The organism is Psychrobacter sp. TB15, assembly GCF_000511655.1.
Classification (GTDB): domain Bacteria; phylum Pseudomonadota; class Gammaproteobacteria; order Pseudomonadales; family Moraxellaceae; genus Psychrobacter; species Psychrobacter submarinus.
In genome coordinates, this window is sequence record NZ_AYXN01000032.1 from 1 (window position 1) to 57,671 (window position 57,671).

The window sequence follows — 57,671 nt, forward strand, 5'->3', positions numbered from 1 at the left end:
TTGGGGTTGTATGGTCAAGTAATTAAGCGCACATGGTGGATGCCTTGGCAGTCAGAGGCGATGAAAGACGTGACAGCCTGCGATAAGCTTCGGGGAGGCGGCAATATCCTGTGATCCGGAGATTTCTGAATGGGGAAACCCACCTAGCATAAGCTAGGTATCTTATACTTTGTATAAGAAGCGAACGAGGGGAAGTGAAACATCTCAGTACCCTTAGGAAGAGACATCAATTGAGATTCCCCAAGTAGCGGCGAGCGAACGGGGAGAAGCCGATTATCTTTAGAATAGAAGAACAGCGTGGGAAAGCTGACCATAGTAGGTGATAGTCCTGTATTTTAAATTCTGAAGATAACATATTAAGTAGAGCGGGGCACGAGAAATCCTGTTTGAAGATGGGGGGACCATCCTCCAAGGCTAAATACTCCTGACTGACCGATAGTGAACCAGTACCGTGAGGGAAAGGCGAAAAGAACCCCTGTGAGGGGAGTGAAATAGAACCTGAAACCGTGTGCGTACAAGCAGTGGGAGCCACCTTGCGTGGTGACCGCGTACCTTTTGTATAATGGGTCAGCGACTTATATTCTGTAGCAAGGTTAACCGTTAGGGGAGCCGTAGGGAAACCGAGTCTTAATAGGGCGTCATAGTTGCAGGGTATAGACCCGAAACCGAGTGATCTATCCATGAGCAGGTTGAAAGTGCCGTAACAGGCACCGGAGGACCGAACCCACTGTCGTTGAAAAGCCAGGGGATGACTTGTGGATAGGGGTGAAAGGCTAATCAAACTCGGTGATAGCTGGTTCTCCCCGAAAGCTATTTAGGTAGCGCCTCGGACGAACACCATTGGGGGTAGAGCACTGTTTCGGCTAGGGGGTCATACCGACTTACCAAACCGATGCAAACTCCGAATACCGATGAGTGATATCCGGGAGACACACAGTGGGTGCTAACGTCCATTGTGGAGAGGGAAACAACCCAGACCGCCAGCTAAGGCCCCAAATTCCTAGTTAAGTGGGAAACGAGGTGGGAAGGCATAGACAGCTAGGAGGTTGGCTTAGAAGCAGCCATCCTTTAAAGAAAGCGTAATAGCTCACTAGTCGAGTCGGCCCGCGCGGAAGATGTAACGGGGCTCAAACTAGGAGCCGAAGCTGCGGATTTGAAAATTGTTTTCAAGTGGTAGGGGAGCGTTGTGTAAGCCTGTGAAGGTGTGTTGTAAAGCATGCTGGAGGTATCACAAGAGCGAATGCTGACGTGAGTAACGATAATGCGAGTGAAAAGCTCGCACGCCGGAAGATCAAGGGTTCCAGTCCAACGTTAATCGGGGCTGGGTGAGTCGACCCCTAAGGCGAGGCCGAAAGGCGTAGTCGATGGGAAATCGGTTAATATTCCGATACTTGTTTATGATGCGATGGAGGGACGGAGAAGGTTATGTCAGCCTAGTGATGGTTATCTAGGTGAAAGGATGTAGGCTTGCAGCTTAGGTAAATCCGGGCTGCTATATGGTCGAGATCTGATAGCAAGTCCTACTTGTAGGACGAAGTGGCAAATACCAGGCTTCCAGGAAAAGCTTCTAAGCGATAGTCATAAACGAATCGTACCCTAAACCGACACAGGTGATCAGGTAGAGAATACCAAGGCGCTTGAGAGAACTCTGCTGAAGGAACTAGGCAAAATGGTACCGTAACTTCGGGAGAAGGTACGCTATTGGTGGTGATAGGACACGCTCCTTGAGCTGCTGGTAGTCGCAGATACCAGGCTGCTGCAACTGTTTATTAAAAACACAGCACTCTGCAAACACGAAAGTGGACGTATAGGGTGTGATGTCTGCCCGGTGCTGGAAGGTTAATTGATGGGCTTAGCGTATGCGAAGGTCTTGATCGAAGCCCCAGTAAACGGCGGCCGTAACTATAACGGTCCTAAGGTAGCGAAATTCCTTGTCGGGTAAGTTCCGACCTGCACGAATGACATAATGATGGCAGCGCTGTCTCCAGCAGAGACTCAGTGAAATCGAAATCGCAGTGAAGATGCTGTGTACCCGCGGCTAGACGGAAAGACCCCGTGAACCTTTACTACAGCTTTACATTGAACTTTGACCTGACTTGTGCAGGATAGGTGGGAGGCTTTGAAGCAGACACGCCAGTGTTTGTGGAGCCATCCTTGAAATACCACCCTGGTCATGTTGGGGTTCTAACTCAGGTATAACAATACCGAGGACAATGTATGGTGGGTAGTTTGACTGGGGCGGTCTCCTCCTAAAGAGTAACGGAGGAGTACGAAGGTGCGCTCAGACCGGTCGGAAATCGGTCGAAGAGTATAAAGGCAAAAGCGCGCTTAACTGCGAGACCCACAAGTCGAGCAGGTACGAAAGTAGGTCTTAGTGATCCGGTGGTTCTGTATGGAAGGGCCATCGCTCAACGGATAAAAGGTACTCTGGGGATAACAGGCTGATACCGCCCAAGAGTTCATATCGACGGCGGTGTTTGGCACCTCGATGTCGGCTCATCTCATCCTAGGGCTGAAGCAGGTCCTAAGGGTATGGCTGTTCGCCATTTAAAGAGGTACGCGAGCTGGGTTTAGAACGTCGTGAGACAGTTCGGTCCCTATCTACCGTGGGCGTTGGAAATTTGAGAGGATCTGCTCCTAGTACGAGAGGACCAGAGTGGACGAACCACTGGTGTTCGGGTTGTCATGCCAATGGCATTGCCCGGTAGCTACGTTCGGATGGGATAACCGCTGAAAGCATCTAAGCGGGAAGCCCACCTCAAGATTAGATTTCCCTAAAGAGCCGTTCAAGACTAGGACGTTGATAGGCAGGGTGTGGAAGCGCAGCGATGCGTGTAGCTAACCTGTACTAATTGCTCGTTTGGCTTGACCATACAACACCCAAGTGGTTTGTAGCTATCTATCAGAACTTGGTTCTATAGTTAGACAAGCATTATATCGATATCACCTTTATCCTTGATTCAGTTAGGATAAGTGATACTTATTAAAAGTCACACAACAGACTCATATCTAAACCCCTTTGCTGACGACAATAGCACGATGGCACCACCTGATCCCTTCCCGAACTCAGAAGTGAAACATCGTTGCGCCAATGGTAGTGTGGCTCCGGCCATGTGAGAGTAGGTCATCGTCAGCTCTCTATTCCTAAAAGCCCCCAACATATAAGTGTTGGGGGCTTTTTTTATATCCTATCTGAGTTTCGCTTTATTATTTACCAATGTTAACTAAAAAAATATTAGATAATCGGGCATCGTTTACAATCTAATATCATATAGATATAATTATTTTTAGTTGTTAGCAGTTTTCATTGGTAGATATCTATTGCACATTACTGAAATATTATTAATTACAATATCAAGATTACCTCTATTACTACAGGAAATAATATAATGACAGAACAAGTAAGTTGTACTGAGTGCGATAAAGAATATGATGGTTTAGAGTTCTCTTCCTGTCCTGATTGCGCAGAAGAAGAAGTTATATTTTGTGATGAATGTGGGCATGAGATTTTCTCAGAAGAAGAAGATTGTTCGTATTGTGATGAATGGGTAGTTCCTGAGGGAACCGAATGCGAGTTTTGCGAAGCAATAGCTACACGTTATGTCCAAGATCATCCAGTATGTGACGAACACTATGATGATGCTTATCCTATCGATTAAGTGAAATTTATGTTAGTTATCACTATTTATAAAGAATAATAGCCTATCCTGAGGTATTGATTCATTACCTAATACTATATTAATTAATCAAACTGAAGTATGAAAATTAGACAAGTTATAAATAAATATTAAATAGAGCGTAATGAAGTTAGTAGATGAAATTATTGAAATATTAAGCTCTGATAATGGTATTTTAAGCAATGCTCTAATCAAAACTAAGGTTCTTCTTCATAAGATGGGACATAAAGAATTAGTTATGTGGGTGAATAAAGAATTGAATGGATACAGCCAAGATGATGAATTACCTGATTACCGCATTATTCCAGCCCAAGTCGTGTTTCTGCAACAAATGGAGCTTACACAGTAAATTCGCACCCAATTCCTATGAATCATCTAGATAGAGAGTTTAAACATTCGTTAGAGGAAGCTAAAATAGATTATTCACTAGCTACCATTGAGAGAATGGTGATTGATAGCGATGATGTCATGCTTCATAGGCCATTGCCAATGGAGCTTAATGGATTGCTTGGAGAAGGTTTGGTCAATTCATATATAGTTCAAAGAGCATGGTCTGAAATACCAATAGCTAGTGTTTCAAATATTTTAATGCAGGTAAGATCACGTCTGCTAGATTTTGTTCTTGAGTTAAATTCTGAGTTTTCTGATATAGAATCTGACAAGGAACTAAAGGAAGCAGTTGGGAAATTCGACGCTTCAAACCTTTTTAACAATGCTATATTTGGAGATAATGTAACAATATTATTAGGCTCAGAAAATACTCAAAAAGTAACGAACAGCATCATAAAAAATGATTTTGAGGCTTTGTCTAAAGTTTTACAGGAAAATGGAGTTGATAAAAGTGACGTCGACTTGCTTAAAGATGCTATTGATAGTGATCAAAGTTTTTCTGTAACTGAAAAAGATAAATTTGGTCCTTCAGTCAAATCTTGGATGGAGTCAATGTTATCTAAAGCAATTAATACAAGTTGGCAGATTGAGTTAGGCGTAGCTGGAAGTTTGCTTGCTACAGCTTTGAATAATTATTATGGTTTGATTACATAAAAAAAGCCCATATTAGCAAATAATACGGGCTTTCACATTTAATAGAGTAGTTAACAAACTAGCCTAACCACTAAGCCCCTTCACCAAACTTACCACTTTGGAAATCAGTGACCGCTTGCATGATTTCTTGCTGACTGTTCATGACAAAGGGGCCATATTGCACAATCGGCTCGCGTAGTGGGCGACCCGTGATTAAGATCACTTTGGTATCCTCACTACTATCAGCAGTAATGGTAACGCCATCGGCATCTTCGTCATTTTTTAAGATAGCCATGGTTTTATTCGGCACGGTTTCGCCTTCGATATCTACCGTACCACGATAGACAAAGGTAAACGCATTGTGATCGGCTGGAATGGCTTGGCTAAAGCTCGTTCCTGCTGGTAGATGAATATCTAAATACGTCGGCTCAGTAATGTCGCGGGTGACTGCACCTTCTACGCCATGCGATCTACCCGCGATTACCGTAACGTCTACGCCATCTTCAGTTGTGTATTTAGGCAAGTCCTCACTTTGGAAATCTTTATACCAAGGGTCATGCATTTTATCTTTGGCAGGTAGATTAAGCCACAGCTGAAAGCCTTCCATCGCGCCGTCTTCTTGTTCCGGTAGCTCTGAATGGATCACACCGCTCGCCGCTGTCATCCACTGCACGCCGCCGTTCTGTAATAGCCCTTCGTTACCCGCGCTATCACGATGACGCATACGGCCTGTAATCATATAAGTAATGGTTTCAAAGCCGCGATGCGGGTGATTGGGGAACCCTGCGACATAATCATCTGGATTGTCACTTTTGAAGTTATCTAGCATCAAGTACGGATCGAGGCGCTGTTGCAGCTGCTGCGTCAGTACGCGAGTTAATTTAACACCAGCGCCGTCTTGGGTATCGACTCCAGCAAAAAGCTGCTCGATTTGACGCGATTGGGTCACAATATCTTTTTTACTATTCGCTACAGTATTATTCATTATTCTTTCCTGATTTTTTAATATCTGTTGGTGAGCATTGATTTATTACTCTTAGCTATTTATTTGAGGCCAAGGGGATATATTTCAATATTATTATATAGTTTATTTTAATAAATAATAATGATAATTAAGTGTTATTTAATAAATTATCAGTACAAAAGGGATTACTATTAAAGAGTTGCCAATAATAAAAATCTTACTTACCTACTGAGGTTTAATTGCTAAACTGATGAGCATTAACCAATACCATGCTTAGAATAGAGAACGGATAATATGGCAGTCGATTTAACCAATACTTTAATAGTGGCTATATCAGCGACAGCATTGTTTGATTTAACGGAGTCTGAGAACCACCTTTTACAGCTACTACAGCAGCGCCCTGACGAGGCAGTAAAGGATTTTCGCGATTATATGGCGAAGCGTGAAGATCAGCCATTAGATAGTGGTGCAGGATATCCATTAATCAAAGCGCTGCTGAATCTAAATAATTACTGTAACGACTGTCTATCAGCGGATTTAACGACCGAGTCGCCACTTGTGGAAGTCGTCATCGTCTCAAAGAGCAGTCCTGATACTGGCATTCAAGTGCTCAATGCCATTCGTGACAACGGTTTGAATATTTCACGTTCCGCCTTTGTATCCGGAAGTCCTGTCGCTCCATATATCAAAGATTTTAATGTCGATCTGTTTTTGACGACCAACCGTGAGGACGCTCAGCAAGTCGCCGATGCCAACATTTGCGCTTGTGCGATATTGGATGCCACTCCAGTCAATACTTACGAGCTGGATACCGATCAGCTACGCATTGCCTTCGATGGTGATGCGGTCTTATTTGACGACTCAGGGGAGCTATTGTATAAACAACAAGGCCTACAAGCTTTTCATGATAGGGAAGCTGAGATGATCGACTTACCGATCGAAAAGGGCCCTTATGCCGAGCTATTAATTAAGCTATCAAAGCTGCAGCAGCGCCTACCTGCCAAAGTGCATCACTGTCCGATTAAGATTGCTTTAGTGACGGCCCGCAATGCTCCTGCAGACCTGCGAGCGATAAAAACCTTGCGAGCTTGGGGCGTAGATGTGGATATGGCGTTCTTTTTGGGAGGGCTTGAGAAAACATCGGTGCTCAAAACCTTTGCCCCGCATATCTTCTTTGACGACTCTATAAAGCACATAGATGCGGCGCGGCGCTTTATGCCGACCGCTTTAGTCCCTTATCGTTCTACCTCGCTACTGCATGATAATAGCTATTTAGACTCCAGTGAGGTGGCGTCGACTTTGACCTTCAAGCCAACTGTGCAACCACTTTTTGCACTTAAGGTATGAGTCATTTCAGCTGGATACAATATAAAGTATTCTCACTGATGCTAACACTGTTTTGAAGGGTTATCAGTTAATGTTAAGAGGCAATCGATGAATTGGCAAGCTATACTATCTTTGGTTATAACACGCCTAAAGCAGGTCATAGGGCTATACGCTTTTGTATTGGTACCGATGTGGGGCATGTTTTTTCTGAATGAAAGCGTGCTATTTGGCTTATGGAATATCTTCGGTATTGTGCCGCGCACCCTAGATTTGGGTAGTATGATAGGCGTGATAGCGTCATGGACGATGCACGGTAATTTTGCTCATTTGATGGGCAATACTTTTATATTATTGCAGATATTGTTTTTGTTTGGGCTGTTTGAAAACAATGCTTATCGTACAATATTGAAGCTTATTGTCGCCTCAGGAGTGGCCACTTGGGTGATAGCATCACCCTTGACCATTCATATTGGCGCGTCGGGGTTATGTTTTGCGATGCTTGGCTATATGATAGGCGGCGCTGTTTTTGCACGGCGTTGGGGCTATTTGCTTGCTTGTATTGTGATGGGAGCAGGGTATTGGCTGACCATTAAACAAGGTCTAATGCCGCAGCCAGGGGTGTCTTTTGCAGCGCATTTCGGTGGTCTGTGCGCCGGATTACTAATAGGGGCCAACTCAAAGCACGCTTATAAAACGACTAAGCCGCTCTAAGCCAATTGGCTTGCAACAGCACGTGCCGCCTTTGTTGATAAAGCTCTTACGTCTGATCTGTGCAGACATTGATATATAATGGATCTTCTGTGCTTAATGGACGCCAGGCAGTCGTCTGCTTGACATGCTCATCGAGAGTCAGCTCGCTTGTCTTGTCTTGAAACACATAATCTGCGCGTGCAGGGGCAGCGCAGTTAATCACTTGCGGTATCTGCTGCACACTTCGACGTCTCTCAAACAAATATAAATTTACCAAGCGCATATCTGGATTATCTACGTGCATCGTAGCATTGCCGCTATCCGCCGCGATAAAACGCAGTATCTGCGGTTTTATATAAGACCAAGGACGAAACCATTCTGAGCTCTCGGCAGTTTTTACTACGGTTACGCCCTCAGGTAGCTTAGCGACTTGCTGATGGTACCAGTTGTACTCTTGATGAATCTGAAAACCAAAAATACCAATAGCGGCAAATAAAGGCACCAGCCATTTCGGCGCGCGCTTGCCTGCTATTTTGGTGAGATGAGTTATAACAAGGGCCAAACCTGCCATGCCAAAAGCGGCGGCTATGGTAGCGATAAACTCAAAAAGCATAGAACTTTCCTTAATGCGATCAGCACTGAATATAACCAAAACAGCTTAGAGAAAGTCTGTTTGTGCCAGTGCTAGTATAGTGATAAGCGAATAAAAAATCACTCACAAGCAGTTGCTGCCTGTGAGTGATAGATAAATAACCGATAGATTTCACTGTTTATACAATAGCTTAGTGGTCGATTGCGCCGCCAGCTCCACGCGGAGAACGTACGCTCTCTACTAGCTCTTGAATGTGCAGTGGTGGTGCTTTGGTTGCGTAAGACACCGCGAAGGCTACGGCAAAGTTCAGTATCGCACCGATAGCACCAAAGGATAATGGTGAGATGCCAAACAACCAGTACTCTGCAGTATCAGGGAAGTTCGCCGTACCACTAATGAAGAACCAACCTTTGAAGACAAAGATGTAAACTAAGGTTGTGAGTAGACCGGTGAGCATCCCGCAGATAGCGCCTAAGTTATTAATACGCTTAGAGAAAATACCCATCATCAGTACTGGGAACAAGGATGCTCCAGCAATACCAAAGGCAAGAGCAACCACCTGTGCTGCAAACCCTGGCGGATTGAGTCCGAGCCAAGTTGCGACGACAATGGCAACTGCCATAGAGATACGAGCGACTTGCAACTCGCCTTTATCGGTGATGTTTGGATTAAGATTACGCTTAATTAAATCATGACTGATAGCGGATGAAATCGCAAGGAGTAGGCCGGCTGCTGTCGATAGTGCAGCGGCAAGGCCACCTGCAGCGATCAGACCGATAACCCAAGGTGGTAGCTGCGCAATCTCTGGGTTAGCGAGTACTAAGATGTCATTGTTCACATCCAGCTCGTTACCTGCCCAGCCAGCATCAGCAAAACGTCCATCAAGTGCAGTATCGTTGGCAACACGAGCCTCTTCGACGGCTGTAGTAGCCGCGCCAACATCACCACCTTCGGTTTCGGCATTGGTTAAAGCCAGCTCCGCTGCGCCAAGGCCACTATCGTTATACATCTGAATGCGGCCGTCATTGTTGAGATCGTTGTACTTAATCAGTCCCGTATCTTCCCATGTACGCATCCAATCTGGACGTTGGTCATACTCTAAAGGTGCTTCTGCAACCCCTTGTGGATAGACCGTATCAATGAGGTTTAGACGAGCCATCGCACCTACCGCTGGAGCGGTAAAGTACAATAGCGAGATGAATACTAGTGTCCAACCCGCTGTCCAACGTGCATCGGCCACTTTAGGAACGGTGAAAAAGCGAATGATAACGTGCGGTAGGCCAGCTGTACCAATCATCAATGATAAGGTAAACAGCACCATATTGAGCTTGTTCGGGACGTCAGCGGTATAAGCGGTAAAGCCTAAGTCAGTGACGACTTGATCAAGCTTAGTTAAGATAGGAATGCCTGACTCAACATGGTTTGAGAACAAGCCTAGACCTGGGATTGGGTTACCGGTTAATTCTAGCGAGATAAAGACTGCTGGAATGGTATAAGCAATCATTAGCACCACGTACTGTGCTACCTGCGTGTAAGTAATCCCTTTCATACCGCCTAATACGGCATAGAAGAAGACAACGACAGCGGCGATGATCAGTCCGGTATCGTTTTCAACTTCTAAGAAACGAGAGAAAGCAACACCAGCACCTGTCATCTGACCGATAACGTAAGTGGTGGAGGCGACAATCAAACAAACCACCGCAATCATAGCGGCGGTCTTAGAATAAAAGCGATCGGCAATGAAGTCTGGAACCGTAAACTTACCGAATTTACGTAAGTATGGGGCAAGCAACATAGCGAGTAGTACATAACCGCCTGTCCAGCCCATCAAATAAGTTGAAGCACCATAACCACCAGCAGCAATCAAACCTGCCATGGAGATAAAGGACGCCGCACTCATCCAGTCAGCAGCGGTAGCCATACCGTTTACAACTGGATGCACGCCGCCGCCTGCAACATAAAACTCACTGGTTGAACCAGCACGTGCCCAAATCGCGATACCGAAGTACAGCGCGAAAGACGCCCCTACAAAAATAATATTAATCAGATATTGGCTCATGCTCTACTCCTCGTCTACGCCGTATTGTTTATCCAACTTATTCATACGCCACGCGTAGAAGAAAATTAGAATGATAAATACGGCAATGGAACCTTGCTGAGCGAACCAAAAGCCTAAGTCAGTACCACCGATTCTGATACCTGCTAAGAGGGGACGCAATAAAATTGCGAATCCATAAGAACATAGTGCCCAAATGACTAGGCTACCTAAAATGAGACGGACATTGGCGCGCCAATAACCGGATGGATCGTTGTGGTTCTCCATAGGACAACTCCTTTTGCCTAACAATAAAACAAGATGGTCGAGCCGCTGCTAATGAGTCATATTGACTTAACGATTGAGAGTTAACACTCGCGGCTTAACGTCTATCGCATTCATAACTCAGTGCTATCTATATAAAGCTGAACCATTTTGGCTCTAAAGACTTATTCGACTCTCAATACTTATATAGAGGTTACAAGTATAGAGGGTACAAGCATAACGACTAACGGCTTACTTAACCAGTTTTATCAAACATTAATTGATATATGACAGTGTCATCACATATAAGCGTCGTCAAATCACAATAACATTTGCACATTTAAACATTCGTTATTGTCTTGCTTGCCGATGACTATACTGAACAGTCATAAACTTATTAGGAATATATACAAAAATGAGTCAATTAACAATACGTAATTTAAAATTACTTTGTGGTAACGGTATTCTTAAACTGTAAATAAAAATAAGTTATGAGATGAGTTAAAGGCGCAAAGACAGGTATACTGTACTCTTGACAAGATAGATTAAAGTGATAAAGCAAATAAGACAACGAAGTTTAGAATAAATAGTTGTCATTTATTTAGTAAATACTTATACAAATACTATCTTTTGATGTGATTAGGATAGCTCACTTTTATTTGCTAAGGTTGTTTTAGATATCTAGACAATAAATTATTTTTGTGATAGGGAAAATTGATACACAGTGGTTTTATGGATAAATACTGGTATCGATAATAAAGAGAATAGGTGACACCATGGGTGGAAGTATTGCGGAGTGGTTCAACAGTATAGTGAACTACGGTGTGAGTATTATTTGGGGTAATAATGATTGGTTGATCGCTAGCAATCCATGGTATGGCTTGTTGATGTTTGTACTGATTGGCGCGGGTCTGTACTTTACGGTAGTGACACGTTTTATGCAGTTTCGGCATTTTGGACATATGTGGAAGCTGTTATGGGTGTCTAATCAAGGACGCAAAGATGGCGGCATCAGCTCTTTTGAAGCCTTGATGACATCGCTAGCTGCGCGCGTCGGTACTGGTAACTTAGCTGGGGTGGCGATTGCTATCTATTTAGGCGGTCCGGGCGCTATCTTTTGGATGTGGATGACGGCAATAGTCGGTATGTCGACCAGCTTTATCGAATCGACTTTAGCGCAGGCTTACAAAGTACCCCATACGGATAATGTCTATCGCGGCGGTCCTGCGTATTATATCGAAAAAGGTCTAGGCAAGCGCTGGATGGCGGTATTTTTCTCCGTTTGTCTGCTAATTGCTTTTGGCTTAGCATTCAATGGCGTGCAGTCTAATACGATCGCGCAAGCGACGAATGAAGCTTTTGGTATTCCGACTTGGATGACCGGTTTGTTGTTAGTAGTGTTAGTGGCACCAGTAGTATTCGGTGGTCTACGCTCAGTGGCGCGTATTGCAGGTAAAATCGTTCCGATAATGGCGATTTTGTATATCTTATTAGCGCTGTTTATTATCATTACTAACTTTAGCCAGTTTCCTGCAGCGATTGCTTTAATAGTCAAATCCGCATTTGGTTTTGAGCAGGCCGCGGGCGGAGTGTTAGGTTATGGTATCGCTCAAGCTATCATTAATGGGATTAAGCGTGGTCTATTCTCTAACGAAGCGGGTATGGGTTCAGCGCCCAATGCGGCGGCTACTGCCCAAACCAATCCCAATCATCCAGCGGTGCAAGGCTTTATGCAGATGCTTGGGGTGTTTATGGATACGCTAGTTATCTGTACGGCCACCGCTTCGATTATCATATTGTCAGGCGTGGTGGACCCCAATGTCGAGCAAGAAGGTATTCAGCTCACGCAGTTGGCTCTATCTCAGTACGTCGGTGATTGGGGTGTTATCTTCGTGGCCATTGCGATTTTCTTCTTCTCGTTTACTTCCATCATTGCTAATTATAGCTATGGTGAGTCTAATCTTGAGTTCATCTCTGGTAGTAAAAATGCCAAGGTGATGATTATGATCTTCCGCTTTATGGTTTTAGCAATGGTATTTGTCGGCGCTATTGCCAGCTTGCCTGCCATATGGAACTTTGCTGATCTATCAATGGGACTTATGGCATTGACCAACTTAATCGCTATTATGTTGTTATCGCCAGTGGCACTTAGAATACTGCGTGATTATGAGAATCAGGTCAAAGCGGGCAAGACTGGCGATCAAATCAAATTTGATCCAGATGATTTTGTTAAATTAAAAGACGAGGCCAACCGTGATGCTTGGATTGACTAAGCGTTAACTGGGCGTTGCCGAGACGTTATCTTTACTTTGCATAAGCATAAAAAAACCGCTCTTAGATAAGAGCGGTTTTTTAGTGTTGTTTCCCTAAAAGCCAGTGCTTGCCTGTTTGGCTAGTTCTTACATGTTCGGATAGTGCTTACATGTTCGGATAGTTAGGACCACCGCCGCCTTCTGGGGTTACCCAAGTGATGTTCTGCGAGGGGTCTTTGATATCGCAAGTTTTACAATGCACACAGTTTTGCGCATTGATAACGAACTTAGCGCCTTCGGCATCTTTCACCACTTCATAAACTCCAGCTGGGCAGTATAAACGCGCAGGCTCAGCATATAAGGGTAAGTTAATAGCGATAGGTACCGTTGGATCTGTCAGCTTTAAGTGTACCGGCTGATCTTCTGCATGGTTGGTATTTGAGATAAATACGGAGGAAAGTTTATCAAAGATAAGCTTACCATCAGGCTTAGGATAAGTAGGCTGATATGCATGAGCTGCACGCTCTAAGTGATGATAGTCATGCGAGTTATCATGAATCGTCAAAGGCATCTTACCACCAAGCAGGTTTTGATCGATAAAGTTGAACGCGCCGCCCATCCATTGACCCATACGGTGCATAGCCGGCGAGAAGTTACGTGCCTCATAGTTATCTTGATACAACCAAGACTCTTTGTACATCGTACTATAAGCGACTACTTCATCATGCTGACGGCCGGCTTCTATCGCTTCGAAGATAGCTTCAGCAGCGAGCATACCCGACTTCATAGAAGTATGCGTACCTTTGATTTTGGCTGGGTTTAAGAAACCAGCGTCATCCCCTGCTAACACGCCACCTGGGAAGGTAAACTTGGGTAAAGAATTGAGGCCACCTTTGGTCAGCGCTCGTGCTCCATATGAGATACGCTCGCCGCCTTCTAAGATATTGCGAATAAGTGGATGCAGTTTTAGGCGCTGCATCTCATCGAACGGTGACATATACGGGTTAGAATAAGATAAGTCAATGACCATACCGAAGCTGACTTGATTGTTTTCGGCATGATAGAGCCACCAACCACCAGAAGATCCGGTATCACTCAACGGCCAACCAGAGCCATGCAGTACCACGCCTTCTTCATGCTTAGCAGGATCGATGTCCCAAAGCTCTTTTAGGCCAATACCATAATGCTGTGGGTCAGAGTCATTATCAAGTCCGAAACGGCTGATCAAACGTTTGCCTAGATGGCCGCGGCTACCTTCGCTGAAGATAGTGTATTTTGCTAGGAGCTCATAACCAGGCTCAAAGCTTGGCTTCTCTTCACCGTCAGCGGCAACACCCATATCGCCAGTCAAGATACCTTTGACCGAACCATCATCATTATAGAGAATATCAGCAGCAGGGAAGCCTGGGAACATCATCACTTCAAGCTCTTCAGCTTGCTCAGCGAGCCAACGTACGACATTACCTAGTGAGACGATGTAATTACCGTCATTATGCATGAGGGCTGGAACCACTGAATCCATAAGCTTTGTGGCTTTGGTCGCCGAACCAAGCATATAAACGCGATCTTCAATCGCAGGGACATTAAGCGGTGCGCCTTTCTCTTTCCAGTCCGGAATCAGCTCATCTAGGGCGCGCGGCTCGATAACCGCGCCTGATAAGATATGCGCGCCAAACTCAGAGCCTTTTTCGACCACGCAAACCATAAACTCATCGTTACCCGCTGCGATAGCCTGTTGACGCAGACGAATAGCAGCAGATAGGCCAGCGGGTCCGCCGCCGACAACGATAACATCAAACTCCATTGATTCGCGTTCAATCTCGGGTTCTGGCTCAGGCTCAGGTGCTTGTACAACTGCTTCTTCAGTAACGGGCTCTTCGACAACCGGTTCTTCTACAGCTGTTTCCTCGACAACTGGCTCTTCGGCAACTGGCTCTTCGGCAACTGGCTCTTCGGCAACTACGAGTTCCTCGACAACGGGCTCTTCGGCAACTACAGGTTCTTCGACAACCACTTCTTCGGCGACTGGCTCTGCCACTACTTCTGCTTTATCCACCGAATTCGCTTCTACTTCAGTAGCTTCTGTCGTTACCACCTCATTAGTGATATCAGATTCTGCATCTACAACTGGCACTTGCTTGTCTTGTTCTTGCATACCTACTCCTAAATTCTTAGTGGCTTATCTCAGAACATTATTCGCAATGTCATTGAATAAGACTTGCTCTATTTACTGTCTAAGATATTGGGCTACTCGATAAAGCTGTCTTTGTGATCGTAATTGAAGGGACGCTCACACAACTGGTTCAAAAAATCGTTACTCATTATAAAAGAAAAACACCACAAACACGATACGCATTTATGGACATCAATGCTAAGGTGAAGCGTAAACGCTATCATGAATATAAAGATATTGAGCCGTTTGACCTAAAACTAAAACGTATCACTCAATAATCTATAGCAAACTTTAATGAATAGTAAATCGCTAACAAGGAAACTGCCTTATGGATAAGAGTAATAAATCCGACAGAAAAAATACTGACGATACCGCCAAAGCCATGCAGGATATACCATCGGACCTAACTAACATGGAGGCGCTTAGCCACTATTTAAAGTCATCAGCAGGCTCTCGTCAAGGTCGTAGTATACCGCCGTTAGAAAAATGGCATCCTGAACAGGTTATGGATATGGACCTTGTGATAAAAGCCAATGGCGAATGGTGGCACGAAGGTACACATATGACGCGTGAGTCACTAGTCAGTCTATTTGCAACTATTTTATGGAAAGAAGATCAAGGCGGCAAAGCAGAGTATTTTCTGAAAACGCCAGTACAAAAACTGCGGATTAAAGTCGAAGACGCGCCGCTGCTCATCAATGATGTCGGTATCGTCAACGAAGAAGGCGTCAGCTGGCTTGAATTTACCACCTCAACCGGTGATGTCGTCCGCCTAGATCCCGAGCATCCTATAGAGCTACGGGCTTTTTATACTGATAGCAAAGACGATTCTCACACTCACAATGATGCTGATGAGCAAATTCGCCCTTATATGATGGTGCGTAATGGTCTAGAGGCGCTGATCGGTCGCAATGCTTTTTATCATTTAACAGATATCGGTACGCTGAGCGAGCAGGCAGGAACGACGATTTTGACCTTACAAAGTGGTGGTCAAGAGTATCAGCTCTCCATGCCTGAAGATGAGTAGCTAAATAGGTATCTTCTCTAAGCTCTTCTCTAAGTTAAGGATGCTAATTTTTGGCTTAGTCGTCGGCTTTTAAGGTTTTTTGGTAATATTTGCCAAACCCAAAACTCATTTCATCCTCTGTTAACTATGTTTTGTCGAGATTGATAATAAATCATCGTTATCTAGTATATACTCTTCATCTAATAAAAGTGCCAGTACGCTAGGATATGGATAACCGGCGATAGTTAAGCTATGAGGCGACTTGAGCATATCAAAGGCGAGTGGTAAATGACGACGCTATGGCTAACGGTTTAGAGCTCATTATTGATGACACTACTATTTATAAAAAATATGGCCAAAATGAATAACCAAGCAGCATCTAATGGCGAGCTAAGCAATGCTCGTACTATAAATAAGATAGATAATGCGCTAAACGCGGCCTCAACTTGCGTACCAGAGCACATGTCAAATCAAGCGCTTAATGAAGCACCAATAGGCGTCTTTGATTCAGGTATAGGCGGCTTGTCTGTGTATCTGCATTTGTCTCAACAGCTCCCTGCCGAGCGTTATTTGTATTATGCCGATACCAAGCACGTCCCGTATGGTAATCGCGACAGCCAAGATATCCAAGTATTGACGCTAACCGCAGTGCAGTGGTTATATGAGCAAGGTTGCAAGCTTATCGTCATCGCTTGCAATAGCGCGTCTGCGCATGCGCTGACGACAGCCCGCGAGCGCTACCCGCAGATACCTATTGTAGGGTTAGTGCCAGCGCTCAAGCCTGCGGTGTTAGGTAGCCTTAGCGGCCGTGTCGCTGTTATGGCAACCAAAGCGACTCTTGAGGGGACTTTACTCAATCAAGTCATCAAAGAGGTGGCTAAGCCAAACAACATAACAGTGAGCAAATACTTCGATCCAGAATTAGTGCCGTGGGTTGAGGCGGGGATGCCTATCATCTCGCCAACGGCTCTTCGCTTGCGGCAACAGCTACAGCAATTGGCCGATGACGGTATTGACTATTTAGTGCTAGGCTGTACGCACTATCCCTTTTTTAGGGAGTTTTTGTTGCAAGCGATAGCTGAGCAACAGCTGCCGATTACGGTAGTAGATTCAGGACAGGCAATCGCTGCTCGAGTGCGATCCTTGCTAATAGAAAAACAGCTGTTAGCGGCGTCAGATAACACTGAGATGAACAACGCATTAATGCTTTATGCCAGTAAGTATGATGAGACTTTGGGTCAAGTTATCAAGCGCCTGCTTGGTGAGCGCATCAATATTCAATACGTCGCCTAATAAGAAAAATATCTAAAAACTCGGTTGAGTATTGAAAAAACGCCTAACTGTATTGTGTTAGGATAAATATATAATAATAAAGCCGTGTTTAGACACTATGCAAGTAGCAAGTATGATTGCAAGCATAAGTGAGAGCATGAGCATCGCTAAATACTGTAGAGGTCACTTTGTCAAACCGTCGATATCACATTCATGTTATCTGCGTTGCCCACAGTCAGCCCCTGATTTTGGACAGTTTGGCAGTGTTTTTTCAGTCGCGGGCATTTCTGACGTATGATCTCTCAACGCATCTATCACAGTCAGCGTTATACGGTCGGCAATGCGTTGATGCTTGTGATTATGTACTGATGGTGATTGGCGATAGCTATGGCGCGGTACAAAATACCGGTTTTAGTCAAATGCATTTGAGTTACTTCAATGCCAAGGCTTGTATCAAGCCTATGATGACGCTCATAAAAAGACATTATGATCCGGACGTGGTCAGTGAGTCCCTCAAAGGTTTTATTCGTATGGTAGAGCAAAAAAACAATCAGGTGCACTATTATGACGACAATACAGACATTAAGCAGCTATTACATAATATACACGCTGATATGATAGAAAAGTCGAATTTAGCGCCAAAGTGGATAAAGGTTAGGGACCTTGACAGTAACACGGCGGCGAATACTCAAGGAAATTTAAACCCTCAAGCAAGTCATCTAGCACATGCTCGTCATCAGACTAATAGCCATCAGACTAATAATAGTTTTGAAGCTAGCGATAGAGTCACTACAACGATCGAGCTGAGCGCAGCTTTCGATATCGAATATAGTGCTCAAGCCTACGAGGATGGTAATTTAACTGACGTTATGATGACCATGTCGCTCACTTGGCAAGATGTTTTGCTAGCTTTAGGCGGCATGCCTGCTGTTTTTTCAAGTTATGGTCTGCAAAGTCAGTTCAACCGGTTAATTGCCGCTAAGGCTGAGCGTGATATCAAACGGCTGATGCCTAAAGTTCATGCTGTCGCTCGCTGTCAGATTATAAAGAGCGATTTAGATAAGCTGCAACGACTACTAGTAGCCGCCAACTGGATTCAGATAAAAAGCGCCGGCTCTGGGGTACGATCTACGAAGGAGCTTTGGAGTCTGACTTTTTATGCCAAAAAGTTATTAGCAGAAAATAAAGCCAGCGATAATGATAAATAACACTCCTCTACTCAAAATTAGCACGCGCCGCTTATCGGCATTCCGCACAAGATCCTATCGTCTATAACACCTTCTACCACCGAAAAATACCGCTAAGCATTTGTTAACATTGTAATAGAGTCGAGCAGAGCTACGTTTCGTAATACAAAGCATACGTGCCAACGCTTGTTAAACTTGACTATATTCATAATAATAGGAATGACTATCAGACGAAATAGCTGTTATTAAACAATCGTATTAAATGATCGTATGGAATGATTGTATTAAGTGGCTGTTATAAATATAAGAATAATAAAATAAGGTCTGATGACTATTTAGTATAAATAGACGCTAGTCTTATACGATATATTCTGTAAATTATTTACTTGATTTTTACTTGGTTAAGGAGAGCATAATGAGTAACTCAAAAAGTGATGAACTAAAGCATGAGATTGATGGGTTAGAAAAAGCCATGCATGATGCCGATCAGTTTCGCACGCTAGAAGAGCAAGTCGCTGATATGAAGCGCCGCGGTATCGACCCGAGTCAAGCCTATAAGGACTTGGATAGAAAGGAAGAAGATGAAGATTGGGGCGATGACACTTGGAAAGAAAACGGCAAGTGGGAGCCAAAAACACCTGCTGATCTCGATGACAAAGCTCGCGAAAACTGGGGTGGTGATAATGGCAAGCCTAATCCACCGCCTATTGTATAAACGACAATATCTAATAGCTAAAAAAACCACATCAACTTGATGTGGTTTTTTTATGTCAGTATAAAGTCTAATAGGGTTTAGTTAATACGCTCAAGACGTACGCTGCCATCACTATTAGTCACTCGGCGATAGCGGATATTACCATTGTTACTAGCAGGCTGTATCGTTCTTTGCACAGAAGGCTGCGGGGAGTAAACATTAGGCGTGGTCGTCTGCCGCTGAATCAGCTGACCCATACGATCGGCAGGTGCTGGATTTAGAGACTGACTATTGATAGACGGATTGCCGACTGGTTGGCTATATTGATTACCATACTGGCTTTGGCGAGGGGCGGCACTGCCAATGATGGTACGATAAAACTTCTGACCGGCGCGGCCATCAGCAGGGAAGATACCGCGGCTGGTTTGATATTGCTGAATCGCGGTGCGGGTATTATCCCCGATAATCCCATCAACGCCGCCAATATCATAACCTGCGTCTAGTAGCGCTTGCTGGATGTCTTTGGCTTGTTGACGGCTGATACCTGGATCGTCGGTCGGCCAAGCGGTGATAAAGTCAGTTTTGCTACTGTCCTCACGCGTGATCAAGTCAGATAAGTGGGCAATCGCTAAGGCATAGTTTTCTGAGGCGTTGTACGAATAAAAAGTATCAAAGTTTTTGCCGACTAAAAAAGCGGGACCATCGATACCGGCTGGCAAGAGTAATCCGGCGCTATTTAAATCGTAAGGCAGTGGACGACCATCAGCTAGGGTCAACCCTTGATTACGCCAATGGCTCATCGATTTTTTGTTCTTACGGTCTGATGCTGCCCAGTAACCATCAGGTAGCTTGACTTCATAACCCCAAGGCTCGCCTGTGCGATAGCCACGGTTATCCAAGAAGTTCGCTGTAGAAGCGAGTGCATCCGGCACGCTATTGACGAGGTCGCGGCGACCATCACCATCAAAATCGACTGCCAGCTCTAAAAAGGTACTCGGCATAAACTGCGTCTGCCCAAACGCGCCCGCCCAAGAACCGGTCATATCATTTGGCGCAATATCACCGCGCTGCACGATTTTGAGTGCATTGGCAAACTCACCTTGGAAGTAGCTTTGGCGACGATCAAAACAAGACAGCGTCGCGAGTGACTCGAACAAAGGCTTTTTGCCAAGCGTTTGACCAAAGTTGGACTCAACACCCCATACCCCTAATACGTGCTCAGGCTTGACACCATATCGCGACTCGATTTGGCGCAGCGTATCACGCCATTGGTGTTTGGCGCGGATACCGTCTTCAACGCGCTCTTTATCCACTAGCGCGGATAAATAGTCCCAAACGTCTTTTTGAAACTCAGGCTGATAGTTCAGCGATTGAATGACACTTGGATCAGGCTGGCTTGGGCGGTAGTTATTAAAGGTGAAGCTATCGACACTACGAAATTTACTAGAGTTTTTGAGTCCATCTAGGCACTGCTGAAATTCGCTATTAGACAAGTCAGGTGCAGGCGGACGAGCGGCCTGCGCGGTGCTAGCAAGACTGAGGCCAATAGCAGCGGTCAATAGAGAGAGGGTGGAGAGCTGATTCAAACGCATGGAAATATCCTGTAAAGGTAGAAAACAGAGCATAAAATCAAAGATTTAATTAGAGTAACCAATATCGATAATAAAGAAAAGTACTAGCATGGCTTGGTTACGATAAGCTGACGTAGGGGTGAGGTTATTACATGAGAACTGAGTTTTTTGTCACGTCATTTGCTGTCGTCTGAATAGCCGAAAAAGTCGCACTATCCATAGTGCTATTGTTATACTGTCCCGATGCTAACTTCTATACTTTAATCATCTTGTCCTTTCACGAACAGTGTAGCCGCAACTATGAGTAATCCGATACATCCTACCAGTCAAACTCCTCAAGATATAACTCTTGCACAGCTCAAGCAGATAATGCCAGAAGCATTTAGTGAAGGTCAGCTTGATATCCATAAACTCACCGCGCTGTTATCTGAGCAAGATATTGCACCCGCGCAAGAGGCGTATGGACTAAGCTGGGCGGGCAAGCATCAAGTCTATCGTGAGCTAAAAACTCCAACCAGTCAGACGCTAGTGCCAGAGCCTGATGAGTCAGTCGATTTTGATACCTCGCAAAATCTATTTATCGAAGGCGATAACCTGGCGGTGCTAAAGATACTACAAAAGAGCTATCACAGCCGTATCAAGATGATATATATCGACCCGCCATACAATACGGGTAATGACCGCTTTGTCTATGCCGATGATTTTAGCGAGAGCATTGCGGACTATAAGGCGCGAGCAGGGCAAACCGATGCGGACGGTAATCTGACCCATAGCGATGGCATGCGTGGCAACCGTAAAGAAAACGGTCAGTATCACAGCAATTGGCTAAATATGATGTATCCACGGCTGGCACTGGCAAAAAGCTTGCTGCGTGATGATGGGGTAATATTCGTTTCAATAGATGATAATGAAGTGGCAAACTTACGTTTGCTGATGGATGAGATATTTGGCGAGGAGAATTTTGTAGCTGAAATCGTTTGGCAAAAAAAGTATTCACCTCAAAATGATGCTACCTACTTTTCATTAAATCATGAACAAATACTCTGTTATGCCAGAAGTTTGAATAATTTTGAGAGAAATTTACTGCCTTTAAATGAGGAACAGATAAAAAGATATAAAAATCCAGATGACGATAAAAGAGGAGTCTGGAAAAGTTCTGACTTGTCTGTTGCTACCTACAATCAAGATTACGACTATGAGATAACAACACCATCAGGTCGTGTTGTCAGTCCGCCCCAAGGAAGATGTTGGAATACGAGTGAAGAAAACTTAGAAAAGTTGATTAAAGATAATAGAATTTGGTTTGGTAAAGATGGTAGTAATGTACCTTCTGTTAAGAAGTTTCTAACAGAAACAAACGACGGTGTTGTACCAATTTCTTTATGGGGTTATAAGGATGTCGGTCATACACAGTCAGCTACTCAAGAGTTAAGAAAACTAATGGGTGAGAAAATATTTGACCATCCTAAGCCAATACGATTAATACAAAGAGCAATGAAAATTTCATCTAGTTCTGATGATATCATCCTTGATTTCTTCGCAGGTTCTTCAACCACCGCTCATGCGGTTATGGCGTTAAATGCTGAAGATGCAGAAAATGGCAAAGCAGGTAAGCGCAAGTTTATTATGGTACAAATCCCCGAAGTCATTGATGCCAAAGATAATCAAAGCGCTTATGAATTTTGCATTAACAATAATATGCCGCCTAATATCGCCGAGATATCCAAAGAGCGCATTCGCCGTGCCGCTGCCCATATCACTTCCGAATTACCTGAAACCGTGGATAGCACGGCGCTTGATTTTGGTTTTAAGGCGTATAAACTCACCGACAGCAACTTCGTCCCGTGGCAGCAGCCCGCCAGTTATGACGCCGACAGCCTAATGGCGCAGCTTGAGAAACACCTTGACCCTATCGTTGACACTGCCACCACTGACGGTATCATCACCGAGCTGATGCTCAAAGAAGGCTATACCTTGACCGCAGATGTTATAGAGGTCGACGGCTATTATCTGGTCACTCAAAACGATGCGCTAATTGATAATTTTGATGCTGACAGCTCTGATAACGCGGGCACGTCGATGCGCCTAGCGATAGTCCTAGACGATATGACCACTAGCAAAGCCACACAAATCATTGCGCGCGCTCCCAATAAAACGTTGATTATGGATAGAGCCTTTAGCGATGACGCCAATAAGGCAAATATCGTGTTGCAGTTTGAGGATGCAGGGCTTGTGGTTGGGTGTGTTTAAAATTCAAAAAATTAAAATTTAATATATAGTTTTGAGGGGTCGGTTATTATGGATAGAGTATGTGTAGAGTTTTATGAGCTAAAAATTTCGACTATTCCTATAAGAAATAAAAATAATTTAGCGCCACCTTATGAGTATGCACCTATAAAGCCCGTATTTGAAAGTTTAGAAAGTAACCTGAACGAAGTATATAAGACTAATGAAGATGATGTAGAATTAAAAATTAGTGATAAATATTGGATAGGAAAAGGTAGGTATAGCACTAGCATACAGTTCTTAGAGATAAGTCAACACTATATAAAACTTGCGATTAGTTGTTTTGATAAAGAAGCCCCCGACCGTACACTTCATCATATAGAAAATGAGCAGGAGGAGGTGCAGACTAGAGGTGACTTGCAGGCTGAAAAGGTGATATGTCATTGCGTGATAAAATTTACTGATAATTCAAGAATAGCAACATTGGCAATTGAGCGTGTGAATAAATTTCCAGTCAGTATCATAGCTAAATATATAAATGCACTATTAATTAGACTTAAAGCATTTGATAGGAAAATTAATGATACGAATGGTGTGTTTTGCGCAGACAATGCGGATGGTTTTAGAGATAATGAAGGACAGCCACTAAAATTGTGGTTCAAGCTTAAACCAACGTTGGAACCTTTAATTGGTGATGAGCTTATAAATGCTGTTATAGATGGTAGATTAAGTGCCGTTAAGGTTTCAAGCTGGAGCAATAGTGGCTTTGATGACCCCAATAATGATTTTAGTAAAGAAAAAGAAGATTTAATTTTCAGTGTCCAAAGTGTACCAGACGGTAGTCAAGAAAATATCGTTAGAGGTTATTTAAGAAGAGTCATAGAAGTTGTCAAAGGGAACCGTAGAGTTGAATACAATTCTAAAACTTCTCTTATATTAGAACATGAACAAACAGGAAAACCTCAAGTTTGTCAAGTTGAAGAAAGTGCAGATGGAGGTATCACTAGTTTTAGTGAGAAATTTATTAGACGGAAGTACTTTGATCCTTCTAATAAAAGACAACGCGGGGTCGGCAACACTACTCATAATAATTTATTTTTTGAAACTATTAAAAATTTAATGGATGACTAAGCTTATGCTAAATTACGCATTTAAAGCTTTTGGGTTTCTTAAAGTCGAATATGATGGTAGGAGTTATAATAAATTTTTATATTGTATACCACTAGGTACTTCTATTCTTATAACGATATTATTTTATCTAATAAATATAAATGCAGAAGGTGTTATTAATATATTTCTAGAAGATGCCTTTAGTAGTCTAAGTACTTTTATACAGGTATTACCTGGATTTTATATTGGATCTTTAGCAGCAATAGCTTCTTATAGTTATGCTGGACTAGATAGTGAAATGAGTAGTCCTAAAGTAAAAATACAGGAAAGAACCACTAATGGAAGTAGACCGTCTCTTTTAACAAGAAGACGTTATCTCACTATTATGTTTGGCTACTTGGCTTCGATAAGTATGGTTTTGACTATAATGGTTTTTTTTACCACGTTACTATATTCAATAGGCGTGTTTCCTGTAGCACAGAGTATTTTCTTAACAATATATTATTTAGTTGTCCTAGTCTTTTTCTCCATATTTATACAAATGCTACTCATAACATTTTTTGGAATATATTATCTTTCAGACCGTATGCATAGATAAAGTATCGACAAATATTAAAAAAGAATTTATTAAACCATGATAACCCTCACCTTTGAGCCAAACCTTGAACACCAAAGCCATGCTATCAATGCCGTGGTTGATATCTTTCGTGGACAGCCGTCACAGCTGGATGCTAGCTCGTTTATTGAAAGTTTTGAATTAAAGCCACCTTTCAATGTCGTTAATAGTGCCTCAGTGATTAGCCAGCAAATCACCAGCCAAGCCATAGCCAATCAGCGCATTATCAGCGATGAGCAAGTGTTGGATAATATCCAAGCCGTGCAGCGTGAACATAATATCGAGCCGTCAACCACGCTCTATGACGATGACAAAAACCTTGCTCAATATGGACTTAACGCCTCGATCGAGATGGAGACCGGCACAGGCAAAACTTACGTCTATCTGCGTAGCATCTACGAGCTGTATCAGACTTATGGCATGCGTAAATTTGTGATTGTCGTACCGTCAGTGGCGATCCGGGAAGGCGTGATGAAGTCTATCGAGATGACCAAAGCGCATTTTGCCGCCTTGTATGACAATACTCGCGTGGATGCGCGTATATACGATAGCAAAAATCTAAATAAGCTACGCGATTTTGCCACCAGTCAAACCGTGCAAATCTTGGTCATGAACATTGACGCCTTTGCCAAAGACCAAAACATCATCAACCAAGTTCGTGAGCAAGGCATAGCCCCGATTGAATATATCCAAGCGACCCATCCTATCGTTATTGTCGATGAACCGCAAAATATGGAAACCGCTAAGCGCTTGGACGCTATTGCCAGTTTGCAGCCGCTGATTACCCTGCGTTATTCAGCGACGCACAAGTACAGCCGTCATCTGCTTTATAGCCTAAACCCAGTCAAAGCCTATGATGCAGGTTTGGTTAAGCAAATCGAAGTTGACTCCGTTATGAGCGATGACAGCTTTAATGAGGCCTATATTGAGCTGCTAGATATCACGCCCAAAAAGACCAAGATCACCGCCAAAGTAAGCGTCTATGCCAACGTCAAAGGCGTGGTCAAAAAGAAAACTATCAGCATCAGCGACAACGATGATCTCTACAAAAAGACCGAGCGTGAAATATACGCCAATGGCTATATCGTCAGCGGCATTAACGCTGTGGAGGGCTACATTGAGTTTGATAATGGCGTGGTGATTTATCAAGGTCAGCAAACCGGCGGTATGACCGATAGCGTCATGCGTTATCAAATTGAGCGTACTATTGAGGCGCATCTGGATAAGCAGCGCAAGCTATTGCCGCAAGGAATTAAAGTATTGTCCTTGCTGTTTATTGACCGCGTTGATAACTATCTAATTAATAATGAGGTGATCAACCAAACAGACGGCTATACGCGCTCAGGTAAATTTGCCCAGTGGTTTGAAGAGATATATCAGACGTTATTAGATAAGCCTAAATATCGTGATTTAAAACAACAATTAGCAATGCATTATCAGGCTGAGGTCAGCGAGATTCATAACGGCTATTTCTCTGTCGATAAAAAGGGACGCGCTAAAGACACCTCTGGCACCACCAAAGGCGACGATGATACTTATAGCTTGATTATGAAAGATAAAGAAAAGCTGCTGAATCTAAATAATCCGCTGCAGTTTATTTTTAGCCATTCAGCACTACGTGAAGGCTGGGACAATCCCAATGTGTTTCAGATATGCACCCTCAACGAGACCAAATCCACCCTAAAAAAACGTCAAGAAATTGGTCGTGGTCTGCGTCTATGTGTTGGTGCAGATGGTCACAGGATTTATGACAAGCAGATTAATATTCTCACCGTCATCGCCAATGAAAGCTATGATGACTTTGCTAAGAGTTTGCAAAATGAGATTGCGGATGATTGCGGTGTGAGCTTTGCAGGACGGGTAAAAAATCAAGCAGACAAGCAAGCGGTTAAGTATCGTAAAGGTTTTATGCTAGATGACAACTTCAAAGCCATTTGGGATAAAATTAAACAAAAGACTCAGTATCAAGTCTGCTTTGATACTGATGAATTAATAACTGCCGTTACCAGCCTAATAGCCGATATGGAAGAAATAATCGCGCCGCAAATTCAAGCGAACAAAGTACGCCTGACTGTGAGTGATGACGGCGTGGAGAGTCGCTTATTAGCCGTCAATAGCCAACGTCAGTATTATGCTAAGGATAATAGCTATGATGGTAGCGACACTGATGCAGACTCAAACGCGCCTCAACCCACGTGGCAATTGCCTGATATCTTGGCTTATCTGGCTCGCCATACCAAGCTGACCCGTTTGACTTTGATGGAGATATTGCGTCAAAGTGGACGTATTGATGAGATGCTTATTAATCCGCAAGTCTTTCTAGAGCGCTTAATTGCGATTATTAAGCAAGCGCAAACTGACCTCATGGTAAAAGGCATTGAGTACCAAAAAAACGGTCAAATATATGCCCAGCGATTATTAGAGAGCTTAGAGGCTCAGCCGGCGGATGTCTATGCCAGTGATGATCATTTCGAGGTTACCGATACCCATAAGACGATTTTTGACAACTTAATACCACTGGACTCCAATACTGAGCACCAGTTTGCACAAGATTGCGAGAGTATGGAAAGCGTACGCTTTTATTTTAAGCTGCCTAATTGGTTTAAGATTGATACGCCACTTGGCAGCTATAATCCGGATTGGGCAGTGATTAAAGAAGAAGATGAGGATGTAAGGCAGTTATACTTTGTCGCCGAAACTAAGAACACAGGCGGCAAAAGTGCAGCAGGTCATGCGGTAGATATCGCCAAGCTACCACTACCGCAACAACAAAAAATCCGCTGTGGTCGAGCGCATTTCAAAGCGCTAGACAATGAACTGAGCTTTAAAGTAGTAGAAACGGTGGCGCAGTTGTAATTTATAGTAAATAGAAGCCCTAAACGAGATTTGGGACTTCTATTTACACCTGTTGTAAAAAACTACTCTCCCAAAACCTTATCTAACTCCTCAATAAAACCACTAATGCGCTCGGCATTCTTACCTAAGTCGCTCTTACCAATACGCGACTTACTCCGTACATCGAGCAAGCGCTCATCGCCCTTATCGGTAATACGTATTACGATATCATCCTTAAACCCAAACCACATAGTGCTATCTGTCGCTTCAATGACACCTGCACGATAAGTAATATCAGCGCTGCAATACCAGTGATAACCGCATATTTGAAGCCCGCAAAAGCAGTTCCCAATTCCACTAAGCCAGATCTGTAAAGGGGACCGGGTAGCGTCACTAGCAAAAATGCCGCCAAACTCATTAGTAACACTAAGATTTTCATATTGCGCTTCTATCTCAAGGGTTATTATTATCAGCGTTAGGTGTCAATAACCAAACATGCTCAGTGACGCTTAGTGCCGCATTAGCGTTTAAGATTGAGGGGTTGTCCTCAAGCTCAGTGAGCTGATAAGTATCGCTATAGTACTGACGCACTTGCTCAGGGCTGACTGAGAATGGCGGGCCATCCTTTTGACTTTGATCATAATGGATAGTGACCAGAAGCTGCGGCGCGTTATCGCTTATATTAAGTATATGTTCGCAATACTTCGGGCGCGTATCTGGCGGTAAGGCTATCAGTGCTGCTCTATCATAAACGGCATCAATTTGACCGACGTCTTCGCTTGTCAGCGCAAAAATATCGGCGACCCACAGCTCAATAGTCTGCCCTGATAATTGTCCTTGATAGCGTTTAATATCCGCGTTATTGCTAGGCTGAGTCACTGTAGGAGTAATCCCTTGTTCAGCAAAAAACTCCTCTACCGCCGACTCGACCAGCTCGATACCAATCACCTCATAACCTTGCTGCGTCAGCCAAGCCATATCGAGGGATTTACCGCTTAACGGCACTAATATTCGGCCGCCTTTGGCTACATTTAAAGTAGAAAAATACGCCTTCAATAGCGGATTGACCTCCGACTTATGAAAGCCAATACGGCCTTCCTGCCAACGCGATTGCCAAAATTCTGGATTCATACGGTTTTCCTTAACGTAATTTATGGAGACATAACGATATCATACCGCTAATTGGCATAAAAAAAACCAAGTGTCTTTACACTTGGCTTTGCTTATAACGGTATCTATAACTAGGGCTTCAACAACGTTTAAGCGACCATGTACTCTTTGAACTCTTGACGTAATTTGGTGAGCTTTGGCGGAATGGCGAAGTTGCAATAAGCTTGATTCGGGTTGCGATTGAAGAAGTCTTGGTGCTCTTCTTCAGCATCATAAAATTCGATAGCAGGGTGCACTTCTGTGACGATATCGATACCCATATCGCGTAATTTATTGATAGTGCGATCGATGGTCGGCTTTTGCTGCTCTTCGTCAGTATAGAAGACGACACTGCGATACTGGCTGCCGACATCATTACCCTGACGGTCTTTGGTGGTGGGATCATGAGTGGCAAAGAAGATATCTAAAATCACTTCTAATGGCACGATAGCGTCATCGAACTCAACCTTGACCACTTCGATATGACCGCTATTACCGCCGCAGACCGCGCGATAATTGGCAGTGGTGGCTTCACCGCCCATATATCCTGATACCACGGACTGTACACCTTTGACAGATTGAAAAACGGATTCAGTACACCAAAAACAGCCGCCGCCTAATATAATCGTTTGCATAATATTTCCTATTATTAATCATTTAAACTAAGCCTACCTTGCGATTTTGACTGTACGCTTATAATGCTTAGTTTTACCTGTTTAGCATAACAAGCAGGCTTTGAGCTATGAGTAACAAACAGTAATGTTATAATGGGCTTTTGCTAAATGTTCTACCATAACACTATCTGTCAAACGAGCCGTTCCATGAGTCACTCTAATTCCTCTCCAGAAGCTGATATCGAGCCTAGCGTCAAACCCGATACGCTATTCGATAAACCCTTTACCACGCCGTTAGATAAAGTAGCGCGCTTCTCCTTTGATGAGCAAGTGGTTGCCTGCTTTCCCGATATGATTCGCCGTAGCGTGCCAGGCTACGGGCAAGTATTAGCGATGCTGCCCATTTTTGCGCGTCGTCATTGCAAGTATCGTCAGCAAAACAATAACGGTCAAAAGGTGAGCCGTATTTATGATTTAGGCTGCTCGCTTGGCGGCGCGACAATGGCTTTGGCAGGCGAGTTTGAGTCAACAGACTTACAGGTTAAGGCAATAGATATCTCGCCTGCGATGACCAGCGAAGCCGAAAAGTTATTAAGCGATAATTACCCTGAGCACGATATCGAAGTCATCACTGCTGATATTCGCGATATCGAGCTTGAGGCTTGCGATATGGTTATTCTCAATCTCACCTTACAGTTTTTGCCTGTCGCCGATAGAGTCGCAGTGCTAAAGAAGATATATAACGCGTTGGAGGAAGGCGGCATCTTGGTCTTGACGGAGAAAACGCACACACTCGATGAGCAATATGATGCTTGGCTCATTGAGCGTTATTATGACTTTAAACGCGCCAATGGCTATAGCGAGATGGAGATCAGTGGTAAGCGCAATGCACTAGAGAATGTATTAATTACCGATACTTTAGAGCAGCATCACGAGCGTCTACATTACGTTGGTTTTAAGCGACATTTAACCTGGTTTCAGTTTTTAAACTTTGTGTCGATTGTAGCGTTTAAATAGGGGTGGATTCAGCTTTTTTAGATATGCCGCTATTCTACGGCAAGCTTCATGTATAAGCGGTTTTTATCCAATCCTTAAAAATAAATAACCTATGCCCCGCAGATTTCACGACCATTAAAATGCGCTAAACTTGAGGCTCATCTTTTCCTCTTTGTTCTTCCTCTTATCTGGCCAACGATAACTAAGCGAAACTTGAAACTTTATGACCAACAACACCATTGCCAACGCTGAACGTGAGCTATATTTAACCTTATTAACCATCGCTGAGACGCATCCCAGTGCTTATGAGTGGCTGACGAAATTACCCGAATGGCTCACCGCTATCAAAGATAAGCGCAACTATGCGCATGCGCCCGCTTATCAGTCCTCGGTGGCGCGTTTGCCTGATTTAAACGTCGATAGTGTGAATTTAAATAGTTCGGCTATCACGGTAAATGCTGAGCTTAGCGACTCTGAGCGTAAGCAAGCTTTAGCGCTACTTAAGCAATTAATGCCGTGGCGAAAGGGACCATTTCAAATAGGTCATGAGAGTTCAGGCATTCAGATAGATACTGAGTGGCATAGCGACTGGAAGTGGGAGCGGGTAGCGCCGCATTTGAGTCCGCTAAAAGGTCGGCGGGTACTCGATGTCGGTGGCGGTTCAGGCTATCACGGTTGGCGCATGGCGGGGGCAGGTGCTCAGACGGTGATTATCGTTGATCCGTCCTGCCTGTTTTATCATCAGTTTATGGCGATTCGGCATTTTGTTGGTGCAGCGGATATGAATGATACAGGTAATTATCGCACGCACTATATTCCCGTACCCTTAGAGGCACTGCCGGAGCACAGTCAGCTGTTTGATACGGTGTTTAGTATGGGGGTGCTTTATCATCGCCAGTCGCCTTTTGAGCATCTACAGCAGCTGCGCGGTCAGCTGGTCAAAGGCGGTGAGCTAGTGCTTGAGACTTTAGTAATCGATGGTGATGCTAATACGGTACTAGTGCCACATGATCGTTACGCGCAGATGAATAATGTCTACTTTTTGCCATCGGTTGCGGCGCTAATCGGTTGGCTTGAAAAGGTAGGGTTTCGTGAGGTGCGCTGCGTCGATATCGATGTGACGACGATAGAGGAACAGCGCGCGACCGAATGGATGACCTATCAATCGCTGGCAGATTTTCTTGATTCCAATGATCAGAGTAAAACGATTGAGGGCTATCCTGCGCCGAAGCGCGCGACGCTTATCGCCAAGCGGTGAGGTTTTTAGAGCGTGTTTATTTGGCATAAGGAGTGTGACAGACGACAATCTTATCTTTTTTGAGGGTAGCGAGCGTTAGTGCCTTATTATCCGCAGCATCACTATCTGCTGCCGCATCAGACGCCTACGGGGATGCGTTCAAGGGCAGCGGCTTTGTGAGCGGTGATTGGCAACTGGTCTGTGATAATACTTTGACTTGCCGCGCAGCCGGTTATAGCGATGAAGTAGACGATTGGCGCGGTAGTGTTTTGATGACCGTAACGGCAGGTGAGAAAACACCACGTACGCAAGTTTTACTGAACTACTGGGAAGCATCAGACGAGATAATCGCGCAAATTAACGCGGCAAACGAGCCTGTTGAATTATGGCTAAATGATAAGCCTTATGGTGAGGTTAAAAACGGAGAGCTGACTAGCAAGCAAACGGCTCAACTTATCAAGCACGCTCGCCAAAATACTAAAATAGTGTTGGCAAGAGGTGATTACCACTGGCAAATATCTGACAAAGGTATGGCCGCTGTATTATTGAAATTAGACGACGTCCAAGGCCGAGTAGGCACATCGCTTGCACTAGTCAGTAAGAATAATCCCAATCGGCAAACTCCAAAAGCGGCTAATGCCAAACCTATCATCAAAAAAGCCTTTGTATATGCTGACCCAGACAAGCAGCCGCTTGCACCATCGACCTTGAGTTATTTTCAAGACAATATCGATACGTGGGTAGATATTGACTCTGAGGAGTTAATGGGTACAAAAGAGAGGATGGGAGAGTGTGAGCTGGTCAATCCAAAAACCAAAGCCTACCAAAGGATCCAAGAGTATAGCCCAAGTGAGCTTAACTGGACGTTTATACCCGTAGATAGTCAGTATACGTTAGCGGTTCATAGCTGTTGGACGGGCGCTTATAATTTTGGCAGCGGTTACTGGCTTATAGATAATACGCATCCCCAAAACCCGCAGCTGATTACTACATCAGGTAGTCGTTATGACAATGGCGAGATATTCGCAGCGCATAAAGGTCGCGGATTAGGCGACTGTTGGTCAATGACTCACTGGGTTTGGGATGGCAAAACCTTTGCAAAAGCACTTGAGCAGACCACAGGGTTATGTCGCCTGATAGAAGCAGGCGGCGCTTGGGGTATGCCCACTTATGTCAGTGAAGTGGTTGTCAGTGAAGGGCTATCCCCTTAAATCAACCACTTCTTAAAGGCTACTTCAAGTAATAGTTTGAGTAAAAAGCCCATAAACCCAGCGCCGAGTGCCAAAAATATCCAAAAGGTGCCCGCGCGGCCGGCATTGGATTTTTTAGAGATATCGAACATAATAAAGAATAAAAAAGCGATAAATATCGGTAGTAATATATACAGGCCCCAATTGGTGACTGTGTTAGCAGCAATGGCGAACATATCTACATCCTATGGTATAAGTTGGGTAGCATTATAACTTCTATTACTGTGATATGCGTGTATCAACTCTGTAGGACAACCGCTAGGCCCTGATTATTACGACTAAGTAGTCATCGAAGTAGCGTTAAGCCATTTATGTGCGTAAATCAGCACGCAGCGCTACTATTTTTGTCAATTGTGATGCAATAAACCCCAAAGATTGTTATATTTACGGGTTATCACTTTTTTGTCCTATTTATCTGAGTTCATACCCCTATGTCACAAGCCCAAATCGATACTTTAGCCGCCCTGTTTGATGATGCTGTCCAAACTCTAAAAGAAGGCGGCGTATTGCCTGCTGATTGGCAAAATAAGAGCCAAATTACTCGTACCAAGGATTTAAGTCACGGCGATTTTGCCAGTAACATCGCGATGACCGCTGCCAAAGCCGCCAAAACAAATCCGCGCACGCTAGCGGAGCAAATCGTAAACGCGCTTCCTGATAACCAAGATATCCGCCAAGTGGATATCGCCGGGCCTGGCTTTATTAACGTGTTTTTGCACAGTGATGCTAAGTTTGCCGTTTTAGAGGATATCTTCGCTCTACAAGACCGCTTTGGTCTTAGTGAGCAGTACGCAGGGCAAAAGGTGCAAGTCGAGTTTGTCTCCGCCAATCCGACCTCAAGCCTGCATGTCGGTCATGGGCGCGGCGCCGCCTTTGGTATGAGTGTGTCCAATTTGCTTGAAGCCGTCGGCTATGACGTTACCCGTGAATATTATGTCAATGACGCCGGCCGGCAGATGGATATCTTGGCGACCAGTACTTATTTGCGCTATCTAGAGGCGAACGGCGAGAGCGTCACTTTTCCTTCTAACGCTTATAAAGGCGACTATGTCCGCGATATCGCCGAGACGGTAAAGACGCAGCACGGCAACAGTTACGTGCATTGTTTTGAGCAAGTCGCCAAAGACGTTGCGGCAGATGCTCAGTACGATATCACCGCGAACGGTGACAAGGAGCTGATCTCAGGTGACAAAGAGGCGCATATCGATGGCTTAATTGCCAATAGTAAATCATTGTTAGGCGCGAACTATGAGTTGTTTCTTAATGCGGCGTTGACGGGTATTTTGGCTGACATTAAAGACGATTTGAACGATTTTGGCGTGCGTTATGAGCGCTGGTTTAGCGAAAGATCAATCACTGATGAGATTGAGCCGGCGCTACAAATATTAGAAGACAAAGGCCATCTATACGAGAAAGACGGTAATGTCTGGTTTAAGTCGACGGATTTTGGCGATGAAAAAGATCGGGTGGTGCGCCGCGCGAATGGTCAGACCACGTATTTTGCCTCCGATATCGCTTATCACAAAAACAAGTTTGACCGTGGTTTTGATAAAGTCATCGATGTCTTAGGCGCGGATCATCACGGTTATGTGCCGCGAGTCCGAGCAGCGCTATTGGCTCTTGGTATCGACGCCGAGCGTTTGGATGTGGTGTTAGTGCAGTTTGTTGCTTTATGGCGCGGCAGCGAAAAAGTACCCATGTCTTCGCGCTCTGGGGAGTTTGTGACACTGCGTGAGCTACGTGAAGAGGTCGGTAATGATGCTGCGCGTTTTTATTATGTGGCGCGTAAGCCTGAGGTGCATGTAGACTTTGACTTAGAGCTGGCCAAATCCCAGAGCAAAGACAATCAAGTGTACTACATTCAGTACGCGCACGCCCGCGTCTGCCGCGTATTAGAAAAACTAGAAACTAGCGGGCTGAGCGTTGATGACAGCGTAGGTGCAGCGCAGCAAAACTTGCTGAGCGCGCCAAGCGAAGAGGCGCTTATTAAGCTGCTAGCCGCTTATCCTGCGACTTTATTGCGCGCCGCAACAGGTTATGAGCCGCATATTTTGACCAACTACCTCAAAGAGTTAGCCGCGCTGTTCCACGGCTGGTATGACACCAACCGTATCTTGCCTATGAGCTTGACCTCAGGGGCGACACCGAGCGCTGAGGAGCTAGATATGATGCAGGCGCGCCTGCGTTTGTCAAAGGCGGTTCGGCAAGTACTAGCTAATGGCCTAAATCTATTAGGGCTGACTGCGCCTTCTAGCATGTAGGCGAATACGTTATACTGCTATCAGTGTGGTTTTAGATTAATATAGTCTTATATCAACATAGTCTTATATAAACTCAGTAGGGAGAAACCGATCCATGTTAGCCAAAAAACCTAGAGGCGCCACTGAAAAACGTAAGTCGAGTAGCGTATCAGGCTTATTGTGGATGTTCGTTGGTGCAATACTGACGCTAATGATAGGGGTGTTTATATACCTCTCGCCCTTGTTCAATTTCAGCCCCACAGGCAGTGAAACCGCAGCTGATACTGATCGGCAGATACAGCCGCGCGTGGAGACGGACACTGACAATGCCGATTATGAGTTTTATGATATCTTGCCTAACCAAGAGATGGCGACTATTCCTGATGAAGATATCGGCGGAGCTGAGAATGATCGCTTAGGGGCTACCGACGACTTTGAGGCTGATGTTGTCGTGACTCAGCCTGAGACTAACGCTGACAATAGTAATGATACCGGCAATTTTGGTATTTCTGAAACTACAACGATTGAACCGAGTAGCAATTCAGCAGCTAATAACAGCGGCGCTAATAGCAGTGCTAGTAATGAGATTACCATAGTAGAAGAAAATGCCACTTATGACGGCACTACGCCTGCATCTCCTAATAGTAATGCAAGCAATAACGCCAATACGGCTGCTAATAGCGGCGCAGCGACAGTACAAAGAGTGCAAGCACCAACTTATATCCTGCAAATCAATAGCTTCGGTGATGCTGATGAAGCGGATCGTCGCCGCGCGCAAGTGCTGATGGCAGGGGTCGATGCCAAAGTCGTCAAAAATACGACTGGTAATGGCTTGCCTATTTATCAAGTGATTTCGCGGTCGATGACTACTCGTCAAGAAGTCACTAGCGCTCAGCAGCGTCTACAAAACAACGGTATCGACTCTATTATCGTCGAGCAGCGCCGCTAGCGGCAAGAAGTTACTAACAAGAAAAGCGTCACATCGACGCTTTTTTTGTGCTATTTTTTTGCTGAGGGCACTGAGCAAGCGCTTGTTTTAACGATAAGATATTTTAATTATGGATTATCTGAGCCGATAGCCATCAGCAAGACTATCGCCCTTTATAAACGAACAGTGAGAGCCTACTCATGAACTCAGCTGAGACGACAACAGCATCAACTGGGATGATCAAATCATTCTTTCAAAAGTATTTTATCGATGCTTTTACAGGTATGGCCTTGGGGCTATTTGTCACTTTAATCGCTGGACTTATCATCTCGCAAATCGGTGGTTGGTTGCAGATCCCGGCGCTGATGGCTATCGGTAAACTTGCCTCTGTGCTAATGGGCGCAGGGATAGGCGTAGGTATCGCTTACTATCTCAAAGCGCCGACGCTTGTCATGCTTAGCTGCTTAGTCGCTGGTATGCTTGGCGCGCATACTGAAGCCTTTATGGCAGGGACATTGTTTACCGCGCAAGACGCTGGGCCGGCTACTTTTTTGGCGCTGCCTGGTAATCCTATTGGCGCTTATTTGGCTTCCGTGTTTGCCTATCGGGCGGGTACTTGGGTCTCAGGTAAGACTAAGCTCGATATCTTGCTGGTGCCTTTAGTAGTCTGTACGGTGGCTTGGGCGGTGTGTGCTTTTCTTAATCCACCGGTAGTCGTCGCAGTCAATGCAGTTGGTCAAGGCATTCAAGCAGCTACGGAATTACAGCCGCTACTCATGGGCATCGTCATCGCGGTCATCGTCGGTATCTTACTGACACTACCAACCTCTAGTGCGGCTATCTGTATCGCCATTGGCCTTGGCGGCCTCGCTGGCGGCGCGGCGGTGGTCGGCTGCGCCGCGCACATGATTGGCTTCGCGGTTGCTAGCTTTAAGGATAATGGCTTTAGTGGCGTCATCTCGCAGGGCCTCGGTACGAGCATGCTGCAAATTCCTAATGTCCTCAAAAAGCCGATTATCTTATTACCTGCTATCGTAGCGAGCGCCATCGTTGGACCTATCGCAACAGTAGTGTTTAAGCTGGCTTGTACTGCGACCGGCGCAGGTATGGGTACGGCTGGACTGGTAGGAGTATTCGGGGTGATTGAAGCCTCACAGGACCTGATGAGCACTACGCAGTTGTGGACGGCGATTATCTTACTGATGTTTGTACTACCGGCTATCATTGCAGGATCTGTGGCTTGGCTAATGCGAAAATCAGGCTGGCTAGTCGCGGGCGATATGAAATTACCCTAACGCGCATGCAATAAATAAACGCATATATACAAAACTCGCAACTATAAAAAACGCCTAAGCTTTAGAGCTTAGGCGTTTTTTATTGCCATCATAAATGAGGGATTAAACAAACAAGTGAACTAAGAACGACTGGTTTTTGCTGAGTTGCGTTTTTTCATCTTGCGAGATAGCTTATTAACGTCATTCAATATCTTGCTATAACGGTTTGGGAATACCCGCTGCACCGCATCTATCATCTTAGCATCATTACCAATCAAGCGCCGCGGCTGATTGGTAGCGGCGGCTTCTAGAATAATCCAAGCGGCCTCATTGGCATCAAATTTCAAAAACTTATTAAAGCTGCGAATGGCGCTCGGGCCTGAGCGCATGCCAAGCTCGCTGATGCTATCGTTACCGCGGGCGCTGTTGGCGATATTAGTACGGATACCGCCCGGATGAATACAAGTCGCTGAGACGCCGCTACGCTGAATATCGAGCTCTTGACGCAAGCTCTCAGTGAAGCCGCGTACCGCAAACTTACTGGCGTTATAAGCAGACTGAGACGGCTGAGCGGTGAGACCAAATAGGCTTGAGATATTAACGATGTGCCCATGCTCATAGAATTGACGTGATTTATTATCGGCTTTGGCTTTACTGGCATTAGTTTCACTAAGCTTGACGCTGTTTTTGATCAGTGGCAAAAAGGCCTTGGTGCCATATACCACGCCCCAGAAGTTGATATCCATCACCCATTCTAGCTCCTCTAAACTACTACCTTCGACCGTCGAGTAGAGCGCCACGCCGGCATTATTGAACACAAAGTTCACTTTGCCGTGGTCGGCGACTACGCTATCCGCCCAGTTATAAACGGCATCTTTGTCCGCAACATCAAGGACACTAATAGTGCTTTTAACATCATAACCTTCGAGCAGTTTTTGCGTTTCAGCGAGCGGCTCTGCACCGATATCTGAGAGCGCCACCTCACAGCCCATTTTGGCCAAATGGATAGCAAGCGCGCGGCCCATACCCGAGCCTGCACCAGTAATCGCGGCGACGTGACCTTTATAAAAGTCGCTGATATCTTCGCTTTGCGTGCTATTGGAGGCATGAGGTTGTAAGGAGGCAGGCAAATGCTGGCGTAGGGCCGCGGTCATAGAGTTCAACATGAGTAACAATCCTTTGTAATGATGAGAGTAATAATAAAAGTAATGAGGTATTAAGTACGAGCGTTAATAAGTACGAGCGTTAAATAGATAAAATAACACGTTAAATACAAACGAACATGATATGAGCTTATCACGACTTAGGCTTGCAATTGAAACCCATCAGTGTACGCAGCTGTCATCTTTTAGCATAAAAAAAGGTGTCTAGCATACATAATGCTAGACACCTTTGTATTATTTAATAAGCCTATAATTGCCAACAATAAAGAGCTAGGCAATTTTAGGGATTTTGCCTTCGTTGATGACGGTATCATCGACAGTGACTGACTTAGCATTTTCCATCGATGGTAGCTCATACATAGTTTCTAGCAAGGCGTTTTCGACGATAGAACGTAGACCACGCGCCCCTGTTTTGCGCTCCATGGCTTTTTTGGCGATGGCATCAAGCGCCTTTTCGGTAAAGGTAATCTTAGCGCCTTCCATATCGAAGAGATACTCGTATTGCTTCACCAAAGCGTTCTTAGGCTCGGTCAATATCTGGATGAGCGCATTTTCGTCGAGCTCTTCTAATGCGGCTAATACCGGCAAACGGCCAATCAGCTCTGGGATCAGGCCAAACTTAATCAAATCCTCTGGCTCGACAAGCTGTAGTAAGTCTGAGCTGCGGCGGCTATCGTCTTTTGAGCTGACATCAGCATTGAAACCGATACCGCCTTTTTCAGTGCGCTGCTGGATGACTTTATCGAGACCAGCAAAAGCACCACCTACGATAATCAGGATATTACTGGTATCGACTTGGATCAGCTCTTGCTGTGGATGCTTGCGACCACCATGCGGCGGAATAGCAGCAACTGTGCCTTCGATGAGTTTGAGCAGTGCTTGCTGAACGCCTTCGCCTGAGACATCACGAGTGATCGATAGGTTCTCACCTTTTTTACTGATTTTGTCGATCTCATCGATATAGATGATACCTTGCTCGGCTTTGCTGACATCATAATCAGAAGCTTGCAGTAGTTTTTGTACGATGTTTTCGACATCTTCACCGACATAACCCGCTTCGGTGAGCGTTGTTGCATCCGCCATAGCGAAAGGCACGTCAAGAAGGCGCGCTAACGTCTGCGCGAGTAAGGTTTTACCTGAGCCGGTCGGACCAATTAGCAAAATATTACTCTTGGCCAACTCAACCATCGCATCATCCGCGCCGATCTTAGCTTTTTTCTTATCACTGGCCAAAGTTTGGCTGACTTTCAGGCGCTTATAGTGGTTATAAACCGCAACGGCCAAGGCTTTTTTGGCCGCGTCCTGACCGATTACATAGTCATCAAGCTTGGCGCGCAGCTCCTTAGGAGTCGGTAGCTTTTTGTTGACCCATGAGGTATCAAGCTCGCCATCTGTTTCTTCCTCGTCAACGCTGTCTACGATGAGGTCAGTACAAAGCTCAACACATTCATTACAGATATTGGCATCATCAGCGGCAATTAACTGTTTTACTTCACTTTTGGCTTTACCGCAAAATGAGCACTGCGGGGTCTTATCTTTCGCCATATAGAGGCACTCCTAAAATCTTGCTTTTTAGTTTAAAACTTATCGATAACGGTGAGTCAGTCGTCTACTTAAACCCTAATACTCTAGGGCGTGTTGAACATTCACAAATGCGCACTGCTGATCGCTAAAATAGTTCTAGTCTAAGTGAAAATTGCAGGTAATGCTCATTGCATTGGCTAGATTTTCACAACGACTAGGGCGATTTTAGCATCAGCCCTCACGACAACAACAGGGACAGGACTATTTTTTGCCGCTTTATTGATAAAAATAGACGCTTAGAATGACTAAACTTACTATTTTTATCTGCAAATCGCCTAAAAAATAGTCTCTGTCAGTGCCATGGTCGAATGTTCAACACGCCCTAGTGACTTACTACTTAAATTATCAGCATTAGAGTATTCAGTATTCAATCATAACTATCAGAGATTACTTAAGGTCAGCAGGGCGACGCTCTAATACTTCATCGACTAAACCATACTCTTTGGCTTCCTTGGCATCTAACCAGTAGTCACGCTCAACGTCTTTTTCGATCTTCTCTACTGGCTGGCCGGTACGCTCAGCCAAAATCTCGTTGAGACGGGCACGAGTCTTGATGATTTCACGCGCGTTAATCTCGATATCAGTCGCCTGACCTTGCGCGCCGCCCGATGGCTGATGAATCATTACGCGCGAATTAGCTAGCGCATAGCGTTTACCGCGCTCGCCCGCTGCCAACAAGAACGAACCCATGCTATAAGCACCGCCCATACAGATGGTTGACACTTCAGGCTTGATAAAGTTCATCGTATCAAAAATAGCGAGACCGGCACTTACAGAACCACCTGGAGAGTTGATATATAAATGGATATCTTTGTCCGGGTTTTCCGCTTCTAAGAATAGCAACTGAGCGACGATAAGGTTGGCCATGTGATCTTCGACTTGACCGGTCAAAAATATCACCCGCTCACGTAATAGACGCGAGAAAATATCGAACGAACGCTCGCCGCGTGCGGACTGCTCAACCACCATAGGGACGAGAGCGCCTTGTGCCGCTTGGCCTGCACTTTGCACTTGATCGTGGGCGCTCATCAGCATATCGAAATGAGGATTGGCAGTGATGCGATCATAATCTGTCATAGGAATGTCCTAATATTTAAAGGTAAATAGAAAAGGGTAGTAATAAAATAACTGTTTTTATAAAAAGCGCTGTTTTTAGAATAGAGGGATTAGTCTGTGAACGGACTAAGCTATAAATTAAAAAGTCCAGCAATAGTAACTTTTTTAGGGCGTACTAGTAAATGCTTAGCGTCACAAATGATAAATTGTCCCCTATTAATAAGGCGTCAGTCATCAATTATCAAGGGCAGCGTAGCAAAGATAGTAAAAAACTCACTATTCGTCATAGCCAAAAGCAAATCGTACTGACAAAAATGCCCCAACAAAGGTGTTGAGGCAATTTATATATCTCGCTGCGCTCAATGCGGTAATGATCGCTCATTCATGCGCAAAGGCGGTAAGACTCACTGACTACATCGCTTGCTGCTGCTGTTGCTGAGCCGCGAGCAGGTCTTGATAGCTGACTTCTTTATCCGTGACTTTACCTTGCTCAATCAAATAGTCAACCACTTGGTCTTCTAACACGACTGATTCGATATTTGCGCGTTGCTGCTTGTCATTAGTGTAGTACTCGATGACCTCAGCTGGATCTTCGTAGTTTTCAGCAGCTTCTTTGATGAAAGTCTCGACGCGATCTTGATCGACTTCAATACCCTGAGTATCGATGAGGCGAGCGACGATGATACCTAGACGCGCGGCACGTAAGGCTTGCTCTTCGAACAGCTCATTAGGCAGCATATCTTTATCAAAGCTATCAGCGCTTGAGCCGAACTGCTGAGCGAAACGCTGCATCATCATGCTGCGCTGACGATCGATCTCTTGCTCTAGCATCGCGCTTGGCACATCAAATTCGTTTTTCTCTAGTAGCGCATCAAAAGTCGCTTGCTTCACTTGGCTACGCGCGGCGTTCTTGATTTCGCGTTCCATATTTTTGCGCACATCTTCTTTTAGTTTGTCTACGCCGCCTTCAGTCACGCCGAACAGCTCAAGGAACTCTTCATCGATCTCAGGTAACTTAGGTTTTTCGACCAATTTGACATTGATCTTGAACTGAGCTTCTTTACCTGCTAAGTTTTCGGCTTGATAATCTTCTGGGAAAGTCACATCGATGGTCTTTTCTTCGCCAGCTTTCATGCCTTTGATACCGTCTTCAAAGCCTGGAATCATCTGACCGCTACCGATGACTAGTTTGAAGTCTTCAGCGCTACCGCCTTCAAACTTTTCGCCGTCGATTGAACCTTCAAAGTCGAAAGTGACCTGAGTATCTTTGGTCGCTTTACCTTTTTTCTCAACGTACTCTTGACGCTGCTTTTGTAGGTTTTCGATCATAGTATCGACATCAGCATCATCCACAGTAGCAGTATGACGCTCTACTTCGATCTCATCGATACCTTGTACTTCCACTTCTGGGAAGATCTCAACAGTCGCTTGATACACTAAGAAGTCATCTTCAAGTTTAACGTCGTCGATATTTGGCATACCAACGGCGCGGATGTCCTCTTCTTTGATCGCTTCAAAGACCGTATCACGGATCACATCGTTGATCACTTCTTGCTGAATGCCCGCGCCATACTGTGAGCGGATGTGCGACATTGGCACTTTGCCTTTACGGAAACCGTCGATTTTGGCGGTTTTCGCCACTTGGCTGATGCGGCCTTCGACTTTACTTTGGATTTTTTCTACGGGGACTTTAACCGTCAGCTGAGTCTCTTTGTTAGACAGCTTGTTGGTTGTGACTTGTAAATCTGTAGCCATGTTAATTACACCTTAGATGATTAAAATAATAGCCAATCGCGCTTATATATGGATAAAGATAAACGAGTTATCGATTGCCGTTAGAATGAATAGGGTCTTGCAGATATCAGATTTAAACACTCAGGTTGAAATACTTAGCCTTAAATACTGAGCTTTGAACACTGAGCGCTGATAACCATTACCGCTGCCTGTAACCCTGATTACTGTTTTAGTCAGTCTTTTATCAAATAAAAGGGCCAAAGCCCAGCAGCAATAAAATTTAAAAGTAGAACAGTATAATCTATCTACTAATTAAAGTAAAAGCTATCTGTTTACCTAAGCGTATATTTGCTTTAAATTGCTTGCGAAAAGCGATAAATAGATGCCCAAAACCTCATAATTGCTGCAATAATTGCCTAATCGCTTGTCCGCGATGACTGATTTGGTTTTTATGAGCGCTATCCAAACTTGCCGCCGTTGCCTCTAATTGGGGTAACCAAAATAGTGGATCATAACCAAAACCACCATCGCCATGTGGCGCGTCTAATATCTCCCCTTGCCATAACCCTTGAGCGATAATCGGAAGCGGGTCATCAGCGTGAAGGACCAGCGCTAGCACACAGACGAACATACCCTTAATGGGTGCGTTTGGGTTTTGCTTACGAATAGGCTGCAAGTCAGAGATGAGCTTGGCGTTATTGTTAGCGTCATTGCCATGCTCGCCTGCATAGCGAGCAGAGTAGATGCCGGGCGCATTACCTAACACTGGCACACATAAGCCTGAATCATCGGCAATCGCCGGCAACCCGCTGCTACGGCTAGCATGACGCGCCTTGATAATGGCGTTCTCAACGAAGCTCAAACCGTCCTCGATCGCATCTGCTATATTGAGCTGACCTTGAGGTGTGATGGTAATGTCCAAGTTCGCTGCTGCAAATAATCGCTCAAACTCGGCAAGCTTGCCTTTATTATTGCTGGCTAGCACCCATTGACTTTGTGCCGAGAATTGCTTCTGTTCTGAAAATTCGCTGAACTCATCCTTTGACGGGCTCTGTGCAAGCGTTTGCGAAGTGGGAATATTCATAAAAACTATCCAAGATTTGAGAAGTTGTGCTGCGTTATCCGCTAGCCTATACTAGTTAGCGAATGCTCTATAACATTTAGTAACGGATATCACCCGCGACTATTGTTATACTAGCTCACAAGCTACAGTGAATTATAGCTTACAGCTTATGTCCTTTGAGTTTACTTCTTATTCATTAGAATCTATAACATTGATTTAAATCGATAAGTAGCCACTCGGAGTCATTAAGCTCGTTTTAGGGTTATAACTTTTTAGATTTCTGATAAAGGAATTTATAATAAGGTGCCTAAATACTTCAAGGTACTTCAAGCACCAGTGCATATTCACTAATAATAAACTCAGCCAACTTAGTCTTCTATTTAATAGCGAGCTCTATCATCAAAACGGTGTAGAGATTACGGCTATAAAGTGTTGGCTAAAACAGCAAGGATAAAATAACTATGTCAAATATCAAACTACCAGATCTACCTTATGCCAAAGACGCACTAGAGCCACATATCAGTGCTGAGACACTAGAGTATCATCATGACAAGCACCATGCAGCTTACGTAAATAAATTAAAAGATATGCTACCAGGTTCTGGTCTTGAAGATAAGACACTGCCTGAGATCATCGAAGCTACGGCAAAAGACGATAGCAAACAAACTATGTTTAACCAAGCAGCGCAAGTCTGGAACCACACGTTCTACTGGAACTGCATGACGCCTGACAATGGCGGCGGCGAGCCAACAGGTGATCTAAAAGGTAAAATCGAAGAAGATTTCGGTAGTTATGACAAATTCCGTGAAGAGTTCAAAAATGCAGCGACGTCACAGTTCGGTTCAGGTTGGGCATGGCTAGTTACTGATAAAGTTGGCGGCAAACTTTCTATCATGAAAACTAGCGATGCAGATAACCCACTTGCACACGATAAAATAGCCGTATTGACTTGTGATGTGTGGGAGCACGCTTACTACATCGATTATCGTAACCGTCGTCCTGACTATGTCGATACGTTCCTAGACAAGCTAGTGAACTGGGACTACGCAAATGCGAAATACAAAGGTCAAGATGCTGGTGTTGAAGGTAAATAAGCTACCTAGCTTTTGATTTGTAAATAAAAAGAGGACGCTGAGAGGCGTCCTTTTTTGGTTAATTTAATATGTTTCTGATTAGTTTTCTAATGCTTTTGTCCAGAAACCTCTCAAAGCTTTGATGTAACGTTGAATATCAGACTTGTTCAAAACAACACTTTCATTAACTATAAGGTTTGAAAAATATTGATTTAAATTACGTCCAGATTTTCCATCAAAGCCATGCTTTATCACATTAGCAACAGTCCTTAATTCTTTATTCAGTAGCTTCCAGTCAGAACAGGAATCAAGTTTATAGTTGTCTTTAGCTAATAGAGGTTTTAATATATCAGTATCGGCTGAACCAAATGCTCTTATCTTTTGTCGCTCAAAAAGATGAAATAACCAGACTGCTGTAGAATTCAAAAACTCTTGTTTTAACTCTTGTTCAATCAAAAAATAATTAACTTCCTCAAAATAAGCATCTTCTTCTATCATTCCTACATCATCTATGTCAGGATCAAAACTCTTTGATTTCTTTTCAAGAAATAGCTTTCTTTTTTCTATAGCTTCTAATTCAATACTTTCAAAACTACTTAATAGTCGAGTAAGAGTTGTTCGTTCGAATCCATCTATCTCTTGCTCGATATTTATTTTTATTATTTCGGGATCTATCATATTATATTCCTCCTGAGGAAACGTAAATTCAGGCTGTGGATAGCGTAGTAGACGTAGGCTGGATTAAAAACCCAGCCTACAAATATAGTTAAGATTATTATTTAAACTTAATCCTACAACACCTCGAACCCAAACCTACCCAACGCCTCACGCAGCATCGCAATATTATAAGAAGTATCTACACTGACTTTACTCTAAAACCCCAGCCCCTGTCATTACTAATGACCAACTTTAATCAACCATTATCCAGTCACTATCCCCTACTATCGACGCATCAAACACCCGTTTTAAGCCTTGCTGAATCAGCTCAAAACGTAACGGTATAGGCTCGTGGTCTACTGTGATGATAGGTGCATCTATCGGAGTGATGGCTTGCCACTGCGCATTGTCATTGGTTTTATTCGCCAATACAAAACTAAAGAACGCCGTGTCACCTGCCATCATACGCAAATCATCAACGACCAGCTGTTCGGCTGCATCGCCAGTGGTAGAAGTGGCGGGTAGCATTTGGACGCGATACCCTGTCCAATCACCAGAGAACCAGTCAAGACGCTGGGCATAGGGTCGGCTTTGCGTTGGCATATTTGCCCTTATCGTTTGCGCATTATCGTACTGTGTCAGATAGCGATATTCAGGCAAGCGGCTATCTAAGACACTGCCTCTGAGTTCAATCAGTCTATGCTCATTATTTTCGGCAACGGTACGCCACATAAGTATCGTCGGTAGGACGGGCATGGTTTTGATGCGCGTGGTATTGATATTAGCCACTGCCAAAGTTTGCTCCGCTTTGGATTGGGCGTGGTATTTTAATCCTAAGCCCAATAATAAATAACTGCTACTGAGCAGCAGCATCCAAACCGCAAGGCGCTGACAACTCATCAGCAGTCCTGTTTTAAATACCGCAAGTTTGCACCCTTTAATAAGTCCCACGATCACCGCTATCAGGAGCGGGAGGGTATAGAGTGGATCAATAATAAAGACGGAGGCAATACTGATTGGGGTCATCTGCAACGGGTCTTGCAGCGGCCAAAATAGCTGCGTGCCGTAGACCGTAAAGCTGTCCAAGATAGGATGGGTGGTCAACACCAACGTCATGGCAAGTGCTAAGCGCCGCGTTGAATAAGGCAACGGCATATTGCGCCAGTGATGATAGCGACTGATTAGCCAAGCGCCGACGATACCTACTGCGCTCAGGACAAATAATGAATGACTAAAGCTGCGATGGTAGGTCATGTCGCTGATGGGGTCGGGGTAGCTAATCAGTACATCCAAGTCAGGCAGCGTGCCCAGTATCGCCCCGTATAGGTAGGCTTTGCGACCCTGATATTTGCCAAGTGCTGCCCCTTGCACGCTCGCGCCCAAGACGATTTGACTGAGTGAATCCATAGCGCTCTTATTAAATTAGGGTTTAGGTTAACTACAGTACGTCAAAGTTATGCGCTATTATCGCCTCACGCAGCATCGCAATATTATAGTACGCGTGCGCTTTCACGGTATTTTGAAAAAAGATATATAGCACATCAAAATGCTGACGCTGATTGGCAATCGCTTGCGCCCAATTCTGCATCTCCGCCTCGCTATAGCGATAATCATGACGATCGGCGGCGCTCATCGCATCCCACCAGTTTAGGTTGTTGCCATGCATGCGCAGGTAGCCTGTGCGCTCGGTAAATATCAGCCGCGCAGGCGGTAGACCGCTGACTTTAGGATAGTCAACGCTGCACCAAATGAGACCTTGCTGTTTAAAGCTATCGACTACTTGCGGAGTGTGCCATGCGTTATGACGAAACTCGACTGCTAGCGGATAATCGCCAAACCAGCTGACCAGATTGGCTAGATATAGCCGATGCTCACGAGTACGATCAAAGCCATGGGGGAATTGCAATAGTAGAGGCGCGAGCGCATCGGCTTCGATGAGTGGGGATAGGGCGTTTAAAAATGCTTGTGCGTGCTCCGCTGTGCCCTTACGCGCATGGGTAAAGTCTTGGTGCAGCTTGACGGCGAATTTGAGCTCACTGTCCGCTTGCTCATAAGCTTTATTAATCATACCGGTAAAGGCTTTTTGGCCGATAGGCGCATAAAAGGTACTATTAATCTCGACCGCGCCATATTGCTTAGCGTACTCACGTAAGAAGTCAGTCTTTTTGGTGCCTTCAGGATACAGCGTACCCAGCAGGTCAGTATCGCTATAGCCGCCTGTGCCTAAATAGATGGTCGAAGTAGAATGATTATTCATATAGTCAGTTCAAAATAAAATTGTTATGAAATTATGAAATTAAGCGCGCTACGCCATTTTTATAGTGAATCGACTACAGTATCCTATTGCTAGCGGCCTTTATTACAGGTTCGACTTTACTTTTGTCGCTGCCACAGCCATTCGATAACCGCTAGTACGGCATTGTCGTCACCTAACTCACGAGTGATTGCACCGCGACCTTCTGCAAATAGCGACTGCGCGTAGTCTTTGGCTGCGTCCACGCCCATGAGCTTCACGTAAGTTGATTTATCAAGCTTCTCATCGCTTCCAGCCGGTTTACCCAGATCATCGGTATTTCCTGTCACATCCAAGATATCGTCTTGTACTTGAAAGGCCAGACCAATATGCTGGGCACAGTCCTGCAGTGCCATCCGCTGCGGCGCTGTAGCACCGGCGCATATTCCGCCCATCAGCAGCGCCGCTTCTATTAACGCGCCGGTCTTATCTCGGTGGATGGATTCCAAATCCGTTTGCGATATGTCTGTACTCGCCTCGGCATTGAGATCGAGCATTTGCCCTGCCACCATGCGCCGCGCTCGCGGTGCAAATACGGCCAAAAGCTTACTGGCTATCACCTCATTAAAAGGCGCAAAGGTGGGTATCTCGGCGCTGAATATTTCAAAGGCTAAAGTTTGTAGCACGTCCCCTGCTAGCAAAGCGGTCGCCTCATCAAAGACGATATGAGCGGTGGGCTGGCCACGGCGCAGCTCATCATCATCCATACACGGCAAATCATCGTGTACAAGAGAGTAAGTGTGCAACAGCTCCACCGCTAATGCCGCTCTTCGGCACATATCATAATGGGCTTCATGGCGCAAAAGAGTCGCCAAGCCAGCTGGTTTATCTGCTATGGCGCTTGTCGTTTCGGCTTGTCCAGTAACTGAGGTCACATCATCAGTACTCGCGATAATACTAGCAAAAGCACTGGCGACTAATAAAGGCCGCACCAGCTTGCCTTCGCCGGTCATCACATAGCGACAAGCATCACCGAGCGGACTTGGCAAATTGGCGTAAGTAAATAGCGCTTCAATATCTGCGGCTAATTGTGTGCGTAACGAGTAAGAGAGCTGCTCAAAGGAGTCAAAAGGAACGAATTGCGAAGTGGAGGGGAGAGACATAAAGCTACCAATGACTAAGTGAAAAGACAAAAGCGAAAATCGCCTTAGTTTAGCATGAGTTTAGCATGATAGTGACAGCGGCTTATATAGCGACTGCGCAAGTATAGTCGCTTAGCCCGTATTGCGCGCGAGTAAGATTGGCTAAGCTTTGGTTACGTATTGATGATTTCATTCAGAGTGCTAATATGTTTTTATAATATAAGCCTTAAAGGCTTAATAACGATGAGTTGTAGAGCCGGCTCTTCGAGGGTGCTGCTATACAAATAAAGCATCTTGCAGAGTAGGTAAATGTCTCTTAAAGACTTAAGAGTGACTTACGAGTCCGGCTTTAGCTTGTGACAGTCGCGGTTATAATCCCTAAACTGATTGTCGATACAGGCTAAAGGGCACTGATAGCAACATACATTGCAGTACGCTCTAACCGGTCAAATTAAATAGCTGGTCTTTCATCTTATTGATCTTTTATTAATTATTATTTTTTACTACCTATTAGTTCTTACTAATAGCTATCAACGATAACTTTAATTCAAAAATGTAATCATTCAAATAATGAACCTTTTAATAAGCTTTGATTGTATCAATCAGCTTGTATAGCCCTATAAATCTTATAACCCAGCAAGGAGTTTCAAATGGTATATCAAGGAAATCGCATTACCGTGAGCATGCTAGAGGATGGCATTGCTAATATGCATTTTAATGCTGAAGGTGAGAGCGTCAATAAATTTGACATGGAAACCAATAAACAGCTTGGCGAAGCGGTGAGCGCTTTAGAACAAGCCGACGATGTTAAAGGTCTTATCGTCACTTCAGGCAAAGGCGTGTTTATCGCGGGCGCCGACATTACAGAATTTGTCGCTTCATTCCAAAAACCAGAAGATGAAATCAAAGACTGGGGCGTCAAAGTCAATGGTACTTTCAATCGCTTTGAAGACTTACCATTTCCGAAAGTTGCGGCTATCAATGGCGCGGCACTTGGCGGCGGCTGTGAGATGACTCTAGTGTGTGAATACCGTGTGATGAGCGAAAAAGCCAGCATCGGTCTTCCAGAGACGCAGCTCGGTATTTTCCCAGGTTTCGGTGGTACGGTGCGTAGTACTCGCGTCATCGGTATTGATAACGCTTTAGAGCTTATCGCGACGGGTAAGCCAAAAAAACCACTTGAAGCGCTAAAGTTAGGCTTAGTGGACGCTACTGTTGCTGCTGATGACTTGCAAAACGCTGCTGTTGATTTAGTCAAAAAATGTATCTCAGGCGAGCTTGATTGGCAAGCCAAACGTGAAGAGAAGCTCAATCCTGTTAAATTAAACCAGCTTGAGCAGGCCATGGCGTTCAATAGCGCTAAAGGCATGATCTTCTCAAAAGCCAATCCTAAGCAGTATCCAGCCCCAGCGCTCGCTATCGAAGCGATCGAAAAGCACGTCAATTTGCCACGTGACAAAGCTATCGAAGTTGAGGCCACTTATTTTGCCAAAGCCGCTAAAACGCCACAAGCTGAGAGCTTAGTTGGTCTGTTCTTAAATGATCAGCTGGTTAAGAAGCTGGCTAAGAAACACAGCAAACAAGCGCATGAAATCAATGAAGCCGCGGTATTAGGTGCAGGCATCATGGGCGGTGGTATCGCGTATCAAGCCGCTAGTAAAGGCTTGCCGATCATCATGAAAGATATCAAATCTGAGCAGTTAGATTTGGGTATGGGTGAAGCGAGTAAACTACTTGGCAAAATGGTCGAACGCAAAAAGATGACCCCAGCGAAAATGGGCGAAACTCTAAGCCGTATCCGTCCTACCTTGAACTATGGCGACTTTAGCGAGACTGATATCGTTATCGAAGCCGTAGTAGAAAATCCAAAAGTGAAGCACGCGGTACTCAAAGAAGTCGAAGGCTTAGTCAAAGAAGACGCGATTTTGGCCTCGAATACTTCAACGATCTCTATTACGCATTTAGCAGAAGTGCTTGAGCGTCCAGAGAATTTCGTTGGTATGCATTTCTTTAACCCAGTACACCGTATGCCGCTAGTTGAAGTGATCCGCGGTGAGAAGTCCTCTGAAGAAGCGATTGCCACCACGGTTGCGCTCGCAACTAAAATGGGTAAAGTGCCCGTCGTCGTCAATGACTGCCCAGGCTTCTTAGTGAACCGTGTCCTATTCCCATACTTTGGTGCTTTTGACTTATTACTTAAGCAAGGCGCGGACTTTACTCATGTCGATAAAGTCATGGAAAAATTCGGTTGGCCTATGGGTCCGGCTTATCTCATCGACGTCGTCGGTTTGGATACGGGCGTACACGGTGCAGAAGTTATGGCACAAGGTTTCCCTGATCGCATGAACCCTGATTATAAAGGCGCTATCCAGCATTTATACGAAAATGAGCGTCTCGGTCAAAAGAACGGCGTAGGCTTCTATAAGTACGAAACTGATAAGCGCGGTAAGCCGAAAAAAGTCGCTGATGAAGCCACTTATAAGCTGTTAGAAGCGACCACCGACAGCGACAAACAAGAGTTTGATGATCAAACGATCATTGACCGTACTATGCTAGCTTTCTGTAATGAGACGGTACGCTGCTTAGAAGATAATATCGTCAGCACCCCTGCTGAGGCCGACATGGCTATGATTATGGGTGTTGGTTTCCCGCCATTCCGCGGTGGTCCGTGCCGTTACATTGATCAATTGGGTCTAGATAACTATTTAGCGCTGTGTGAAAAATATGCACACCTTGGCAAAGCTTATGAAGCGCCGCAAAAGATTCGCGATATGGCAGCGGCTGGTGAGAGATTCTACCCTGTTGCATAACTGAGTCTTAACAGCAGATAGACCACAGTGTATAGATAACCTATTAGGATAAGTGCCGTAAGCTTGCTAACTATTCGAGATTCATAATCTATAAGCTAAGCATGACGGCGCTGACAACAAATTGAAAAGGAATACAGTATGACAACTTTAAGTCCAACAGACGTAGTCATCGTCGACGGTGTGCGTTCAGCAATGGGAAGAACCAAAAACGGTATGTTCCGTCATGTGCGTGCCGATAGCCTATCAGCTGAGCTGGTGCGCGCTTTAGTTGAGCGTAACGACTTCGATACCAATGATGTCGAAGATATCATTTGGGGCTGTGTCAACCAAACCCTAGAGCAAGGTATGAACATCGGTCGCAATATCGGCCTGCTTGCTGATATCCCTAAGACTACCGGCGGCCAAACCGTCAACCGTCTATGCGGCTCATCGATGCAAGCTCTGCACACCGCAGCGGCGCAAATTATGACCGGCCAAGGTGATACCTTTATCATTGGCGGCGTTGAGCATATGGGTCACGTCGGTATGATGCACGGCATCGATATAAACCCTGCCGCCTCTAAGCATTATGCCAAAGCCTCTAACATGATGGGGCTGACCGCCGAGATGCTGGGCCGCATGAACAATGTGAGCCGCGAAGAGCAAGATGCATTCGGTCTAGAGTCGCATCGCCGCGCTTGGGCAGCGACTACTGAGGGTCGTTTCGATAATGAGATCATCGGTATCGAAGGCCATGATGCAGATGGCCGTCTGCAGTTATGCACCGTCGATGAAGTGATTCGTCCAGATGCGACGATGGAGCAAATGCAAAAGCTACGTCCTGCATTTGATCCAAAAGGTAGCGTAACAGCGGCCACTTCATCAGCGTTATCTGATGGTGCATCCGCTATGCTAGTGATGAGCGCGCAAAAAGCCAAAGACTTAGGTCTTAAGCCGCGTGCTCGTATTCGTAGCATGGGTATCGCTGGCTGTGACGCTGCTATCATGGGCTATGGTCCTGTACCAGCCTCACAAAAAGCACTAAAGCGCGCAGGCCTAAGCCTAGAAGACATACAAACTATCGAGCTGAACGAAGCTTTTGCTGCGCAAAGCTTGGCCGTTATTAAGTCTATGGGTCTAGAAGATAAGCAAGACATCATCAACATCAATGGTGGCGCGATCGCTTTAGGTCATCCACTTGGTTGCTCAGGCGCGCGTATCACCGTGACTTTGCTCAACGCTATGGAGCAGATGGATACTGAGATTGGCCTTGCGACCATGTGTATTGGTCTAGGTCAAGGTATCGCTACCGTTATTGAGCGCGTATAAGAGTACGAACTGACTTTTATTAAGCAATAATCTTAGTGATATAGCAAAGCCCTTAGCGAAATAGCTAAGGGCTTTTTTTATGGTTGACTCTTATCTTTCACAAGGAAGAGGGCATATTTGAGCTTATCTCATTGACGCCCTAGCTAAACTATGACTAAATAAGAGATAGTATAAATTAATATTATAGGATTCTGTAGTACACGACTACAGTCGTACAAGGAGTGTAATATGTCTACCATGATTACCGATCGCACTTATCGTATCGCCCGCGAAAATACCCAAGCGATGATTATCGATGTCCAAGAACGCCTGACCCCGCATATCTTAGATCACGATAAGATCACTAAAAAGATAGTGACTTTGATTAAAGGTCTCCAAGCGCTTGATATCCCTATCATGCTCAATGAGCAATATAAAAAAGGACTAGGCGAGACCTTGCCTGAAATCACTGAAGTGCTAGAAGGCAGTAATGCCAAAGGCTTTGAAAAGGTGACTTTTAGCGCTTGTGATACGGATGATTCTTGGCACCATTTGGCGCAGCAAAATCGCAGCATCGTTATCTTATGCGGAGTTGAGACCCATGTTTGCGTCCTACAAACCGCGCTTGATCTACTAGATAACGGTATGCAGCCGGTCATCATTGGCGATGCAGTAGGTTCGCGTTTTCCTTATGATAAAAAACAAGCCATTCGCCGTATCCGCCGCGCAGGGGGCGTGATTACTACGGTTGAGACGATTTTATTTGAGCTATGCCGCAGTAGTAAAGATCCTGCATTTAAGACCATTAGCAATTTGATTAAATAATAAGGTCAGGTGTGATGAGGCAGTCGGCTCTATAGTATATCTTTGAAGGATATTGATAAATGCGATGCTGCCGCGTAGCATACAGCAGCATCCCTAAACAGTATCGTGACTATTTCTCAAAACCAACGCTTCAAATCAACGAGTTTTTTATGTCTTTTCATCAATCCGCGACTGCCAGCCATCATAGCTCTATGCCTACTAACCAGATCTCTAATCCACAAAACAACCCTCAGTCCAATGACAGTTATCCTCCAAAAGATATGGAAGATATCACTCATTTCTTATTAGAGTTAGATGCACTAAAGCGCGTCAATCGCCGCAGTTATGTAACCAATACCGATCGCCGCGAGAATTCAGCCGAACATTCTTGGCATCTTGCCATGGCATGCTGGTCGATAGCGGAGCTGTTTGAGCTTGATGTCAATCATGAGCAGTTACTGAAGATGGCGCTCATTCATGATTTGGGCGAGATTGATGCAGGCGATACTTTTTTATATGCTGATACGCGTCAAGATGCACATATTGAAGAGCGCGATGGTATAGCCCGTCTACAAAGTGAGCGCGGCAATGCTATAGCAGATCTAAGCAAGATTTGGGAGGAGCAAGAAACTGGAAATAGCGCGGAGACTCAGCTGCTCAAAGTCGTCGATCGCTTATTGCCATTTTTGCTCAACTTAAATACTGAAGGCAAAACGTGGCGTGAGCTTGGAGTGACACGTAGCCAAGTCGCAGGTGCGCATGCGTTTATTCAAGACAGCTTTGCTCCTATTCATAAATGGCTATCACACAATATTGACTATGCGACCCAGCAAGGATGGCTGATTGATAAGTAAATTTACAAAAACGCTAGGCATAGAAAAGCCCAGTTGAGCATTGCGATCTATGCTTAACTGAGCTTTTATTTTTTATTATATTAGAGATAAATTACGGTTTCGTGACACCCAGTAATTGACCCATTTTTACAAAACTATTGGCTTTCATGGTCTCTTGCCAGTCGGCTTTTGCAGCCTTTGGTAGTACGACAATAGCGGTAGACCCTAAATAAAAACGTCCAAGCTCATCACCTGCCGCAAACTGCATATCATGGTCTGCCTCTTGTATGTCGTCAGTGCGAGTAATCTTACCTGTCGCGACGGTCTCGATACCCGCGACGATCATCGCGCCGACCAGTACTACTGCGGCCTTACCGTACTGAGTATCAAACATACAAACCAGACGCTCGTTGCGCGCAAACAAATCAGGAATATTGGCCGCTGTGACCGTGTTGACCGAAAACAGCGTACCTGGTACGTAGCGCGTAGCCGTTAAAGTACCCGAAAATGGCATATGTACGCGGTGATAGTTGCTGGGCGCAAGATAAACCGTTGCAAAGCTACCATCTGCAAAATAATCACCATCAGCGCTATTGGCCAGCAGTTGACCGATATCATAGTCACGACCTTTGGCTTGCAGGACTTTGTGATCTTTGATTTGCCCAAGCTGTGATATTATCCCATCAGCAGGACTAACGATACCACCTGCAGTACTATCGATAGCGCGTGCATCGTCTTTTAGCTCGCGGGTAAAAAAGTCATTAAAGCTCTCATAAGCGTTGAGACTATCACGCTCATACTCTTCTAATGTGATATTGTAAGCCTTGGCAAAGCTACGAATAAAGGCGCGTTTGACTAGCGGATGACGGCTAGCAGCCAAGCGTCCAGCAAGCTCACTTAATTGCTGCTGCGGCACAAACTGTTGCAGGGTGGTAAATAGAGTCATAAAAGCTACCTAACAATAAATTAAAAATAACGGCTAAAAATAATCATGATAATACCCTCATTTTATCATGATCCGCTTTTATCTGTGTGTGCATAAGTTATCTTTGCATAGTCAGCCTAACGTCTATTAATAGCTATAAAGGAGTGGTCAATGAAAGCGCTTATTCAGCGAGTAGGGCAGGCGAGTGTCGAGGTCGATGGTCAAAGCGTTGGCGCAATTGAGCATGGAGTATTGGCTTATATTGGTCTTGGTCCTGATGATGACTTACAGACTGCCAAGCGCATGATCGATAAAATACTGACCTATCGTATCTTTGAAAACGAAAATGATCCTAAAAAGGCGGACAAGCTTGATCTGAATGTCCAGCAAGTCGGCGGTGGGTTATTATTGGTGTCGCAGTTTACTTTGATGGCGAAAACTGACAAAGGTCGTCGTCCTGATTTTGGCGGCGCGATGAGTCCTGAGGCGGCAGAGTCCTTATTTGCAGAGCTGATCGCTTATGCCAAGACTCAATATCCCAAAGTGGCGACGGGACAGTTTGGCGCAAATATGCAAGTGATGAGTATCAATGACGGACCGCTGAATTTTATAGTAGAGGTGTCCTAATTTAACAGCGCCCTAATCTTTTACTAATAAGGGATAAGGATTGACCGCGCGACCTTGGATATAGATACCATAGTGTACGTGCGGCGGTGTGCCTTTAGCATTGCCGCTATCACCCACGTAGCCAATAATATCGCCGACTTCCACCCAGTCATTGACCGCAATGTCGCCGAACTCTTGCAAGTGAGCGTAATAATGTCCTGCGCCGCCTGGACCGACAATCACCACCACATTGCCGCCTAAGTTGTTTTCGCCTACTTTGCTGACGATACCATGGGTCGTGGCTTGCACAGGGGTGTGGCGCTCGGCGAAGATGTCGATGCCTTCGTGCGAGCGTCCAGCACTACGAGCAGCGCCCCAAGTATCAGTCAAGTGCTGGCCGGGTAGCGGGCTTGGTAGGCTGTTATCCGTAGGTAGCGGCTCTTGTAGCAAAGTCGCCTGCTGCCACTTGCTAACGACAAAGCTTTGCGTCTGTAGACGTAGTGTTGGTAGCACTTTATCTATGACAAACAGCAGCGCAAACCATAAAGCCGCTCTGAATAATATACCGACTACACGTCCGATAAATCCAGGCTTCGGCGCTTTTTTATTAGTAGAATTAGGGAGGGGTGGCGGTTTAGTCGATGGCATGACGCGCTCTTGTAATTTGGTTGATAGGTATAATATACCTTTATATCATATTGTTTTTTAAGAGTATGTTTACCTTAGGATTGTTTATCACCCTATTTTATCATCTTAATAGTGACTATATTTTCAGCTGCATTTACAGCGACTACGAACTGACTTAGCTTATGACTGACCCTATGGATGAATTAGCAACCGCCCTTATTATCGATACCGAAACCGATCAAGGCCGTGATCCGCGTCCTATTCAAGTGGCGACTATCAATGTCGCTACCGGTTTTGAGTGGATGAAGTACTTCAATAGCGGCCGCACGATATCGCCGGTAGTCATTAAGGTTCATGGCATTACCGACGCTGATGTCGCAGGGTGTGAGCGGTTTGAGTCTGATAAGTTTGAGCTACCAGAGTATCTGATAGGACATAACGTACGCTTTGATTGGCGCGTCATAGGTAGGCCCTCTGCCAAGCTTATTTGTACAGTCAGACTGGCGCGCGTCGCCTTTCCAGAATGGCGCTACTATGGTCAGTCAAAGTGTATCGAACAGCTACTAGGCAAAGCCGAGGCGAGCAAAATGACCATCAAAGCCCACGACGCTTTGGGCGATGCACGGATGTGTTATTTGCTTTATAAAGCCTGCTGCGCGCGCCTGGAGATTGAACCAACCGACTTTGCCGCCGCGCATAAGATATCTAATACCGCAAGCCGTGTAAGTAGGATGCCTTTTGGTAAGCACAAAGGTAAGCTGATTAAAGATGTGCCTATCCATTATATAAAATGGATGCTAGGGAACATCCACAATATGCAGCCGACGCTGTATTCGGCGCTAACAAAGCGGGTAGAGGCAGAAAAAGTAAAAG

47 protein-coding genes and 2 rRNA genes (1 of these 49 running past the window's edge) are annotated in these 57,671 nt (G+C 44.9%); 28 read left to right on the plus strand and 21 right to left on the minus strand.

The features are described 5' to 3' along the window. Positions 1–12: 12 nt before the first annotated feature. The 5 genes from W234_RS0107590 (at position 13) to W234_RS13835 (ending at position 4,721) form a co-directional block, all read left to right on the plus strand. Positions 13–2,873: ribosomal RNA gene (locus W234_RS0107590) — 23S ribosomal RNA — on the plus strand. Positions 2,874–3,021: 148 nt separating this feature from the next. Next, positions 3,022–3,136 (plus strand): 5S ribosomal RNA (rrf, locus tag W234_RS0107595). Between the two features lie 253 nt (positions 3,137–3,389). Further along, the gene (locus W234_RS0107600; RefSeq protein WP_025646225.1) at positions 3,390–3,659 is read left to right on the plus strand and encodes a hypothetical protein; all 270 of its coding nucleotides are present in this window, start codon (positions 3,390–3,392) and stop codon (positions 3,657–3,659) included. 142 nt (positions 3,660–3,801) lie between these two features. Then, positions 3,802–4,026 carry a hypothetical protein gene (locus W234_RS14940; RefSeq protein ID WP_198013356.1) on the plus strand — a complete coding sequence of 75 codons (225 nt, stop codon included), beginning with the start codon at positions 3,802–3,804 and terminating at the stop codon, positions 4,024–4,026. A gap of 17 nt (positions 4,027–4,043) precedes the next feature. After that, positions 4,044–4,721, plus strand: a complete 678-nt coding sequence (locus W234_RS13835) for a hypothetical protein (protein WP_198013357.1) — start codon at positions 4,044–4,046, stop codon at positions 4,719–4,721. Positions 4,722–4,791: 70 nt separating this feature from the next. Here the strand turns inward: W234_RS13835 and W234_RS0107610 are convergent, their stop codons facing one another. Next, the gene (locus W234_RS0107610; RefSeq protein WP_025646227.1) at positions 4,792–5,685 is read right to left on the minus strand and encodes a pirin family protein; all 894 of its coding nucleotides are present in this window, start codon (positions 5,683–5,685) and stop codon (positions 4,792–4,794) included. 273 nt (positions 5,686–5,958) lie between these two features. Between W234_RS0107610 and W234_RS0107615 the strand changes: the two genes are divergently transcribed. Beyond that, positions 5,959–7,011: a 5'-nucleotidase gene (locus tag W234_RS0107615; RefSeq protein WP_025646230.1), complete on the plus strand. Its 1,053-nt coding sequence runs from the start codon at positions 5,959–5,961 to the stop codon at positions 7,009–7,011. Between the two features lie 87 nt (positions 7,012–7,098). Then, positions 7,099–7,701 (plus strand): rhomboid family intramembrane serine protease, encoded by a 603-nt coding sequence (locus W234_RS0107620; protein WP_025646232.1) that lies wholly within the window; start codon positions 7,099–7,101, stop codon positions 7,699–7,701. A 46-nt stretch (positions 7,702–7,747) separates the two neighbouring features. Here the strand turns inward: W234_RS0107620 and W234_RS0107625 are convergent, their stop codons facing one another. From W234_RS0107625 to W234_RS0107635, 3 genes are all read right to left on the minus strand, one after another. Continuing rightward, on the minus strand, positions 7,748–8,293 hold the full coding sequence (locus W234_RS0107625; RefSeq protein ID WP_025646233.1) for a hypothetical protein: 546 nt from the start codon (positions 8,291–8,293) through the stop codon (positions 7,748–7,750). A gap of 169 nt (positions 8,294–8,462) precedes the next feature. Then, positions 8,463–10,331 carry a sodium:solute symporter family protein gene (locus W234_RS0107630; protein WP_025646235.1) on the minus strand — a complete coding sequence of 623 codons (1,869 nt, stop codon included), beginning with the start codon at positions 10,329–10,331 and terminating at the stop codon, positions 8,463–8,465. 3 nt (positions 10,332–10,334) lie between these two features. Next, the gene (locus tag W234_RS0107635) at positions 10,335–10,595 is read right to left on the minus strand and encodes a DUF4212 domain-containing protein (protein ID WP_025646237.1); all 261 of its coding nucleotides are present in this window, start codon (positions 10,593–10,595) and stop codon (positions 10,335–10,337) included. Between the two features lie 752 nt (positions 10,596–11,347). Here W234_RS0107635 and W234_RS0107640 point away from each other — a divergent pair. Next, the gene (locus W234_RS0107640) at positions 11,348–12,844 is read left to right on the plus strand and encodes an alanine/glycine:cation symporter family protein (protein WP_025646239.1); all 1,497 of its coding nucleotides are present in this window, start codon (positions 11,348–11,350) and stop codon (positions 12,842–12,844) included. Positions 12,845–12,989: 145 nt separating this feature from the next. Here the strand turns inward: W234_RS0107640 and W234_RS0107645 are convergent, their stop codons facing one another. After that, positions 12,990–14,627 carry an electron transfer flavoprotein-ubiquinone oxidoreductase gene (locus tag W234_RS0107645; RefSeq protein WP_037059361.1) on the minus strand — a complete coding sequence of 546 codons (1,638 nt, stop codon included), beginning with the start codon at positions 14,625–14,627 and terminating at the stop codon, positions 12,990–12,992. Between the two features lie 751 nt (positions 14,628–15,378). Between W234_RS0107645 and W234_RS0107655 the strand changes: the two genes are divergently transcribed. From W234_RS0107655 to W234_RS0107670, 4 genes are all read left to right on the plus strand, one after another. Continuing rightward, the gene (locus tag W234_RS0107655) at positions 15,379–16,023 is read left to right on the plus strand and encodes a DUF1285 domain-containing protein (protein WP_413771574.1); all 645 of its coding nucleotides are present in this window, start codon (positions 15,379–15,381) and stop codon (positions 16,021–16,023) included. A 441-nt stretch (positions 16,024–16,464) separates the two neighbouring features. Then, positions 16,465–17,295 carry a glutamate racemase gene (gene murI / locus W234_RS0107660; RefSeq protein ID WP_037059363.1) on the plus strand — a complete coding sequence of 277 codons (831 nt, stop codon included), beginning with the start codon at positions 16,465–16,467 and terminating at the stop codon, positions 17,293–17,295. 167 nt (positions 17,296–17,462) lie between these two features. Further along, a complete protein-coding gene (locus tag W234_RS0107665; RefSeq protein WP_025646247.1) occupies positions 17,463–18,482 on the plus strand; it encodes a DUF4062 domain-containing protein in 1,020 nt (339 codons plus the stop codon). Positions 18,483–18,876: 394 nt separating this feature from the next. Beyond that, positions 18,877–19,176: a hypothetical protein gene (locus tag W234_RS0107670; protein ID WP_025646249.1), complete on the plus strand. Its 300-nt coding sequence runs from the start codon at positions 18,877–18,879 to the stop codon at positions 19,174–19,176. 77 nt (positions 19,177–19,253) lie between these two features. Here the strand turns inward: W234_RS0107670 and W234_RS0107675 are convergent, their stop codons facing one another. Beyond that, the gene (locus W234_RS0107675; protein WP_025646250.1) at positions 19,254–20,747 is read right to left on the minus strand and encodes a lytic murein transglycosylase; all 1,494 of its coding nucleotides are present in this window, start codon (positions 20,745–20,747) and stop codon (positions 19,254–19,256) included. A 279-nt stretch (positions 20,748–21,026) separates the two neighbouring features. On the opposite strand from W234_RS0107675, the gene W234_RS0107680 reads away from it, so the two are divergent. From W234_RS0107680 to W234_RS0107695, 3 genes are all read left to right on the plus strand, one after another. Next, complete coding sequence (locus tag W234_RS0107680) at positions 21,027–22,976, plus strand: site-specific DNA-methyltransferase (RefSeq protein ID WP_025646252.1); 1,950 nt, start codon at positions 21,027–21,029, stop codon at positions 22,974–22,976. 48 nt (positions 22,977–23,024) lie between these two features. Further along, positions 23,025–24,083 carry a hypothetical protein gene (locus tag W234_RS0107685; RefSeq protein ID WP_025646254.1) on the plus strand — a complete coding sequence of 353 codons (1,059 nt, stop codon included), beginning with the start codon at positions 23,025–23,027 and terminating at the stop codon, positions 24,081–24,083. Positions 24,084–24,696: 613 nt separating this feature from the next. Further along, a complete protein-coding gene (locus W234_RS0107695) occupies positions 24,697–27,534 on the plus strand; it encodes a DEAD/DEAH box helicase family protein (protein WP_084212640.1) in 2,838 nt (945 codons plus the stop codon). Positions 27,535–27,596: 62 nt separating this feature from the next. On the opposite strand, the gene W234_RS14860 is transcribed toward W234_RS0107695, so the two are convergent. The 3 genes from W234_RS14860 to msrA all read right to left on the minus strand — a co-directional run bounded on the left by W234_RS14860 (position 27,597) and on the right by msrA (position 29,297). Beyond that, a complete protein-coding gene (locus W234_RS14860; protein WP_264673188.1) occupies positions 27,597–27,764 on the minus strand; it encodes a DUF1499 domain-containing protein in 168 nt (55 codons plus the stop codon). Between the two features lie 202 nt (positions 27,765–27,966). After that, the gene (tmpT, locus tag W234_RS0107705; protein ID WP_025646260.1) at positions 27,967–28,644 is read right to left on the minus strand and encodes a thiopurine S-methyltransferase; all 678 of its coding nucleotides are present in this window, start codon (positions 28,642–28,644) and stop codon (positions 27,967–27,969) included. 128 nt (positions 28,645–28,772) lie between these two features. Next, positions 28,773–29,297 (minus strand): peptide-methionine (S)-S-oxide reductase MsrA, encoded by a 525-nt coding sequence (msrA, locus tag W234_RS0107710; protein WP_025646261.1) that lies wholly within the window; start codon positions 29,295–29,297, stop codon positions 28,773–28,775. A gap of 186 nt (positions 29,298–29,483) precedes the next feature. On the opposite strand from msrA, the gene cmoA reads away from it, so the two are divergent. The 3 genes from cmoA (at position 29,484) to W234_RS0107725 (ending at position 32,720) form a co-directional block, all read left to right on the plus strand. Further along, positions 29,484–30,293, plus strand: coding sequence for a carboxy-S-adenosyl-L-methionine synthase CmoA (gene cmoA, locus W234_RS0107715; RefSeq protein ID WP_025646262.1), 810 nt, complete (start codon positions 29,484–29,486; stop codon positions 30,291–30,293). Between the two features lie 202 nt (positions 30,294–30,495). After that, positions 30,496–31,530 (plus strand): tRNA 5-methoxyuridine(34)/uridine 5-oxyacetic acid(34) synthase CmoB, encoded by a 1,035-nt coding sequence (cmoB, locus tag W234_RS0107720; protein ID WP_025646263.1) that lies wholly within the window; start codon positions 30,496–30,498, stop codon positions 31,528–31,530. Between the two features lie 59 nt (positions 31,531–31,589). Continuing rightward, positions 31,590–32,720: a DUF1176 domain-containing protein gene (locus W234_RS0107725; RefSeq protein ID WP_025646264.1), complete on the plus strand. Its 1,131-nt coding sequence runs from the start codon at positions 31,590–31,592 to the stop codon at positions 32,718–32,720. On the opposite strand, the gene W234_RS0107730 is transcribed toward W234_RS0107725, so the two are convergent. Beyond that, positions 32,717–32,935, minus strand: a complete 219-nt coding sequence (locus tag W234_RS0107730) for a DUF2788 domain-containing protein (RefSeq protein WP_025646265.1) — start codon at positions 32,933–32,935, stop codon at positions 32,717–32,719. The two genes, W234_RS0107725 and W234_RS0107730, sit on opposite strands and share 4 nt — an antisense overlap. Before the next feature lie 255 nt (positions 32,936–33,190). Here W234_RS0107730 and argS point away from each other — a divergent pair, with 255 nt between their 5' ends. The 3 genes from argS to W234_RS0107745 all read left to right on the plus strand — a co-directional run bounded on the left by argS (position 33,191) and on the right by W234_RS0107745 (position 37,222). Next, on the plus strand, positions 33,191–35,020 hold the full coding sequence (argS, locus tag W234_RS0107735; RefSeq protein ID WP_025646267.1) for an arginine--tRNA ligase: 1,830 nt from the start codon (positions 33,191–33,193) through the stop codon (positions 35,018–35,020). A gap of 94 nt (positions 35,021–35,114) precedes the next feature. After that, the gene (locus W234_RS0107740) at positions 35,115–35,948 is read left to right on the plus strand and encodes an SPOR domain-containing protein (RefSeq protein ID WP_025646268.1); all 834 of its coding nucleotides are present in this window, start codon (positions 35,115–35,117) and stop codon (positions 35,946–35,948) included. Positions 35,949–36,127: 179 nt separating this feature from the next. Beyond that, the gene (locus W234_RS0107745; RefSeq protein ID WP_025646270.1) at positions 36,128–37,222 is read left to right on the plus strand and encodes a PTS transporter subunit IIC; all 1,095 of its coding nucleotides are present in this window, start codon (positions 36,128–36,130) and stop codon (positions 37,220–37,222) included. 119 nt (positions 37,223–37,341) lie between these two features. Here the strand turns inward: W234_RS0107745 and W234_RS0107750 are convergent, their stop codons facing one another. The 5 genes from W234_RS0107750 to rdgB form a co-directional block, all read right to left on the minus strand. Further along, positions 37,342–38,367: an SDR family NAD(P)-dependent oxidoreductase gene (locus tag W234_RS0107750; RefSeq protein WP_025646272.1), complete on the minus strand. Its 1,026-nt coding sequence runs from the start codon at positions 38,365–38,367 to the stop codon at positions 37,342–37,344. Between the two features lie 267 nt (positions 38,368–38,634). Continuing rightward, positions 38,635–39,909 carry an ATP-dependent protease ATP-binding subunit ClpX gene (clpX, locus tag W234_RS0107755; protein ID WP_025646274.1) on the minus strand — a complete coding sequence of 425 codons (1,275 nt, stop codon included), beginning with the start codon at positions 39,907–39,909 and terminating at the stop codon, positions 38,635–38,637. Between the two features lie 426 nt (positions 39,910–40,335). Continuing rightward, positions 40,336–40,977 carry an ATP-dependent Clp endopeptidase proteolytic subunit ClpP gene (gene clpP, locus W234_RS0107760; RefSeq protein WP_198013360.1) on the minus strand — a complete coding sequence of 214 codons (642 nt, stop codon included), beginning with the start codon at positions 40,975–40,977 and terminating at the stop codon, positions 40,336–40,338. A gap of 438 nt (positions 40,978–41,415) precedes the next feature. Then, positions 41,416–42,759 (minus strand): trigger factor, encoded by a 1,344-nt coding sequence (gene tig, locus W234_RS0107770; RefSeq protein ID WP_025646278.1) that lies wholly within the window; start codon positions 42,757–42,759, stop codon positions 41,416–41,418. Positions 42,760–43,132: 373 nt separating this feature from the next. Next, on the minus strand, positions 43,133–43,816 hold the full coding sequence (gene rdgB, locus W234_RS0107775) for an RdgB/HAM1 family non-canonical purine NTP pyrophosphatase (protein WP_413771575.1): 684 nt from the start codon (positions 43,814–43,816) through the stop codon (positions 43,133–43,135). Between the two features lie 446 nt (positions 43,817–44,262). Between rdgB and W234_RS0107780 the strand changes: the two genes are divergently transcribed. Continuing rightward, complete coding sequence (locus W234_RS0107780; RefSeq protein ID WP_025646282.1) at positions 44,263–44,895, plus strand: superoxide dismutase; 633 nt, start codon at positions 44,263–44,265, stop codon at positions 44,893–44,895. 78 nt (positions 44,896–44,973) lie between these two features. Here W234_RS0107780 and W234_RS0107785 read toward each other — a convergent pair whose 3' ends face one another. The 4 genes from W234_RS0107785 to W234_RS0107800 form a co-directional block, all read right to left on the minus strand. Next, positions 44,974–45,552, minus strand: coding sequence for a hypothetical protein (locus W234_RS0107785; RefSeq protein WP_025646284.1), 579 nt, complete (start codon positions 45,550–45,552; stop codon positions 44,974–44,976). A 231-nt stretch (positions 45,553–45,783) separates the two neighbouring features. Continuing rightward, positions 45,784–46,938 (minus strand): metal-dependent hydrolase, encoded by a 1,155-nt coding sequence (locus W234_RS0107790; protein WP_025646286.1) that lies wholly within the window; start codon positions 46,936–46,938, stop codon positions 45,784–45,786. A gap of 31 nt (positions 46,939–46,969) precedes the next feature. Further along, complete coding sequence (locus W234_RS0107795) at positions 46,970–47,788, minus strand: DUF72 domain-containing protein (RefSeq protein ID WP_025646288.1); 819 nt, start codon at positions 47,786–47,788, stop codon at positions 46,970–46,972. Positions 47,789–47,904: 116 nt separating this feature from the next. Then, positions 47,905–48,927 carry a polyprenyl synthetase family protein gene (locus tag W234_RS0107800; protein ID WP_025646290.1) on the minus strand — a complete coding sequence of 341 codons (1,023 nt, stop codon included), beginning with the start codon at positions 48,925–48,927 and terminating at the stop codon, positions 47,905–47,907. 629 nt (positions 48,928–49,556) lie between these two features. Between W234_RS0107800 and fadB the strand changes: the two genes are divergently transcribed. The 4 genes from fadB to W234_RS0107820 all read left to right on the plus strand — a co-directional run bounded on the left by fadB (position 49,557) and on the right by W234_RS0107820 (position 54,661). Further along, on the plus strand, positions 49,557–51,716 hold the full coding sequence (fadB, locus tag W234_RS0107805) for a fatty acid oxidation complex subunit alpha FadB (protein ID WP_025646292.1): 2,160 nt from the start codon (positions 49,557–49,559) through the stop codon (positions 51,714–51,716). Positions 51,717–51,854: 138 nt separating this feature from the next. After that, entirely contained in the window at positions 51,855–53,024 is a 1,170-nt protein-coding gene (gene fadA / locus W234_RS0107810; protein ID WP_025646294.1) for an acetyl-CoA C-acyltransferase FadA, read from the plus strand. Between the two features lie 228 nt (positions 53,025–53,252). Then, positions 53,253–53,828, plus strand: a complete 576-nt coding sequence (locus tag W234_RS0107815; protein ID WP_025646296.1) for an isochorismatase family protein — start codon at positions 53,253–53,255, stop codon at positions 53,826–53,828. Positions 53,829–53,977: 149 nt separating this feature from the next. Further along, positions 53,978–54,661, plus strand: a complete 684-nt coding sequence (locus W234_RS0107820; protein WP_025646298.1) for an HD domain-containing protein — start codon at positions 53,978–53,980, stop codon at positions 54,659–54,661. A 91-nt stretch (positions 54,662–54,752) separates the two neighbouring features. Here the strand turns inward: W234_RS0107820 and asd are convergent, their stop codons facing one another. Further along, the gene (asd, locus tag W234_RS0107825) at positions 54,753–55,586 is read right to left on the minus strand and encodes an archaetidylserine decarboxylase (RefSeq protein ID WP_025646299.1); all 834 of its coding nucleotides are present in this window, start codon (positions 55,584–55,586) and stop codon (positions 54,753–54,755) included. A gap of 150 nt (positions 55,587–55,736) precedes the next feature. On the opposite strand from asd, the gene dtd reads away from it, so the two are divergent. Beyond that, on the plus strand, positions 55,737–56,192 hold the full coding sequence (gene dtd / locus W234_RS0107830; protein WP_025646301.1) for a D-aminoacyl-tRNA deacylase: 456 nt from the start codon (positions 55,737–55,739) through the stop codon (positions 56,190–56,192). 12 nt (positions 56,193–56,204) lie between these two features. Here dtd and W234_RS0107835 read toward each other — a convergent pair whose 3' ends face one another. Next, on the minus strand, positions 56,205–56,819 hold the full coding sequence (locus W234_RS0107835) for a M23 family metallopeptidase (protein WP_025646303.1): 615 nt from the start codon (positions 56,817–56,819) through the stop codon (positions 56,205–56,207). Positions 56,820–56,980: 161 nt separating this feature from the next. Here W234_RS0107835 and W234_RS0107840 point away from each other — a divergent pair, with 161 nt between their 5' ends. Then, positions 56,981–57,671, plus strand: the 5' portion of a protein-coding gene (locus tag W234_RS0107840; protein WP_025646306.1) for a putative quorum-sensing-regulated virulence factor. 17 nt of this gene lie beyond the right edge of the window; the window shows 691 of its 708 coding nt (coding positions 1–691); the start codon lies at positions 56,981–56,983; its stop codon lies off the right edge, out of view.

What these genes read in the sequence shown, in the direction of transcription:
- W234_RS0107600 (WP_025646225.1), top strand. Translation starts at nt 3,390, where the DNA reads ATGACAGAACAAGTAAGTTGTACTGAGTGCGATAAAGAATATGATGGT.
- W234_RS0107620 (WP_025646232.1), top strand. Translation starts at nt 7,099, where the DNA reads ATGAATTGGCAAGCTATACTATCTTTGGTTATAACACGCCTAAAGCAG.
- W234_RS0107695 (WP_084212640.1), top strand. Translation starts at nt 24,697, where the DNA reads ATGATAACCCTCACCTTTGAGCCAAACCTTGAACACCAAAGCCATGCT.
- clpP (WP_198013360.1), bottom strand. Translation starts at nt 40,977, where the DNA reads ATGAGCGCCCACGATCAAGTGCAAAGTGCAGGCCAAGCGGCACAAGGC.
- W234_RS0107645 (WP_037059361.1), bottom strand. Translation starts at nt 14,627, where the DNA reads ATGGAGTTTGATGTTATCGTTGTCGGCGGCGGACCCGCTGGCCTATCT.
- W234_RS0107820 (WP_025646298.1), top strand. Translation starts at nt 53,978, where the DNA reads ATGTCTTTTCATCAATCCGCGACTGCCAGCCATCATAGCTCTATGCCT.
- argS (WP_025646267.1), top strand. Translation starts at nt 33,191, where the DNA reads ATGTCACAAGCCCAAATCGATACTTTAGCCGCCCTGTTTGATGATGCT.
- W234_RS0107795 (WP_025646288.1), bottom strand. Translation starts at nt 47,788, where the DNA reads ATGAATAATCATTCTACTTCGACCATCTATTTAGGCACAGGCGGCTAT.
- W234_RS0107635 (WP_025646237.1), bottom strand. Translation starts at nt 10,595, where the DNA reads ATGGAGAACCACAACGATCCATCCGGTTATTGGCGCGCCAATGTCCGT.
- W234_RS0107680 (WP_025646252.1), top strand. Translation starts at nt 21,027, where the DNA reads ATGAGTAATCCGATACATCCTACCAGTCAAACTCCTCAAGATATAACT.
- W234_RS0107675 (WP_025646250.1), bottom strand. Translation starts at nt 20,747, where the DNA reads ATGCGTTTGAATCAGCTCTCCACCCTCTCTCTATTGACCGCTGCTATT.
- W234_RS14940 (WP_198013356.1), top strand. Translation starts at nt 3,802, where the DNA reads ATGAAGTTAGTAGATGAAATTATTGAAATATTAAGCTCTGATAATGGT.
- W234_RS0107730 (WP_025646265.1), bottom strand. Translation starts at nt 32,935, where the DNA reads ATGTTCGCCATTGCTGCTAACACAGTCACCAATTGGGGCCTGTATATA.
- W234_RS0107815 (WP_025646296.1), top strand. Translation starts at nt 53,253, where the DNA reads ATGTCTACCATGATTACCGATCGCACTTATCGTATCGCCCGCGAAAAT.
- W234_RS0107625 (WP_025646233.1), bottom strand. Translation starts at nt 8,293, where the DNA reads ATGCTTTTTGAGTTTATCGCTACCATAGCCGCCGCTTTTGGCATGGCA.
- asd (WP_025646299.1), bottom strand. Translation starts at nt 55,586, where the DNA reads ATGACTCTATTTACCACCCTGCAACAGTTTGTGCCGCAGCAGCAATTA.
- dtd (WP_025646301.1), top strand. Translation starts at nt 55,737, where the DNA reads ATGAAAGCGCTTATTCAGCGAGTAGGGCAGGCGAGTGTCGAGGTCGAT.
- W234_RS0107740 (WP_025646268.1), top strand. Translation starts at nt 35,115, where the DNA reads ATGTTAGCCAAAAAACCTAGAGGCGCCACTGAAAAACGTAAGTCGAGT.
- W234_RS0107670 (WP_025646249.1), top strand. Translation starts at nt 18,877, where the DNA reads ATGAGTAACTCAAAAAGTGATGAACTAAAGCATGAGATTGATGGGTTA.
- W234_RS0107630 (WP_025646235.1), bottom strand. Translation starts at nt 10,331, where the DNA reads ATGAGCCAATATCTGATTAATATTATTTTTGTAGGGGCGTCTTTCGCG.
- W234_RS0107790 (WP_025646286.1), bottom strand. Translation starts at nt 46,938, where the DNA reads ATGGATTCACTCAGTCAAATCGTCTTGGGCGCGAGCGTGCAAGGGGCA.
- W234_RS0107655 (WP_413771574.1), top strand. Translation starts at nt 15,379, where the DNA reads ATGCAGGATATACCATCGGACCTAACTAACATGGAGGCGCTTAGCCAC.
- W234_RS13835 (WP_198013357.1), top strand. Translation starts at nt 4,044, where the DNA reads ATGAATCATCTAGATAGAGAGTTTAAACATTCGTTAGAGGAAGCTAAA.
- tig (WP_025646278.1), bottom strand. Translation starts at nt 42,759, where the DNA reads ATGGCTACAGATTTACAAGTCACAACCAACAAGCTGTCTAACAAAGAG.
- W234_RS0107685 (WP_025646254.1), top strand. Translation starts at nt 23,025, where the DNA reads ATGGATAGAGTATGTGTAGAGTTTTATGAGCTAAAAATTTCGACTATT.
- W234_RS0107785 (WP_025646284.1), bottom strand. Translation starts at nt 45,552, where the DNA reads ATGATAGATCCCGAAATAATAAAAATAAATATCGAGCAAGAGATAGAT.
- W234_RS0107800 (WP_025646290.1), bottom strand. Translation starts at nt 48,927, where the DNA reads ATGTCTCTCCCCTCCACTTCGCAATTCGTTCCTTTTGACTCCTTTGAG.
- W234_RS0107780 (WP_025646282.1), top strand. Translation starts at nt 44,263, where the DNA reads ATGTCAAATATCAAACTACCAGATCTACCTTATGCCAAAGACGCACTA.
- W234_RS0107640 (WP_025646239.1), top strand. Translation starts at nt 11,348, where the DNA reads ATGGGTGGAAGTATTGCGGAGTGGTTCAACAGTATAGTGAACTACGGT.
- cmoB (WP_025646263.1), top strand. Translation starts at nt 30,496, where the DNA reads ATGACCAACAACACCATTGCCAACGCTGAACGTGAGCTATATTTAACC.
- W234_RS14860 (WP_264673188.1), bottom strand. Translation starts at nt 27,764, where the DNA reads ATGTGGTTTGGGTTTAAGGATGATATCGTAATACGTATTACCGATAAG.
- W234_RS0107610 (WP_025646227.1), bottom strand. Translation starts at nt 5,685, where the DNA reads ATGAATAATACTGTAGCGAATAGTAAAAAAGATATTGTGACCCAATCG.
- fadB (WP_025646292.1), top strand. Translation starts at nt 49,557, where the DNA reads ATGGTATATCAAGGAAATCGCATTACCGTGAGCATGCTAGAGGATGGC.
- W234_RS0107750 (WP_025646272.1), bottom strand. Translation starts at nt 38,367, where the DNA reads ATGTTGAACTCTATGACCGCGGCCCTACGCCAGCATTTGCCTGCCTCC.
- W234_RS0107615 (WP_025646230.1), top strand. Translation starts at nt 5,959, where the DNA reads ATGGCAGTCGATTTAACCAATACTTTAATAGTGGCTATATCAGCGACA.
- murI (WP_037059363.1), top strand. Translation starts at nt 16,465, where the DNA reads ATGTCAAATCAAGCGCTTAATGAAGCACCAATAGGCGTCTTTGATTCA.
- tmpT (WP_025646260.1), bottom strand. Translation starts at nt 28,644, where the DNA reads ATGAATCCAGAATTTTGGCAATCGCGTTGGCAGGAAGGCCGTATTGGC.
- clpX (WP_025646274.1), bottom strand. Translation starts at nt 39,909, where the DNA reads ATGGCGAAAGATAAGACCCCGCAGTGCTCATTTTGCGGTAAAGCCAAA.
- msrA (WP_025646261.1), bottom strand. Translation starts at nt 29,297, where the DNA reads ATGCAAACGATTATATTAGGCGGCGGCTGTTTTTGGTGTACTGAATCC.
- fadA (WP_025646294.1), top strand. Translation starts at nt 51,855, where the DNA reads ATGACAACTTTAAGTCCAACAGACGTAGTCATCGTCGACGGTGTGCGT.
- W234_RS0107745 (WP_025646270.1), top strand. Translation starts at nt 36,128, where the DNA reads ATGAACTCAGCTGAGACGACAACAGCATCAACTGGGATGATCAAATCA.
- cmoA (WP_025646262.1), top strand. Translation starts at nt 29,484, where the DNA reads ATGAGTCACTCTAATTCCTCTCCAGAAGCTGATATCGAGCCTAGCGTC.
- W234_RS0107835 (WP_025646303.1), bottom strand. Translation starts at nt 56,819, where the DNA reads ATGCCATCGACTAAACCGCCACCCCTCCCTAATTCTACTAATAAAAAA.